This is a genomic window from Mycobacterium hubeiense, from assembly GCF_002838065.1.
GTDB lineage: Bacteria > Actinomycetota > Actinomycetes > Mycobacteriales > Mycobacteriaceae > Mycobacterium > Mycobacterium hubeiense.
In genome coordinates this window covers 110,962-167,932 of the sequence record NZ_PIZU01000004.1, presented here as the reverse complement: position 1 = coordinate 167,932, position 56,971 = coordinate 110,962, and the positions used below count along the sequence as shown (strand labels likewise).

54 protein-coding genes, 3 tRNA genes and 1 pseudogene (2 of these 58 running past the window's edge) are annotated in these 56,971 nt (G+C 66.9%); 38 read left to right on the top strand and 20 right to left on the bottom strand.

The window, feature by feature from the left end:
* Window positions 1-759 carry the 3' portion of a S8 family peptidase gene (locus tag CWS39_RS05530; protein WP_102141895.1) on the top strand. Its footprint begins 435 nt before the window's first position, so only the last 759 of its 1,194 coding nucleotides appear in the window; the start codon falls outside the window, past its left edge; it ends in the stop codon at window positions 757-759.
* A 5-nt stretch (window positions 760-764) separates the two neighbouring features.
* Window positions 765-980, top strand: coding sequence for a hypothetical protein (locus CWS39_RS05525; RefSeq protein ID WP_431306088.1), 216 nt, complete (start codon window positions 765-767; stop codon window positions 978-980).
* 166 nt (window positions 981-1,146) lie between these two features.
* Here CWS39_RS05525 and CWS39_RS05520 read toward each other — a convergent pair whose 3' ends face one another.
* From CWS39_RS05520 to CWS39_RS05505, 4 genes are all read right to left on the bottom strand, one after another.
* Window positions 1,147-3,192, bottom strand: a complete 2,046-nt coding sequence (locus tag CWS39_RS05520) for a DNA/RNA non-specific endonuclease (RefSeq protein WP_102141893.1) — start codon at window positions 3,190-3,192, stop codon at window positions 1,147-1,149.
* 64 nt (window positions 3,193-3,256) lie between these two features.
* Complete coding sequence (locus CWS39_RS05515; RefSeq protein WP_102141892.1) at window positions 3,257-4,267, bottom strand: phospholipase effector Tle1 domain-containing protein; 1,011 nt, start codon at window positions 4,265-4,267, stop codon at window positions 3,257-3,259.
* A gap of 178 nt (window positions 4,268-4,445) precedes the next feature.
* Window positions 4,446-5,159: an MBL fold metallo-hydrolase gene (locus CWS39_RS05510; RefSeq protein ID WP_102141891.1), complete on the bottom strand. Its 714-nt coding sequence runs from the start codon at window positions 5,157-5,159 to the stop codon at window positions 4,446-4,448.
* A gap of 9 nt (window positions 5,160-5,168) precedes the next feature.
* Window positions 5,169-6,044, bottom strand: coding sequence for an NYN domain-containing protein (locus tag CWS39_RS05505; protein WP_102141890.1), 876 nt, complete (start codon window positions 6,042-6,044; stop codon window positions 5,169-5,171).
* 118 nt (window positions 6,045-6,162) lie between these two features.
* Here CWS39_RS05505 and CWS39_RS05500 point away from each other — a divergent pair.
* From CWS39_RS05500 to rplA, 11 genes are all read left to right on the top strand, one after another.
* Window positions 6,163-6,235: transfer RNA gene (locus CWS39_RS05500), tRNA-Thr, on the top strand.
* 32 nt (window positions 6,236-6,267) lie between these two features.
* Window positions 6,268-6,344, top strand: a tRNA-Met gene (locus tag CWS39_RS05495).
* A gap of 35 nt (window positions 6,345-6,379) precedes the next feature.
* Window positions 6,380-6,547 (top strand): 50S ribosomal protein L33, encoded by a 168-nt coding sequence (gene rpmG / locus CWS39_RS05490; RefSeq protein WP_102141889.1) that lies wholly within the window; start codon window positions 6,380-6,382, stop codon window positions 6,545-6,547.
* 52 nt (window positions 6,548-6,599) lie between these two features.
* Window positions 6,600-7,079 carry a (3R)-hydroxyacyl-ACP dehydratase subunit HadA gene (gene hadA / locus CWS39_RS05485; protein WP_102141888.1) on the top strand — a complete coding sequence of 160 codons (480 nt, stop codon included), beginning with the start codon at window positions 6,600-6,602 and terminating at the stop codon, window positions 7,077-7,079.
* Entirely contained in the window at window positions 7,066-7,494 is a 429-nt protein-coding gene (hadB, locus tag CWS39_RS05480; protein WP_102141887.1) for a (3R)-hydroxyacyl-ACP dehydratase subunit HadB, read from the top strand. The genes hadA and hadB overlap by 14 nt, the downstream gene beginning before the upstream one ends.
* 3 nt (window positions 7,495-7,497) lie before the next feature.
* On the top strand, window positions 7,498-8,007 hold the full coding sequence (gene hadC, locus CWS39_RS05475) for a (3R)-hydroxyacyl-ACP dehydratase subunit HadC (protein ID WP_102141886.1): 510 nt from the start codon (window positions 7,498-7,500) through the stop codon (window positions 8,005-8,007).
* Between the two features lie 142 nt (window positions 8,008-8,149).
* Window positions 8,150-8,222: transfer RNA gene (locus CWS39_RS05470), tRNA-Trp, on the top strand.
* A gap of 70 nt (window positions 8,223-8,292) precedes the next feature.
* Window positions 8,293-8,715 (top strand): preprotein translocase subunit SecE, encoded by a 423-nt coding sequence (gene secE, locus CWS39_RS05465; RefSeq protein WP_102141885.1) that lies wholly within the window; start codon window positions 8,293-8,295, stop codon window positions 8,713-8,715.
* Between the two features lie 23 nt (window positions 8,716-8,738).
* Complete coding sequence (gene nusG / locus CWS39_RS05460; protein WP_102141884.1) at window positions 8,739-9,488, top strand: transcription termination/antitermination protein NusG; 750 nt, start codon at window positions 8,739-8,741, stop codon at window positions 9,486-9,488.
* Between the two features lie 72 nt (window positions 9,489-9,560).
* A complete protein-coding gene (rplK, locus tag CWS39_RS05455; protein ID WP_102141883.1) occupies window positions 9,561-9,989 on the top strand; it encodes a 50S ribosomal protein L11 in 429 nt (142 codons plus the stop codon).
* A 73-nt stretch (window positions 9,990-10,062) separates the two neighbouring features.
* Window positions 10,063-10,770, top strand: coding sequence for a 50S ribosomal protein L1 (gene rplA, locus CWS39_RS05450; protein WP_102141882.1), 708 nt, complete (start codon window positions 10,063-10,065; stop codon window positions 10,768-10,770).
* Here the strand turns inward: rplA and CWS39_RS05445 are convergent, their stop codons facing one another.
* From CWS39_RS05445 to CWS39_RS05400, 10 genes are all read right to left on the bottom strand, one after another.
* Window positions 10,771-11,829: an alpha/beta hydrolase gene (locus CWS39_RS05445; RefSeq protein WP_102141881.1), complete on the bottom strand. Its 1,059-nt coding sequence runs from the start codon at window positions 11,827-11,829 to the stop codon at window positions 10,771-10,773.
* Between the two features lie 27 nt (window positions 11,830-11,856).
* Entirely contained in the window at window positions 11,857-13,074 is a 1,218-nt protein-coding gene (locus CWS39_RS05440; protein ID WP_102141880.1) for an RNA polymerase sigma factor, read from the bottom strand.
* A gap of 10 nt (window positions 13,075-13,084) precedes the next feature.
* Window positions 13,085-13,780 carry a YciI family protein gene (locus CWS39_RS05435; RefSeq protein ID WP_102141951.1) on the bottom strand — a complete coding sequence of 232 codons (696 nt, stop codon included), beginning with the start codon at window positions 13,778-13,780 and terminating at the stop codon, window positions 13,085-13,087.
* 83 nt (window positions 13,781-13,863) lie between these two features.
* Window positions 13,864-14,727, bottom strand: a complete 864-nt coding sequence (locus CWS39_RS05430) for a cyclopropane mycolic acid synthase family methyltransferase (RefSeq protein WP_102141879.1) — start codon at window positions 14,725-14,727, stop codon at window positions 13,864-13,866.
* Window positions 14,728-14,770: 43 nt separating this feature from the next.
* Window positions 14,771-15,679 (bottom strand): cyclopropane mycolic acid synthase family methyltransferase, encoded by a 909-nt coding sequence (locus CWS39_RS05425; RefSeq protein ID WP_102141878.1) that lies wholly within the window; start codon window positions 15,677-15,679, stop codon window positions 14,771-14,773.
* 49 nt (window positions 15,680-15,728) lie between these two features.
* Window positions 15,729-16,685, bottom strand: a complete 957-nt coding sequence (locus CWS39_RS05420) for a cyclopropane-fatty-acyl-phospholipid synthase family protein (RefSeq protein WP_102141950.1) — start codon at window positions 16,683-16,685, stop codon at window positions 15,729-15,731.
* 161 nt (window positions 16,686-16,846) lie between these two features.
* Window positions 16,847-17,710: a cyclopropane mycolic acid synthase family methyltransferase gene (locus CWS39_RS05415; protein WP_102141877.1), complete on the bottom strand. Its 864-nt coding sequence runs from the start codon at window positions 17,708-17,710 to the stop codon at window positions 16,847-16,849.
* Window positions 17,711-17,816: 106 nt separating this feature from the next.
* A complete protein-coding gene (locus CWS39_RS05410) occupies window positions 17,817-18,722 on the bottom strand; it encodes an alpha/beta fold hydrolase (protein WP_102141876.1) in 906 nt (301 codons plus the stop codon).
* On the bottom strand, window positions 18,723-20,078 hold the full coding sequence (locus tag CWS39_RS05405; protein WP_102141875.1) for an ABC1 kinase family protein: 1,356 nt from the start codon (window positions 20,076-20,078) through the stop codon (window positions 18,723-18,725).
* Between the two features lie 81 nt (window positions 20,079-20,159).
* Window positions 20,160-21,167, bottom strand: coding sequence for an oxygenase MpaB family protein (locus CWS39_RS05400; RefSeq protein ID WP_102141874.1), 1,008 nt, complete (start codon window positions 21,165-21,167; stop codon window positions 20,160-20,162).
* An 81-nt stretch (window positions 21,168-21,248) separates the two neighbouring features.
* Here CWS39_RS05400 and CWS39_RS05395 point away from each other — a divergent pair, with 81 nt between their 5' ends.
* On the top strand, window positions 21,249-21,845 hold the full coding sequence (locus CWS39_RS05395) for a TetR/AcrR family transcriptional regulator (protein WP_102141873.1): 597 nt from the start codon (window positions 21,249-21,251) through the stop codon (window positions 21,843-21,845).
* A gap of 16 nt (window positions 21,846-21,861) precedes the next feature.
* On the opposite strand, the gene CWS39_RS05390 is transcribed toward CWS39_RS05395, so the two are convergent.
* Window positions 21,862-22,458, bottom strand: a complete 597-nt coding sequence (locus CWS39_RS05390; protein ID WP_102141872.1) for a DinB family protein — start codon at window positions 22,456-22,458, stop codon at window positions 21,862-21,864.
* Window positions 22,458-22,988, bottom strand: coding sequence for a DinB family protein (locus CWS39_RS05385; RefSeq protein WP_102141871.1), 531 nt, complete (start codon window positions 22,986-22,988; stop codon window positions 22,458-22,460). Before CWS39_RS05385 ends, CWS39_RS05390 begins: the two co-directional genes overlap by 1 nt.
* A gap of 61 nt (window positions 22,989-23,049) precedes the next feature.
* Here CWS39_RS05385 and CWS39_RS05380 point away from each other — a divergent pair, with 61 nt between their 5' ends.
* Window positions 23,050-24,015 (top strand): helix-turn-helix transcriptional regulator, encoded by a 966-nt coding sequence (locus tag CWS39_RS05380; RefSeq protein WP_102141870.1) that lies wholly within the window; start codon window positions 23,050-23,052, stop codon window positions 24,013-24,015.
* 77 nt (window positions 24,016-24,092) lie between these two features.
* On the opposite strand, the gene CWS39_RS05375 is transcribed toward CWS39_RS05380, so the two are convergent.
* Window positions 24,093-24,638, bottom strand: coding sequence for a hypothetical protein (locus tag CWS39_RS05375; RefSeq protein WP_102141869.1), 546 nt, complete (start codon window positions 24,636-24,638; stop codon window positions 24,093-24,095).
* Window positions 24,639-24,685: 47 nt separating this feature from the next.
* Between CWS39_RS05375 and CWS39_RS05370 the strand changes: the two genes are divergently transcribed.
* The 12 genes and pseudogenes from CWS39_RS05370 (at window position 24,686) to CWS39_RS05315 (ending at window position 46,623) form a co-directional block, all read left to right on the top strand.
* Window positions 24,686-25,444 (top strand): endonuclease/exonuclease/phosphatase family protein, encoded by a 759-nt coding sequence (locus CWS39_RS05370; protein ID WP_199177975.1) that lies wholly within the window; start codon window positions 24,686-24,688, stop codon window positions 25,442-25,444.
* Window positions 25,445-25,462: 18 nt separating this feature from the next.
* Window positions 25,463-29,632, top strand: coding sequence for a glycoside hydrolase family 38 N-terminal domain-containing protein (locus tag CWS39_RS05365; RefSeq protein WP_102141868.1), 4,170 nt, complete (start codon window positions 25,463-25,465; stop codon window positions 29,630-29,632).
* Window positions 29,629-30,246 (top strand): DUF7158 domain-containing protein, encoded by a 618-nt coding sequence (locus CWS39_RS05360; protein WP_102141867.1) that lies wholly within the window; start codon window positions 29,629-29,631, stop codon window positions 30,244-30,246. The genes CWS39_RS05365 and CWS39_RS05360 overlap by 4 nt, the downstream gene beginning before the upstream one ends.
* Window positions 30,246-31,178 carry an ROK family protein gene (locus CWS39_RS05355; protein WP_102141866.1) on the top strand — a complete coding sequence of 311 codons (933 nt, stop codon included), beginning with the start codon at window positions 30,246-30,248 and terminating at the stop codon, window positions 31,176-31,178. Before CWS39_RS05360 ends, CWS39_RS05355 begins: the two co-directional genes overlap by 1 nt.
* Before the next feature lie 309 nt (window positions 31,179-31,487).
* Window positions 31,488-32,015, top strand: coding sequence for a 50S ribosomal protein L10 (gene rplJ / locus CWS39_RS05350; protein ID WP_102141865.1), 528 nt, complete (start codon window positions 31,488-31,490; stop codon window positions 32,013-32,015).
* A gap of 49 nt (window positions 32,016-32,064) precedes the next feature.
* On the top strand, window positions 32,065-32,460 hold the full coding sequence (rplL, locus tag CWS39_RS05345) for a 50S ribosomal protein L7/L12 (RefSeq protein WP_102141864.1): 396 nt from the start codon (window positions 32,065-32,067) through the stop codon (window positions 32,458-32,460).
* Between the two features lie 233 nt (window positions 32,461-32,693).
* Window positions 32,694-33,782, top strand: coding sequence for an ABC transporter ATP-binding protein (locus CWS39_RS05340; protein WP_102141863.1), 1,089 nt, complete (start codon window positions 32,694-32,696; stop codon window positions 33,780-33,782).
* A gap of 6 nt (window positions 33,783-33,788) precedes the next feature.
* A complete protein-coding gene (locus CWS39_RS05335) occupies window positions 33,789-35,978 on the top strand; it encodes a molybdopterin-dependent oxidoreductase (RefSeq protein ID WP_102141862.1) in 2,190 nt (729 codons plus the stop codon).
* Between the two features lie 339 nt (window positions 35,979-36,317).
* A complete protein-coding gene (locus CWS39_RS05330; protein ID WP_102141861.1) occupies window positions 36,318-37,664 on the top strand; it encodes an alpha/beta hydrolase family protein in 1,347 nt (448 codons plus the stop codon).
* Window positions 37,665-38,124: 460 nt separating this feature from the next.
* Window positions 38,125-41,616, top strand: a complete 3,492-nt coding sequence (gene rpoB, locus CWS39_RS05325; RefSeq protein WP_431306087.1) for a DNA-directed RNA polymerase subunit beta — start codon at window positions 38,125-38,127, stop codon at window positions 41,614-41,616.
* A gap of 37 nt (window positions 41,617-41,653) precedes the next feature.
* The gene (locus tag CWS39_RS05320; RefSeq protein WP_102141859.1) at window positions 41,654-45,604 is read left to right on the top strand and encodes a DNA-directed RNA polymerase subunit beta'; all 3,951 of its coding nucleotides are present in this window, start codon (window positions 41,654-41,656) and stop codon (window positions 45,602-45,604) included.
* 204 nt (window positions 45,605-45,808) lie between these two features.
* Window positions 45,809-46,623, top strand: a pseudogene (locus CWS39_RS05315) (type IV toxin-antitoxin system AbiEi family antitoxin).
* A gap of 56 nt (window positions 46,624-46,679) precedes the next feature.
* On the opposite strand, the gene CWS39_RS05310 reads toward CWS39_RS05315, so the two are convergent.
* On the bottom strand, window positions 46,680-47,321 hold the full coding sequence (locus CWS39_RS05310) for a maleylpyruvate isomerase family mycothiol-dependent enzyme (protein ID WP_102141858.1): 642 nt from the start codon (window positions 47,319-47,321) through the stop codon (window positions 46,680-46,682).
* Window positions 47,322-47,377: 56 nt separating this feature from the next.
* Between CWS39_RS05310 and CWS39_RS05305 the strand changes: the two genes are divergently transcribed.
* The 6 genes from CWS39_RS05305 (at window position 47,378) to CWS39_RS05280 (ending at window position 53,532) form a co-directional block, all read left to right on the top strand.
* Entirely contained in the window at window positions 47,378-48,130 is a 753-nt protein-coding gene (locus tag CWS39_RS05305; protein WP_102141857.1) for a deoxyribonuclease IV, read from the top strand.
* A 67-nt stretch (window positions 48,131-48,197) separates the two neighbouring features.
* A complete protein-coding gene (locus CWS39_RS05300; protein ID WP_102141856.1) occupies window positions 48,198-49,340 on the top strand; it encodes a phosphatase PAP2 family protein in 1,143 nt (380 codons plus the stop codon).
* 10 nt (window positions 49,341-49,350) lie between these two features.
* A complete protein-coding gene (locus CWS39_RS05295) occupies window positions 49,351-50,979 on the top strand; it encodes an acyl-CoA dehydrogenase family protein (RefSeq protein WP_102141948.1) in 1,629 nt (542 codons plus the stop codon).
* Window positions 50,980-51,067: 88 nt separating this feature from the next.
* Window positions 51,068-52,006, top strand: coding sequence for a crotonase/enoyl-CoA hydratase family protein (locus CWS39_RS05290; RefSeq protein ID WP_102141855.1), 939 nt, complete (start codon window positions 51,068-51,070; stop codon window positions 52,004-52,006).
* A 24-nt stretch (window positions 52,007-52,030) separates the two neighbouring features.
* The gene (locus CWS39_RS05285; RefSeq protein WP_431306086.1) at window positions 52,031-52,741 is read left to right on the top strand and encodes a PaaX family transcriptional regulator C-terminal domain-containing protein; all 711 of its coding nucleotides are present in this window, start codon (window positions 52,031-52,033) and stop codon (window positions 52,739-52,741) included.
* A complete protein-coding gene (locus CWS39_RS05280) occupies window positions 52,741-53,532 on the top strand; it encodes a crotonase/enoyl-CoA hydratase family protein (protein ID WP_102141947.1) in 792 nt (263 codons plus the stop codon). The genes CWS39_RS05285 and CWS39_RS05280 overlap by 1 nt, the downstream gene beginning before the upstream one ends.
* A gap of 11 nt (window positions 53,533-53,543) precedes the next feature.
* On the opposite strand, the gene CWS39_RS05275 is transcribed toward CWS39_RS05280, so the two are convergent.
* Together CWS39_RS05275 and CWS39_RS05270 are read right to left on the bottom strand one after the other, a co-directional pair.
* A complete protein-coding gene (locus CWS39_RS05275) occupies window positions 53,544-53,942 on the bottom strand; it encodes a DUF3060 domain-containing protein (RefSeq protein ID WP_102141853.1) in 399 nt (132 codons plus the stop codon).
* A 14-nt stretch (window positions 53,943-53,956) separates the two neighbouring features.
* A complete protein-coding gene (locus tag CWS39_RS05270; RefSeq protein ID WP_102141852.1) occupies window positions 53,957-54,400 on the bottom strand; it encodes a DUF3060 domain-containing protein in 444 nt (147 codons plus the stop codon).
* An 87-nt stretch (window positions 54,401-54,487) separates the two neighbouring features.
* On the opposite strand from CWS39_RS05270, the gene CWS39_RS05265 reads away from it, so the two are divergent.
* The 5 genes from CWS39_RS05265 to rpsG form a co-directional block, all read left to right on the top strand.
* A complete protein-coding gene (locus tag CWS39_RS05265) occupies window positions 54,488-55,021 on the top strand; it encodes a DUF3558 domain-containing protein (RefSeq protein WP_102141851.1) in 534 nt (177 codons plus the stop codon).
* Window position 55,022: 1 nt separating this feature from the next.
* A complete protein-coding gene (locus CWS39_RS05260; RefSeq protein WP_102141850.1) occupies window positions 55,023-55,559 on the top strand; it encodes a DUF3558 domain-containing protein in 537 nt (178 codons plus the stop codon).
* A gap of 61 nt (window positions 55,560-55,620) precedes the next feature.
* Window positions 55,621-56,187, top strand: a complete 567-nt coding sequence (locus CWS39_RS05255) for a TetR/AcrR family transcriptional regulator (RefSeq protein ID WP_102141849.1) — start codon at window positions 55,621-55,623, stop codon at window positions 56,185-56,187.
* A 296-nt stretch (window positions 56,188-56,483) separates the two neighbouring features.
* Entirely contained in the window at window positions 56,484-56,858 is a 375-nt protein-coding gene (gene rpsL, locus CWS39_RS05250; RefSeq protein ID WP_007167812.1) for a 30S ribosomal protein S12, read from the top strand.
* Window positions 56,858-56,971 carry the 5' end (the start) of a 30S ribosomal protein S7 gene (gene rpsG / locus CWS39_RS05245; RefSeq protein WP_097944018.1) on the top strand. The gene runs 357 nt beyond the window's last position, so the window shows 114 of its 471 coding nt (coding positions 1-114); the start codon lies at window positions 56,858-56,860; its stop codon lies beyond the right edge, outside the window. The genes rpsL and rpsG overlap by 1 nt, the downstream gene beginning before the upstream one ends.

The following is a 56,971-nucleotide window of genomic DNA, read 5'->3' as shown; positions in this document are numbered from 1 at the left end:
GACACCGGATTCGACGTCGCGCATCCGGACTTCACCGGCCGCGTGGTGATGACGCAATCGTTCATCGTCGGCGAGAGCGTGCAGGACGCGCATGGCCATGGCACCCACTGCATCGGCACGTCGTGCGGCCCGTCGCGGCCCGAGGGCACCCGCCGCTACGGCGTGGCCCCCGGCGTCGAGATCTACGCTGGAAAAGTGTTGAGCGACAGCGGCTCCGGCACCGACACCGGCATCCTGGCCGGTATCAACTGGGCGATGGCCAACGACTGCGCCGTCATCTCCATGTCGCTGGGCGCCGACGTGCCCGAGGTGTCGCGGGCGTATGAAACCGTCGGCAAGCGGGCGCTGGACCGCGGCACGCTGATCATCGCGGCCGCCGGCAACAACGCGCGACGGCCGGGCAATCCCGGGTTCGTCGGGGTGCCGGCCAACAGCCCCTCGATCATGGCGATCGCGGCACTGGACAAACACGGCCAACCGGCCCGCTTCTCGGCCCGCTCCGGGCATCCCGACGGGGGCAAGATCGACCTCGCGGGTCCCGGCGTCAACGTGTTCTCGTCGTGGCCGATGTCGCAGCGCTACCACACCATCAGCGGCACCAGCATGGCCACGCCGCACGTGTCCGGCATCGCCGCGCTGTGGGCCGAGGCCACCGGTATGACCGGTCGCGACCTGTGGACGGTGTTGGTGCAGAACGCCCGCGCGCTCGACGTGCCGACCGTGGACGTCGGCGCGGGCCTCGTGCAGGCGCCGCAATGAGCGGTGTGACCGTCACCACCGACGGCAGCGACATCGACAAAGTCGTCGAGTCGCTGCGGTCGGCGGGCATGACGGTGACACAGGTGCACCGCGAAATCGGTGTGGTGTCAGGCACTGTCGCCGACGCCGACCGCCCGGCACTGGAGGCAGTGCCGGGCGTCGAGGCGGTGGAGGCCGACCGCACAGTGGAGATCGCGCCGCCGGACGCAGGGGTGCAATAGCCGCGCTCGCCCGCCCGACATTTCGAGTGTGCACTGGCCGCGTCGAGTGTGCGCAGGCTGCGGGATTCTTCGACGATCTCGACAGTAGCCGCACACTCGACGCAGTCACCGCACACTCGACGTCGTTCGCGACGTCGTCGCGACGTCGTCGCGCCCGCAACGTGATTCACAGCACGATGTGGTCGAGCTGAATGAGTTCGCGTGGCAGCCCGGTGGTTTCGAGCCGCTCCAGCGGGTCGTTGGCGATGAAGGCATCCAGCTGCAGGCCGGTCAGATCGGCGATCCGTCGTACCGGCACCTGGAACGTCCGATACGCCCCGTAGGAGAACGATTCCGGTAGCGTCCCCGGCGTGCGAGGCGTGCGGAATTCATCGAGCAGCGCCGCCTGGCTGAGCAAATATCCTGTGACAGAAGGCGCTCCGTCCGTTCGTACCATCGCGACGATCTTCCAGTACTGCAACGGCAACGCCACCCCGCGGTAGTGCGGATCGCCGTCGTCGAGCACCGGGCCGCTCAGCACACTGACCTGCAGGTCCGAGGTGACCGCGTTGCGCAGCACGTAATCCTCCAGGCCCAGCCACAGCGTCGAACCGGCGTTGAAGTCATGATGCTGCGGCGTGCAATTCGTGAAATGGAACGTGTCATCGACGGCCGCCTCCGCCACCGGACCCCACGCCGGATCCAGCCGGCGCACCAAGTGTCCACGGTCGAGATCGTTGTCGCGGTACACGTGTTCGCCGGTCTGCGCCTCAGCCGGCAGCCGCGAATCGAGGATCCACACGTCGCGGTCGCGGCGCGGGTGCGAAGCCTTGGCGCCGTCGATGTTCACCGCGGTGTAGAGCGCGAGCCGACGCTGTCTGTGCATCACCACACTGAAGTGGTGATAGGCCAGCGGGGCCGCCGCCGCGGCGCCGCCGGACGGCAGCGGCAGCGAAATCCCCAGGAATGCGGGGTCATAGCCGCGCCGGTTGGTGTAATCCGGGTCGATGGACGCGGGAGCCGAGGGAGCCGAGGGAGCCGATACCGAAACACTCGCGACGGCTCCGGGTGGCAGCGTGACGTCGAGCGTCAGCGGAATCTTGATGGAGATCGGCTCACCCGGCGAAGCAAGCGGTGTCGCCGTCGACGGCTTGCGCTCCGGCGCGGGCGGATGCAGGATCGCGTCGGCCAGCGCGCGCTGCTCCGTCGTCAGCTCAGCGGACTTCACCATCCCGAGGATCGACGACACCCGGATGCCCTCGTTGAGCACGCCGCCGAACTCCGTGCGCTCCGGGGCCCGCACGCTGGCGTGGTGCAGCGCGATGACCTCCCACTGGTCGTTGAACACCGGCGAGCCTGACGAGCCGGGCTCGGTGTCGGCGCAGTAGTGCACGAAACCCGCAGGGCCGTCGATGATCCGGTTGTCCCGCAGCGCCACCTGCTTCTTCTCACCGCGCGGGTGCTGCACGATCGTGACGAACTCACCGACGAGCGCCTTGCCATCGGATTCGATCAGCCTGTTGAATCCGAACGGCGCCAACTCCGAGCCACTCGCCCGCACCGCCACGATTGCGAAATCCAAAGCCTCGTCGGCAAGGAAGAACCGGTCGGGGTCGAAGCCGAACGTCGTGACGTCGAGAAGTTTGCCGTCGATGCCGTCCTGGTAGTCGAATTCGACCTGACTGGTGGCCGCGGTCTCGGCCGCGTCGAGCACATGGTGGTTGGTCAGCATCAGCTGCGGCGAGATCATCGACCCCGTGCCGTAGCCGATCAGCCGGCCCCGGCCATCCTTGATCAGGATGCGTCCGACCGCCCGCGCGGATGCCACGCCGGAGTCCAGATAGCGGGTCCCGACGAAGTCGGCGGTGTTGATGATGGCCTCGAGAAGCTGTTCTGGCGGAGTCGAATTCGGCACCGGCGCACGTTCGACGGCTTTGGCCAGCAGCTGTTCCGGCGGTTCGGTCGGCGTGGTCTCGGGCAGTTCGTCGCCGGCCTCGTAGCGGGTGATCCGGTCCAGTCGCTGGGCGATCCGCTCCGGGGTGTTGGCCTGCAGCAGGCCGCACGGCGACGCCAGCGCCTGCTCGTAATGGATGCGCGGCTCGGTGCGTTCGGCGACGCGGCGGCGGGTCGCCTCGCGCTGGCGCTCCTCCAACAGTCGGTGACGCAGCAGTGCATCGCGGCGCGGATCACGATCGCCGTTGAGCGCATCGGATGCCGGGGTGATGACGGTCATGTGAGGAAGTGTGCGGACCGCGCCCCGGCCTGTCGTGGGTAGTGCACTACCTGTTCTGAGACGGCTAGGAGGCGGCGGCAGTTAGCGTGCGGCGTTCGACGCGCGTGGCCGGTTCCGTTGGCGCGTACGCCAATCGTTCGCTGCGAGCCAGCCAGTCGAGGTCGGCCCATTCGAAGCGGGCGGGCAACCGGCGCCAGTACTGCGGATGTGCGCGCACGTAGATCTCGACGCTGGCGTGCACCGGCGCGCCGAGCGGAAGTTTGCGCCGCGACAGCACGTGGGAATTGCTGGCCAGGGCGTAGAGTTCGCTGGGAGCCGGTGCGGTGCAGCGGAATCCGTCGCGCAGCCTGATCCCGGCGCTAACGGCGCCATCGAGCACCCAGTCGAGCGCGATGTCGGCCAGCGGCCAGCAGGCCGACGGGCCGCCGGTCACATCGCAGTGCGCGCCGCGGAACCACACCTGCTCGATGTGCGATGCCCACAGCAGTTCTCCAGACGAACTGCCGTCGATCGCGACCGCGTGGCGCCCCGCGACGACGTTGTCCAGCGGCTCAGCCGACGACAATGACGGCAACCCCGGCGCCCGCACCGTGTCCCACAGTCCCAAAAACCTTACTGGCACGGCGATTTCGTCCTGCCCCACCAGTTCCGCCGCCAGTCGGCGCACCTGCTGCCAGTCCTGTGCGCTGCGCATCGTGCGCGGCAGCGTGTAGGTGTCGACCGCGTAATCCAGCACGTCGTCCGAACGGTCGTCGACCACGCCGACGGTGCCGAGCAGTCGCGTCAATGCCCGCGCACAGTACGCGCCGCGGCCGAGGCCGAATATGTAGATCGCATCACCGGGTTGCCACGCGTCGACCAGGAATTCGTAGGCCTCCGCGATGGTTTCCCGGACTTCCTCGCGGACGACCGCGGGCAGTCGCGCCCGCGCGCCATAGGTTGCTGTCCCGGCGTCGTACCACCGGATCTGCCCGTCGGTGTCGTCGAGCAGACGGAACAGCGCCCTCACGTTCGTGGCGTCGCGCAAGCCAGGTTCGACATCTGTGCGGTCGAAGCACAACACGATGTTCTTCATGGCGACCCCCGGGCCAAACCCGTTAACTGACGTACGGATTAGTTTGCCCGCGGGACACGGCCGTGTCTTGCGTATTGCACTACTCGAATCTGAAACGTCGACGGATTCTTGACTATGCAATCTCGTGTGCGACGGAATCAGTCGACACAGCGCCGCATATACGGATGATTGCGCGGTTTCAGGCGCCCATCAGCATGCGCCACTGGTCCAGGTTGCTGGCGCGGTACACATAATTGGTGCGGCGGACCTCCGACAGCGCGGCGCTGGGCTCGGCGGAGTACCAGTGGCCGGGGAAAACCGTCGGGTCGCCCTGCAGCTGGGCCAGCGCCTGCAGGCTGCGGAACATGTCGTCGACGTCGCCGCCGGGGAAGTCGGTGCGCCCGCAGCCCTCTAGGAACAGTGTGTCCCCGGCGACGAGCCGCCCGTCGAGCAGGAAGCATTGGCTGCCGGGCGTGTGGCCGGGGGTGTGCAGCAGTTCGATCTCGACATCGCCGACCGACACCTTGTCGCCGTGGTCGTGGGAGGTGAGGTCGGTCAGCGGGATGCCGGTGATGCGCGAAACCCAGTCGGCTTCGTGCTTGTTGACGTGCACCGGCACGCTGACCCGTTCCAGCAGCTCGGCGAGGCCCTTGAGCTCGAAGCCCATCATCGACCCGCCGACATGGTCGGGGTGGTGGTGTGTCACCAGCACGCCCGACAGGTGCATGCCGTCCGCCTCGAGCGCGTCGACCAGATCGCCTGCGGCATACGCGGGGTCGACGACGACGGCGTCGCCGGTCTGCCGGTCGCCGATCAGGTAGGCGAAGTTGCGCATCTGCGCAGCGATCATGTCGGTCGCGGCGAAATCTCGTCCGGACAGCAGCTGGCGGAAGTAGAGGCGGTCGTCGGCCATGCCCCCAGATTAGGTGGCCGGCTCCGCCGCTGTTTCACTGCGCAGCCGCACCAGCCGCGTCGTGCTGCTTTCGTCGAGTTCGACCAGGTCGGCGCGGGAGCGCAGGAAATCGCTGAACGACCGGAAGCCCAGCGACTTCTCGGAGAACGACGGGTCCATCCGCTTCATCTGCGCCTTGACCGCCGAGTTGTGCAGCCAGTCGGCGTCGTCCTTCTCGTGGCCGATGCGCAGCGCCCGCTCCAGCAGACCCGTCGCCGCGGCCTGGGGGTCTGGTTCGTCGTCAACCGACTTGGCGGTGGTGCGACGGGTGCGTTTCTTCGGCGCCGCCGGGGCAGTGGCGACCGGCACGCCGGGCAGCGCGTCGTAGGTGACGAACTCGTCGCATGCCGCGGTCAGCGACTTGCTGGTGGAGCCGGCCACGCCGATGCCGACGACGTAGCGGCCCAGGCGTTTACACCGCTGCGCGAGCGCGATGTAGTCCGAATCGCCGGCGACGATGACGACGTGAGTCAGGTCGGGCAGCCGGAACATGTCCTCGACGGCGTCGACCGCGAGCCGGATGTCGGCGCCGTTCTTGCCGTAGGCGGCGGCCGGGAAGAGCTGCACCAGATCGACCGCGCGGCCGACGAGCTGGCCGCGGTAGCCGGCGTTGATGTCGTCGGACCAGTCGGCGTAGGCCTTGGTCAGCACCAGCGTGCCGAACGACGACGCAAAGTCGATGATGGCGCCGACGTCGACGGTCGCGCCGGCCAGCTTTTCGGTGTCGAATCCGGCCGCCTTGTCGCGCTGGAACGAGTTGCGGCCGTGCACCTGGTCATAGCGCGAGATGACGATGTTGTCGAAATCGAGGTACACCGCCACGCGTGGTGCGCCGGGCTCCGTCATGGGGGTGACCTTTCGTAGGTGTGCGACGAGCAATGACCTGCAGTTTGGCGGGGGTGTGGGGCAGGCTGTACCCTCTTTAAGGCCCACCGCACTGCTGTCGCTGAGTGCTGCGGGCACGGCCCCCTTAGCTCAGTCGGCAGAGCGTTTCCATGGTAAGGAAAAGGTCAACGGTTCGATTCCGTTAGGGGGCTCGATGGGCACCGGGTCGAGCGGAGCCCGACGTGGCGGTGTAGCTCAGTCGGTTAGAGCGAACGACTCATAATCGTTAGGTCGCCGGTTCGAGTCCGGCCATCGCTACCACAATTACAGGGCTTGAGTTAGAGGAGACAGCAGACGTGGCGTCGAGTACCGACGTACGGCCGAAGATCACAATGGCCTGCGAGGTGTGCAAACACCGCAACTACATCACGAAGAAGAACCGCCGAAACGATCCGGACCGGTTGGAGCTGAAGAAGTTCTGCCCGAATTGCGGCAAGCACCAGCCGCACAAGGAATCGCGGTAGTCGGCCAACCGCTTCCCGGTTGCTGACCTCTGACCAGGTAGGTTCCATACCCGTGGGTTTGTCTTCGAAAATTGTCGGGCTGCACTACCGCTATCCCGACCATTACGAGGTAGGGCGGGAGAAGATCCGCGAGTACGCGGTCGCGGTCAAAAACGACGACGCGGCGTTCTTCGACGAGAAGGCCGCCGCCGAACTCGGCCATGACGCGCTGCTGGCGCCGCTGACGTTCATCTCGATTTTCGGCTATCAGGCGCAGTCGGCGTTCTTCGAGGCTGCCAACGTCGCGATCAAGGACGCCAAGATCGTCCAGGTCGACCAGGAGCTGAAGTTCCTCAAGCCGATCAAGGCCGGCGACAAGCTCTACTGCGATGTGACGCTGCACGGTTTGCGCCAGGCGCACGGCACCGACATCGTCGTCACCAAGAACATCATCACGAACCAAAACGGCGAAGTGGTACAGGAGACCTACACCACCCTTGCGGGGCGTAGCGAGGACAACGGAGAGAGTGGCTTCAGCGATGGCACTGCGTGAGTTCAGTTCGGTCAAGGTGGGCGACGAGTTGCCGGAGAGGGTCATCTCGCTGACCCGTCAGGACCTGGTCAACTACGCGGGGGTTTCCGGCGACCTCAACCCGATCCACTGGGACGACGACATCGCCAAGCAGGTCGGCCTGGACACCGCGATCGCCCACGGCATGCTGACCATGGGGCTTGGCGGCGGGTACGTCACCTCGTGGGTGGGTGACCCGGCCGCGGTCACCGAGTACAACGTGCGGTTCACCGCCGTGGTCCCGGTGCCCAACGACGGCAAGGGCGCCGAGATCGTGTTCAATGGCCGTGTGAAATCCGTTGAGCCGGAGAGCAAGTCGGTCACCATCGCGCTTTCCGCGACCACTGGCGGAAAGAAGATCTTTGGTCGGGCGATCGCGACCGCTAGGCTGGCATAACTGATGGCGCTCAAGACCGACATCCGGGGGATGAGCCACAAGTACCCCGACTATTTTGTGGTGGGCCGCGAGAAGATTCGCGAGTACGCGAAGGCGGTCAAGGCCGACGACCCCGCCAGCCATGACGAGGCGGCCGCCGCCGAGTTGGGGCATCCGGCGCTGGTCGCGCCGCTGACGTTCGTCTCGACGCTGGCGCTGCTGGTGCAGCAGGACTTCTTCCGCACCGTCGACGTCGGCATGGAGACCCTGCAGATCGTGCAGGTCGACCAGAAGTTCGTATTCCACCGACCGGTGTATGCCGGCGACAAGTTGTGGGCTCAGATGGACATCCATTCGGTCGACGAGCGGTTCGGCGCCGACATCGTCGTCACCCGCAACACCTGCACGGATGAGCACGGCGAACTGGTTCTGGAGGCCTTCACCACGCTGATGGGCCATGAGGGCGACAACTCGATCTCGGTGAAATGGGATCCGGAGAGCGGCCAGGTGATGCGCAAGGCCGTGGGTGAATAGGCGCTAACGGATTAGTAACTAGCACCAGGCCCGATGTACACTCGGACCTCGGGGTTTTCCCACCTAAGCGCGCTGTCCGTCGGTTTGAAGATCAACCGTTCGGGGAGCGCGCAAATTGTGTAAGCCCCGGCAGTTCCGCTGAAGGGGCGTAGCTCAACTGGCAGAGCAGCGGTCTCCAAAACCGCAGGTTGCAGGTTCAAGTCCTGTCGCCCCTGCTCAACTGAATACTCGACAAGCGTGGACACTGGAGGGTGACCACCAAGAAACCCAGACGAAAGGCATGCGGTGAGCGACGAGCGCGATGATGCCCGCTCCGCGGGACCAGGTGCCGATAGCGAGGACACCGGCGGCCAGACCGCCGTCGTGACCCGGCCGACGCGTCCCACCGGTAAGCGGGCCCGCCGAGCCGTCGACGGTGAGGACACCGCCGGGGCCGAGACCGAAGGCGGCCTCAGCAAGAACGGCGGGACGGCCACCAAGACGGCCAAGAAGGCCGAACGGCCCGGCAAGCGCCGGCTCAACCCGTTCGCCTTCGTCTGGAACTACCTTGCGCAGGTCGTTGCCGAGCTGCGCAAGGTCATCTGGCCGAACCGTAAGCAGATGGTCACCTACACCATCGTGGTGCTGGTGTTCCTGGCGTTCATGGTGGCGATGATCGGCGGGGTCGACTTCGGCCTGCGCGAGCTCATCTCACTGGTGTTCGGCTGACGGACTAGAGAGGATTGACAACCGTGACGAGCTTCGAGGGCGATACGCCTTCGGCCGAGAATGTCGACGTGATGGCCGATGAGGCCACCGTCGAGGAGACGACCGTCGACGAGACCACCGAGTCGGCGGAGCAGGCGGAGCCGGAAGAGGAAGATCCCGCCGTCGCGCTCAAGAAGGAGCTGCGCACCAAGCCCGGCGACTGGTATGTCATCCACTCCTACGCCGGCTACGAGAACAAGGTGAAGGCCAACCTCGAGACCCGCGTGCAGAACCTCGACGTCGGCGACTACATCTTCCAGGTCGAGGTGCCCACCGAAGAGGTCACCGAGATCAAGAACGGCCAGCGCAAGCAGGTCAACCGCAAGGTGCTGCCCGGCTACATCCTGGTCCGCATGGAACTCAACGACGAGTCGTGGGGCGCGGTGCGCAACACGCCCGGCGTCACGGGTTTTGTCGGCGCGACATCGCGGCCGTCGCCGCTGTCGCTGGACGACGTGGTGAAGTTCCTGCTGCCGCCCGCCGCGGTCAAGAAGCCCGGCAAGATCACCGCGGCATCGCAGGCCGCCGCCGACGTCGGCGCCACCGAGCGGGCGCCGATCGAGGTCGATTTCGAGGTCGGCGAGTCCGTCACCGTGATGGACGGGCCGTTCGCCACGCTGCCCGCGTCGATTTCGGAGGTCAATGCCGAACAGCAGAAGCTGAAGGTGCTGGTGTCGATCTTCGGCCGCGAAACCCCTGTCGAACTGACCTTCAACCAGGTCGCCAAGATTTAAAGCTGCGATTTCGGCGTGAAAACCTGCGGTGGGCGCAGGAAATCACGCCGAAATCACTGAGAAAGGAAGAGCATGGCCCCGAAGAAGAAAGTCATCGGGCTGATCAAGCTGCAGATCCAGGCCGGGCAGGCCAACCCCGCCCCGCCGGTCGGTCCGGCGCTCGGCCAGCACGGCGTCAACATCATGGAGTTCTGCAAGGCGTACAACGCCGCGACGGAAAACCAGCGCGGCAACGTCATCCCCGTGGAGATCACCGTCTACGAGGACCGCAGCTTCACCTTCACCCTGAAGACACCGCCCGCGGCCAAGCTGCTGCTCAAAGCCGCCGGTGTGCAGAAGGGCTCCGGCGAGCCGCACAAGACCAAGGTCGCCAAGGTGACCTGGGATCAGGTGCGCGAGATCGCCGAGACCAAGAAGGCCGATCTGAACGCCAACGACATCGACGCCGCGTCGAAGATCATCGCCGGCACCGCCCGGTCGATGGGCATCACCGTCGAATAGATCGTCAACACAGCAGAACCCGTGGGAGAGCTGGCATCGGCTCGCCAACCACAACTCTGAACAGGAGATCGCAATGAGCAAGAACAGCAAGGCATATCGCGAAGCCGCCGAAAAGGTGGACCGCACCAAGCTCTACACCCCGCTCGAGGCCGCCAAGCTGGCGAAGGAGACGTCGAGCAAGAAGCAGGACGCCACCGTCGAGGTCGCCATCCGGCTGGGCGTCGACCCCCGCAAGGCCGATCAGATGGTGCGCGGCACCGTCAACCTGCCGCACGGCACCGGTAAGACGGCCCGCGTCGCGGTGTTCGCCGTCGGTGACAAGGCCGCCGAGGCTGAGACCGCCGGCGCCGACATCGTCGGCAGCGACGACCTGATCGAGAAGATCCAGGGCGGTTTCCTCGACTTCGACGCCGCGATCGCCACGCCCGATCAGATGGCCAAGGTCGGCCGCATCGCCCGCATCCTGGGCCCGCGCGGCCTGATGCCCAACCCGAAGACGGGCACCGTCACCACCGACATCACCAAGGCCGTGAACGACATCAAGGGCGGCAAGATCAACTTCCGCGTCGACAAGCAGGCCAATCTGCACTTCGTCATCGGCAAGGCGTCATTCGACGAGAAGGCGCTGGCGGAGAACTACGGCGCCGCGCTCGACGAGATCCTGCGCGCCAAGCCGGCGTCGTCGAAGGGCCGCTACCTGAAGAAGATCGTCGTGTCGACGACGACGGGCCCGGGCATCCCTGTCGACCCGTCGATCACCCGCAACTTCGCCGAGGTCTAGTCACGCAAGCGATTTCGCGAAGCCGCTGACGTCACGCAGGCTGGCCGCGTACACGTCGGGCATGGCGCCGGGGCACAGCATGTCGCCGGCGTGGCAGGTGCCCGCGACGACGCGGCCGACGGCGGGCACGCCGGCCTGCAGCAGCCGCCGGTAGTAGACCAGGCCCTCGTCGCGCAGCGGGTCGAGCTCGTTGACCGAGATGACGTGCGGCGGCAGCCCGACCAATTCCTCGTCGGTGGCCATCGCTGCCCAGCAGGTGCCGTCGCGAGAGTTCTGCCCGCCCGGGTCGTAGACCGATCCGAGAAGTGCGGCCTGCTGGCAACTGATGAAGTACTCGTCGTTCTCCTTGAGCGACGGCAGGTCGTCGGGGTAGTCCAGCCAGCGGTTGGAGATGTACGGGCATTGCGCGTACGCGCCGGCGATTTCGTCGCGCCAGCCCTCGCGGGCCGCCTTGAGCGTGACGGTGAGCGTGAGATTGCCGCCGCCGGATTCACCGGACACGATCAGGTGGCTGACGCCGAGCTCGGTCCGGTTGGCGTACACCCACCGCACCGCGGCCGCGCAGTCGTTGAGCCCAGCCGGATACGGGTGCACACCGAGCTTGCCCGCCGAGTTGCGGAACTCGACACCCACCATGACAAGTCCTGTGGCGGCGAGGTTTTCGCGCCATCGCACGTATCCTGTGTCAGCGGCGCTGGCGATGGCCATGGCGCCGCCGTGCAGATGCACGACGGCCGGCAGCGGGCCGTCGGCCTCGTTCGGGCGGCTTATGTAGAGGGTGACATCGTTACCGTCGGGCCCGGCGATGGTGACCGTCGTGGACGTGACGCCCTCGGCGACGGGCGCGCCCTGGGCGAGGGCGTCGAGCACCCCGCCCAGAACCTCCTCGCTCGTCGCCGCATATGCCAGCCGCTCCGGCAGGGGCGAATCGACGGTCAACTCCGCGGCCGGGAAGCGGCCGTCGAGACCGAAAGGCGCAAGCGCGGACACCATGCGCGGATCGGAACGCGGATCGGTGCCGAGCGTGCAATCGGGGTTGGCGAAACGACCGTGGGGCATGGCGGGATGGTACTGCCGCAGCTGCGGTCAGCGCTGGCATTCGGTGATACGACGACGCAGGAACGCCAGCGCGGGCTCGGAGCCGTTGCAGTCCAGGGCTTTTCGATACCAAACCAACGCCTGGTCCGCCCGCCCGGCTCGACGCAGCAGATCCGCCCTGATCGACGCGACGGTGTTCGACCGGGCCAGTCGCGGATCGTCGGCCACCGCATCCAGCGCCTCCACACCCGCCGCGAACCCGTCACGAAACCCGATCGCCAACGCGCGGTTGGCCCGCGCCACCGGCGAGTCGGTGATCTCGATCAACCGGTCGTAGGCCGCGCAGATCCCCGTCCAGTCGGTCTCTTCCCACGACGGCGCGGTCGCGTGCAGCGCCGCGATCACCGCCTGCGGCAGATACGGTCCGGTCGAGCCCGCGGCCAGGCGCAACCGGGCCAAACCACGCGCGATCCGGGCATGGTCCCACCGTCGGCGGTCCTGCTCGTCGAGCGGCACCAGTGCGCCGTCGCCGTCCACACGCGTCGACCGTCGCGAATCATGCAGCAGCACAAGCGCAGCCAACGCCTGCGCGTCAGGCGATCCGGGCATCAACGAGCACAACTCGCCGGCCAGCCGGACGCCTTCATCACACAGCTCGTCGCGGATCGCCGACGGGCCTGCGGTGGACCAGTAGCCCTCGGTGAACACCGAGTAGATGCAGGCCAGCACATGCGGGGTGCGTTCGGGCAAAAGCTCCGCCGGCGGCACCCGCAGCGGGATGTTGGCATGCCGAATCTTGTTCTTGGCCCTGGTGATTCGCCGTCCGACCGCCGCCTCGGACTGCAGTAGTGCGCGGGCGATCTCGGCGACGGTCAACCCCGAAACCAGGCGCAGGGTCAAGGCCAACTGCGACGGCCGCTCCAACGCCGGGTGCGCGCAGGTGAACATCATCCGCAGCTCGTCGTCGCGAACCGGATGCGGATCGCCACGCTCGGTACGAGCCATGATGCCCTCCAAGGATGCAGCCAATTCCTTTCCGGGCCGCACGGATTCACGCCGCAGCCGATCCAGCGCGCGGTTGCGCGCAGCCGTCACCAGCCAGGCGCCGGGTTTGTCGGGCATACCGTCGCGAGGCCATACCCGCAGCGCGTCCGCGCAGGCCTCCTGGACGGCGTCCTCGGCGACGGTGAGGTCGCCAGACCATCGCGCGATGGCCGCGACGGCCGGGCCCCACTCGCGACGAAACACACCGTCCAGGTTTGCCATTCGCGCCCGATTACAGCCCGGATACCCCGGCTAGCTGCCGAAGCTCCACCGCAGAAGCCGGAATCATCGACGCCAGCTTGACCGCCTCGTCGCGGTCGGCGGCGCTGAGCACGTAGTAACCATTGGCCACTTCGGCACCCTCGATGTACGGCCCGTCGGTGATCAGGGTTTCGCCGTCGCGCACCCGCACTGTCGTCGCCGTCGACGGTGGATGCAGACCCGCGCCCGCCCGGATGTGCGAACCGGCTGCGGCGCCGAATTCGACGTGCTGCGCGACGCCTTCCTCCCACTCGGGGCTGCCGGGCGTCACCGACCACGTCGGCGGCTCCAGCAGCAGGGCGATCCAGTTCGTGCCCTCCAGCGGTTGCCGCGGCAGCGAATCAGCCATCGGCCAGACCTCGATGGCGCCGTACTTGGCGGCCGGGATCTGGCGGGCCAACTCCAGTGCGTCGTCGAGGTTGTCCGCGTCGAACACGTAATAGCCGCCCGCGACCTCCGCGGATTCCGCGAACGGGCCGTCCGTGACCGTCGGCGCGTCGGGTCCACCGGTGATCCGCACTCCGGTCGCCGCGGGCCCGAGCGCGTCGCCGGCCCGAATCGCCGACGCCGCGCGGGCGTGGAAATCCCGATACGCCGCCATCTCGGCGGCGCCCTCGTCAGGGGTGAGGTCGCGTTGCGGGCTGATCAGTAGCGCGAAGTACTCCATCGTGGTCACCTCTCAGGTAGCGAGCGAAACCCTGTGTTTCACTCTCTACCCATCCGACGAACGGCGCCGTCGCGATCCGACACCTACTTCTCCAGGGTGAACTGGCAGACGTCGACGAAGCCCTCGCGGAACATGTTCGCGCAGCCGGTCAAGTACTTCATGTAGCGCTCGTAGACCTCTCGCGATTGGATGGCGATGGCCTGTTTCTCGTGCGCCCGCAGTGATGCCGCCCATGCGTCCAACGTCTTCGCGTAATGCGGCTGCAACGAATGAACCCTCGAAACCGTGAAGCCCGCCCGCACAGCGTGGTCTTCGACCACCGGAGCCGTCGGCAGCCAGCCGCCGGGAAATATCTCGCTGATGATGAACCGGCCGAAATGCACTATCTCCGCGCGCAACTCAATTCCCCGGCGCTTGCGCTCCTGCAGGCTCTGCCGAAGGATCGTGTGCAAAAGCATGACTCCGTCGTCGGGAAGCATCTCGTACGTCTTCTTGAAAAAGCGGGCGTAGCGGTCGCTGCCGAAGTGCTCGAACGCGCCGATGGATACGATGCGGTCGACGGGCTCCTCGAACTGTTCCCAGCCACACAGCAGCACCCGCTTGGTGCGCGGCCCGTCCAGCTCGCATAACGACTTCTGCACATGGGCTGCTTGGTTTTTCGACAGTGTCAGGCCGACGACGTTGACGTCGTAGCGCTCGACGGCCCGGCGCATCGTGGAACCCCAGCCGCAGCCGATGTCGAGCAGCGTCATCCCGGGCCGCAGCCCCAATTTGCCCAGCGCCAAATCGATCTTGGCCAGCTGCGCCTCTTCCAGCGTCATGTCGTCGCGCTCGAAATAGGCGCAGCTGTACGTCAGCGAAGGGTCGAGGAACAGCCGATAGAAGTCGTCGGACAGGTCGTAGTGGTGCTGGACGTCCTCGAAGTGCGGTGTCAGTTGTTCTGACATTCCGTTCCCACCCTCCGCCCTAACTCCCGCCCCTCAGGGCGGGCTATTTGACCAGAGTGAACTGACAGACGTCGGTGTACCCGTCCCGGAACAGATCTGAACAACCGGTCAGGTATTTCATGTACCGCTGGTAGACCTCTTCACCCTGCAGCGCGATGGCCTCGTCCTTGTGCGCCTCCAGCGCCTCGGCCCAGGTGTTGAGCGTGCGAACGTAATTCGAGCCGATCTTGTGGTGGCGGGCGATCTTGAATCCGGCGTTGGTCGCGTACTCGTCGACGATGGAGATCATCGGCAGCCGGCCGCCCGGGAAGATCTCGGTCAGGATGAATCTGATGAACCGCAGCAGCGACATCGTCGTCTTCAGCCCGAGCTCTTTGCCCTCCTCGGCGGTGGGCACCACGATCGTGTGCAGCAGCATCACGCCGTCATCGGGCAGGACGTTGTAGCACATCTCGAAAAATGCCTTGTAGCGCTCGTAGCCGGCGTCACCGGCGCCGTCGGCGAAGTGCTCGAACGCACCGAGCGACACGATGCGGTCGACGGGTGTTTGGTCGTACTGCTCCCAGCCGCACAACCGCACCTCCTTGCGGCGCGGGCTGTCCATTTTGTCGAATTCCTGCTGGACATAAGCCAATTGGTTCTCGCTCAGCGTCAGGCCGATGACGTTGACGTCATATTTGTCGACCGCGCGCCGCATCGTGGAGCCCCAGCCGCAGCCGATGTCGAGCAGCGTCATGCCCGGCTGCAACCCCAATTTGCCCAGCGCCAAGTCGATCTTGGCGCGTTGGGCCTCTTCGAGCGTCATGTCGTCGCGCTCCCAGTAGGCGCAACTGTAGGTCATGGAGGGGTCAAGCCAGAGCTTGAAGAACTCGTTGGATCGGTCGTAGTGCGACTGGACCCGCTCGACAGGCGGTGCCAGTTCGGTGGCTGAACGTTCTGTCGGCTGTGTCATACCGGCCGACCCTACTAAGGCGGGCCGCTATTTGACTAGACCGCGCCGCCTACTTCTCGCAGGTGAATTGCGCGACGTCGACCTGGCGCTGGCGGAACAACTTCGCGCAGCCCGTCAGGTACTTCATGTAGCGCTCGTAGACCTCTTCGGACTGGATCGCGATGGCCTCGTCCTTGTGCGCCTCAAGCGCCTCGGCCCACAGGTCGAGGGTCTTGGCGTAGTGCGGCTGCAGCGACTGCACCCGCGTCACCTTGAACCCGGCCTCGGTGGCACGCTCCTCGACCATCGGGATCGACGGCAGCCGTCCGCCCGGGAAGATCTCGGTCATGATGAACTTGATGAACCGGGCCAGCTCGAAGGTCAGCGGGATCCCAAGATCCTTGGCGTGCGCGGGATTCAGGCCGCAGATGGTGTGCAGCAGCATGATGCCGTCGGCGGGCATCGCCTCGTAGGCCATCTTGAAGAAGGCCGGATAACGCTCGTGGCCGAAGTGCNCGCAGATGGTGTGCAGCAGCATGATGCCGTCGGCGGGCATCGCCTCGTAGGCCATCTTGAAGAAGGCCGGATAACGCTCGTGGCCGAAGTGCTCGAAGGCGCCGATGGACACGATGCGGTCGACGGGCTCGTCGAACTGCTCCCAGCCCTGCAGAAGCACGCGCTTGGTGCGCGGGCTGTCCATCGCGTCGAACATCTTCTGCACGTGGGCGGCCTGATTCTTCGACAGCGTCAGACCGACGACGTTGACGTCATACTTCTCGATCGCGCGGCGCATGGTGGCGCCCCAACCGCAGCCCACGTCGAGCAACGTCATCCCGGGCTGCAACCCCAGTTTGCCCAGCGCCAGGTCGATCTTGGCGATCTGCGCCTCTTCCAGCGTCATATCGTCGCGTTCGAAGTACGCGCAGCTGTAGGTCTGGGTCGGGTCCAGGAACAACCGGAAGAAGTCGTCGGACAGGTCGTAGTGCGACTGCACATCTTCGAAGTGCGGCTTCAACTGCTTCGCCATGACGTCGTGCGCCTTTCGTGAAGTGACGGCGTGCACGAGGGATGCGCGACGCTTCCCCCGAGACGCACACCCCCAATGCGTTGCAGGGATGCTATCCGATGTGGGGGGCATGCTCCGAATCGAGCTATTTGCCCCTGCAAAGGCCTCGCTGACCTGCGGTGTTACTTCTCCAGCGTGTACTGGCAGACGTCGAGGTGGCCGCTGGCGAAGTAGCCGGCGCAGCCGGTCAGGTACTTCATGAACCGGTCGTAGGCCTCCTGGCCCTGGATCTCGATGGCCTTGTCCTTGTTGGCCTGCAGGTTGGCCGCCCAATCGTTGAGGGTGCGCACGTAGTGCGGCTGCAGCGACTGCACCCGGGTCAGTTTGAAGCCCGGCTTCGGGGCGAGCTCCTCGATCATCGAGCGTGACGGCAGCTGCCCGCCCGGGAAGATCTCGGTGACGATGAACTTGATGAACCGGGCGATCTCGAACGTCAACGGCAGGCCGCGCGCCTTCATCTCGTCGGGGTGCAGCGAGCTGATGGTGTGCAGCAGCAGAATGCCGTCGTCGGGCAGCGCGTCGTAGGCCATCTGGAAGAAGGCGTCGTACTTTTCGTGGCGGAAGTGCTCGAAGGCGCCGATCGAGTAGATGCGGTCGACCTTCTCGTCGAATTCCTCCCAGCCCTGCAGCCGAACCTCGAAGGTGCCGTTGGTCTTGACCTTGGCCAGGCGCTCCTCGGCGGCTTCCTTCTGCGCCTTGCTCAGCGTCAGGCCGATCGCGTGGATGTTGTCGTAGTTCTCCAGCAGGCGCTGCATGCCGCCGCCCCAGCCGCAGCCGATGTCGAGCACCCGCATTCCGGGCTGAAGTTTCAGCTTGCCCTGCGCCAGGTCGAACTTGGCGTTCTGCGCCTCGCTGCAGGTCATGTCCTCGCGCTCGTAGTACCCGCAGGTGTAACCCATCGTGGGGCCGAGGAACAGCTCGTAGAACTCGTTAGAGATGTCGTAGATCGACTGCAACAACTCGTAGTTCGGCTTCAGCTTGGGCATGCGTGACGACTCCAACCAATCTTCTTTGTTCCGTGCAGGTGCCGACCTGGCACGGCACTCTACCTGAATGCGCCGGCGACCATTCCGAGGCTCCGGCGCACGGCGTCTACCAACTCTCGGCGAAATTCACCTTAAGTTCGCTGACAATCTCATCCCACAGTTGCTCGGGCAATTCGTGGCCCATGCCGTCGATCAGCACCAGCCGGGCGCCCTTGATGGCGCGGGCCACGGCCCGGCCGCCGGACGGCCGCATCAGTTTGTCGGCCTTGCCGTGGATGACCACCGTCGGTGCGGTGATTTGCCGGTCGTAGCGCAGCAGGCTGCCGCTGCCGAGCACCGCGGCGAAATGGCGACCGATGCCGGCCGGGTAGTAGGCGCGGTCGTAGCCCTCGATGGCGTCGGCGCGGATGCGGTCCTCGGGGGCGGGGTAGCGGGGGCTGCCGATGAGCTTGCTGATGCGGACCGAGTTCTCGATGATCTCCTCGCGCGACGCCCCCGGCGGCGGCGCCTTGATGAGGGCCAGCAGCTGCCTGGGCGCGGGCGGCGGCAGCATCGGCTGGTTGTTGCTGGAGAAGATCACCGCCAGCGTCTTGGTGCGGTGGGCGTGACGGGCCGCGAAGATCTGGGCGATCATGCCGCCCATCGAGGCGCCGACGATCTGGGCCTTGTCGATCTTCAGGTGATCCAGCAGCGCGGCGGCGTCGTCGGCCATGTCCTCGAGCGTGTAGGGCGCCGGGCTTTTGAGCCCGAAGAACGAGCGCACCATCCGCTGGGTGAGCGGCATCCCGGCGTGGCGGCCGGTCACCTTGGACGAGAGCCCGACGTCGCGGTTGTCGTAGCGGATGACGCGCAGGCCCTGGTCGACGAGCTTTTCGCAGAAACCCTTGCGCCACAACAACAACTGCGCGCCGAGGCCCATGATGAGCAGGACGGCCGGATCGTTCGGGTCGCCCATGTCCTCGTAATAGATGTCGAGCTCTCCCGAGCGGGCAGTGCCGGTGCGGACGTCCATCTAGGCGTCCAGCTCTTCGGAATGCTCGCGGCTGATATCGACCATGAAGTTGGCGAAGTACCCCGTCAGCTGCGGATCGGACATCATCTGCCACTTCGGGGCCAGCAGCTTCATGTAGCGCTCGACATACAGGAACTGCTTGCCGATCAACACCAGCTCGCGGGGCAACTTGACGTCGTAGGCGTCGGCCAGGGCGGAGAGCTGACGGCCGATCTCGGCGTAGCTCATATCGCCCAGCGACTTCATCGTCAGCGGGGTGGCGAACTTCTCCAGGTCCTTGGCGGCCTGCGCCTCGGGTTTGACGGTGCCGACCGCGCCCATCAGCACGACGATCTTGCCCGCCGCGGCGTGGTCCTTCTTGACCAGCAGTGCGTACACCAGCTCCCTCAAGAGCCAGCGGGTGCGCGGGTCGATGCGGCCCATGATGCCGAAGTCGAAGAAGACGATCTTGCCGTCTTTGTCGACGTAGAGGTTGCCGGCGTGCAGGTCGCCGTGGAACAGGCCGTGGCGCAGCCCACCCTCGAACACGCTGAACAGCAGGGCCTTCACCAGCTCGGTGCCGTCGAAACCGGCCTTGCGGATCGCGGCGGCGTCGTCGATGCGGATGCCGTTGACCCGCTCCATCGTCAGCACTTTCTCGCTGGTGAGGTCCCAATAGACCTGTGGTACCCGGATGTTGCGGCCCAGCGGCGAGGCATGCATGTGTGACACCCAGGCGTCCATCGACTGCGCTTCGAGCCGGAAGTCGAGCTCCTCGGCGAGGTTGTCGGCGAAGTCGGCGACGACGTCTTGGGCGCTCAGGCGTCGGCCCAGCTTGGCGAGTTCGACCAGCTGCGCGCCGCGCTTGAGGATCTGCAGATCGGCGGCGACCCTTCTGCGGATGCCCGGCCGCTGGATCTTGACGACGACCTCCTCGCCGGTGTGCAGCGTGGCGTAGTGCACCTGCGCGATCGAGGCCGACGCGAACGGCTTCTCGTCGAAGCTCTTGAACAGCGTGGACGGCTCGTCGCCGAGCTCCTCGATGAACAGCTTGCGCACCTCGTCGGCGTCGGCCGGCGGCACCCGGTCCAGCAGGCTGCGGAACTCCCGGCTCAGCGGTTCACCGAACGCGCCCGGGCTGGACGCGATGATCTGGCCGAACTTGACGTAGGTGGGCCCCAGGTCGGAGAACGTCTTCGGGATTTCCTTGATGATCTTTTGCTGCAGAGAGCCGCGGCCGGTCAGCTTGGTGAGGACGCGGGCGCCGGTGCGGGTGACCTGCCATCCCGTCGCCCCGATGCGGGCGGCCTCGACCGGCAACGGCACCCGATCCAGCTTGGCCACCTCGCGGTGCTTGGTCTTCGGCGTAGCAGTCATAGCATGCAGTGTCTCAGAGGCCGCCGCGAGGCTCCGAATCCGTGCAGTCTGCGTCACACCCTCTTGTGCGCCGAAATGGCCTCAGACGAAGGCCGCCTCGACCTCGTCGCGGCTGCGCACCGGGTCGCTGCCGGGCACGTACGACGGCAGCGTATGCGGCGCCAGGGACGGATCGACGCCGCCCTTGACCCGGGCCTGCGCCTGCTGGAACTCCGGCACCGGTCCCGACGCCAGGCCCAGCCCGTTGATGACCGACCAGACGATGCCGCGCCGGGCGGTGCGCTCGACGATGTTCGGGTCGCGGTGTGCGATCAGCTGCTTGGCCCAGCGTGGCATGGTGTCGCGGACGGCCCAGTCGATCGCGCTGTGCGGCATCGGGACGTTGGGGCCGGTGGCCATCGCGGTGCCGTGTGTGACCGCCAGCCGGGGCAGATACGACTCGAGGCACTCCAGCGTTTCGGCCTTGGTGGTCGGCAGATCGGTGCCGCCCAGGGCGTGTCCGACGCGTACGAACTCCCCGTAGTAGCGGTCAAGTTTCTTGCCGCGCAACGGGTTTGGGTGGTACAGCTCGTGTGCGGTGGCCAGCCCCCACACCACCGTGGCGTAGTTCCAGCGCAGCCAGTCCGGGTCGTCGGCGTCATAGCGGGCGCCGTCGGGCCGGACGCCCTTGATGGTGTGGTGCATCGCACGCACGGTTTGCGCCAGCCGCTCCGCGGTCTCGGTGGAGCCGTAGGCCGTGCCGATGAAGAATGCGACCGAATGCCCGAGCCGCACCACGGCGCCGGCCTGGTCGATGCGCGGCGGATGGCCGGCGGGGTTGCCGTCGGCGTCCCGTTCGACGAGCCGGGAGTGGTGCAAGCCCATCCAGTAGATCGACGGGTCGAGGCGCTCCATATAGGCCGCGCACTGCAGGCCGAAGATCAGCGCGTGCATGTGCGAGTGCACATGCCACACCGCGCTGCCCGGCCCGAACCAGCCGGGGTCGCCCGCCGGCCCGGCGAACTCCATGCCGCGGAAGTAGTTGCTCCGGACGTCCTCATCGAACTTCTTGTTCAGCCACTGCCCGACGAGCTGATGCGGCAGAAACACTTCGGCCCCTTTCGAGTTCTGGTCACGCTTGTAGCCAGACTACATTTTGGATACGCCCGTGACCAGACATAGGCTGGGGTGATGTCGAGCCCCACCCGCTGGGCCGGCGTGCCGTTGACCGACCGCCGTGCCGAACGCCGCGCGCTGCTGGTCGACGCCGCATTCCGGCTGTTCGGCGAGGGCGGCGAGGCCGCATTGTCGGTGCGCTCGGTGTGTCGCGAGTGCGGACTGAACACCCGCTACTTCTACGAGAGCTTCGCCGACACCGACGATCTGCTCGGCGCGGTGTACGACGAGGTCAGCGTGCAGCTGGCCGCCGACGTCGCGGCCGCGATGGACGCCGCGGGGAAGTCGTTGCGGGCGCGGACCCGGGCGGGCATCGCCGCGGTGCTCGGGTTCAGCTCGGCCGACCCGCGGCGGGGCCGGGTGTTGTTCACCGACGCGCGTGCGAACCCGGTGCTCGCGGCCCGCCGCGCGGCCACCCAAGACCTGCTCCGCGAGGCGGTGCTCACCGAGGGCTGGCGGCTGCACCCGGAGTCCGACCCCGTCGAGGCGCGGGTCGTCGCGGCGATGTACACCGGCGCGATGGCCGAGCTCGCCCAGCAGTGGCTGGCCGGCAGCCTCGGCGACGACCTCGACGTCGTGGTGGACTACGCGCTGCGGCTGGTGTTGCGGTAGCCCGGCGCCACGAGCCTCACGCCGGCGGCTTCCACGGCTTGATCCAGTCGGTCTCCGGCCAGCCCTCGATGCCGGCCATCAGTTCGTACATCGTTGCGCCGTCGATGGATTCGCGGATGATGTCGGCGTGGCCGGCATGCCGCGACAGTTCCTCGATCAGATGGTGGGCCACCCAGCGCACCGACCAATGGTCGATGTCCTGCGGGAACCACGGCACACCATGCGGCACCGGCACCGGCGCGTCGAGGTCCTGCTCGGCGAACACCCGCAGCGTCTCGGCGTTCTGTGCCTTCAATGCCGCCAGCAGGTCTGAAAGGGTTTCGTCCTCGCGCATCGTGTACTGGTCGCCGTACTCGGCCATCTGCTCCTCCAGCGGACGCGGGTCCGGTGGCGGCGAATCCGGCGCCGCCGCAGCGCGTTCCGTCCAGCCCTTCTGTACACCGGCGGCATGTTTGACCAGCCCGCCGATCGACAGCGCGCTCACCGACGGCGTCGAGCGGGCCTGCTCATCGGTCAGCCCATAGGCCACCGCGAAGAACGCATTCTGTTGAAAGGCAAGGAAGTTGAGCAGCGTCTGGCGCTCGTCGGCGGCGGGTGGCGGCATTCCGGGCATTACTGGTTTCCCTTCGTGTTGGTGTTGTGCGCGTAAAGATCTCGGATACAAGCGATTTCGGCGCCGTGGTGGATGACTTCGCGGTTGATGTGCAGGACAAGGGCGATGAACGGATAGTCGGCGTAGGGACCTTCGGCCGGCCCGCACGGGCGGTTGAGGTCATCGAGTGACAGGCTACGGACCCCGTCAATCCACCTTTGGTACTGCTCGTCGAGCTGCCGCAATGCGGTCGCGGCGTCGGTGGCATATTGCCACGTTTGGTAACTGGCCGCCGGCGCGCCGAAATGTGAATGGTTGCGCATGGCGAACACACCGACGATGACGTGCGCCAGCCGCCACGCGATCGTCGTGAACGGCGCCGGCTGCGGCTCGGGATAGGTGAAGTCGATGGAGCCGTCCGGATGCACCGTCCAGCAGTTGGGCACCGGCTGCCAGAAGTACTCGTCGTCGGTCAGCCCGTCCAACCGCGGCCGCAAGTGCCCCGTCCAGTGGAAGTCGAGTTGGTCTGCCAATTGTGCCGTGATGTCCATGCGACTACCCTGACAGAGATATAGGATAGTTTCGGTCCTATGACTGCGGCAAGGTGAACGCATGGCGGAAACAACCAGCCGGGTGCTGCAGCTGCTCGGACTGCTGCAGTCGAGGCGGGTATGGACCGGCGACGAGCTCGCCGCCCAGCTCGGCGTGACGACCCGCAGCGTGCGTCGCGACATCGAGCGGCTGCGTGATCTCGGCTATCCGGTACACGCCAGCAAGGGCCACGGCGGTGGTTATCAACTGGGTGCCGGCGCGGCGCTACCGCCCCTGCTGCTGGACCCGGACGAGGCGGTCGCCGTCGCGGTGTGTCTGCGGCTGGCGGCCGGCGGCAGCGTGGCCGGCGTCGGCGAGTCCGCGCTGCGGGCGCTGTCCAAGCTCGACCAGGTGATGCCCGCGCGGCTGCGCTCGCAGGTGTCGGCAGTGCACAACGCGACGGTGACGTTGACGTCCGCGACCGACACCCCTGTTGAGCCCGACGTGTTGATGACGCTGGCCCGAGCGTGCCGCGACCACGAACACGTCGCGACCAGCTACACCGATCTGCGGGGCAACACCACCCAGCGGCGGCTCGAGCCCTATCAACTGGTGACGACGGGCCGGCGCTGGTATCTGCTGGCCTACGACCGCGACCGGCAGGACTGGCGCACCCTGCGGCTGGACCGGATGACCGACGTGCGTGCGCTCGGCAGCACGTTCGCGCCGCGGCCGGCGCCGGATGCGGCGGCCTATGTGCGACAGTCGATCAGCGCGTCGCCGTATCCTTATGTGGCGAAGGTGCGCTATCGAGCGCCGGAACATGTTGTGGCCCAGCACTTTCCACCTGCCACCGCGACGATCGAACCGGACGGACCCGACGCCTGCGTCGTCACCGCCGGCGCCGACGATCCCGAGAAGATGGTGTTTTATTTCGCGATGGCCGGCGAGCCGTTCGAGGTGCTCGAGCCGCCCGAAGTGGTGGCCGCGGTGCGCACGGTCGCCGAGCGCCTGCGCGTCGCGTCGACCCCTCGCGAGCAGACATAGAATCGCACGTCGCGGCGCCGAATCATGCGATTCTGCGATCCCCTACCTTCGGTGTGGGCCCAGCTCGCGCGCACAAATCAGGTGATGCCCAGCCGCTCGGTCAGCACCAGGAAAGCCGCCGCGAAGTCGTTGTCGGCGGTATCGGCCCGCACCTGATCCCAGTCCACCTGCTCGCGCACCGCCCGGACGGCGGGCAGCAACGCCGCGAAATCGCAGTGATGCTCATTGAGCGAACACAGCTTCTCGGTCACCACCTGCGTCGGCGGCAGCACCAACATGCGGATGGCCAGCACGTCGAGCTCCTCGGCCGTGCGGATCGTCGAGGCATCCACCGGCACGCCGTTGAGCCGATACAGCACGTCGACGACCACATCGCCGGTGCGGGCCTTGAACAACCAGTCCTCCGGCGTGCGTTCGATGGTGAAACCCGCCTGCTGCAGGGTGGCCGCGGCGGCGTCGGCGTCGGGTTCGGCGACGACGAAATCCACATCGTGCACCGGCTCGGGCCCGCCGTGCACCCACAGCGCGTAGCTACCGGCCAGAGCAAACTCCGGGCCGTTCGCCTTGAGCGCCGACGCGGCGCGTTTCAGCGCCTCACGCAACTCGTCATTGCGCGGCAGCACATGCCATCCCGGGTGATCGATACGGGACAAGCGGGTAGGCAGTAACCATGCGGGTGGCCACGTTCAACATTTTGCACGGGCGCAGCGTGCATGACGGGGATGTCGACCTCGACCGCCTCGCGGCGTCCATCAAGCAGCTCGACGCCGATGTCCTCGCCCTGCAGGAGGTCGACCTCGACCAGCCGCGCTCCGGCAATTCCGACCTGACCGCGCTAGCCGCCGAGGCGATGGGCGCCGTCAGCCACCGCTTCGTCGCCGCCATCTCCGGGACACCGGGCGCGACGTGGATGGCCGCCACCGGGCGCGAACAGCCCGGCACCGCGGCCTACGGCATCGCGCTGCTGTCGCGGTATCCCGCCGAGAACTGGCAGGTGCTGCGACTGCCCAGGATTCCGTTCAAATTCCCCATGTATCTGCCCGCACCACACCGGGTGCAGATCGTCGACGAGGAGCCGCGCGCGGCGGTGGTCTCCCGGCTGGACACCCCGCTGGGCCCGTTCACCATCGCCAACACCCATCTGTCGTTCGTGCCGGGATGGAATCGTGTTCAGCTGCGCCGGCTGCTCCGTGACCTGCGCGGTTTCCCCGGGCCGCGGATTCTGATGGGCGATCTGAACATGGGTGCGCAGCGCAGGTCGGGGCTGCGTCCGCTCGGTACCGCGCCGACCTTTCCGGCCGACGATCCCACCCACCAGCTCGACCACATCCTGACCGACGACGACGCGGTGCGGGTCGACGACGCCTGCGCGCCCCGCCTGCCGGTCTCCGACCATCGCGCGCTTGTCGTCGACATTTCGCGGCCTTGACGCCGTAGGGTTTTGGGTGTGGACCTGATCTCCGCGGAGGCGACGGAGTTGTTCGTCGGCCCGCCGGACACGCCGCTGCAGCTGCTCCGGGTGGCCTATGCGGGCGCCACCACGGCGACGCCGATCCGCGTCGAGGGCGACGGCCTGTCCGGCGAGGCGGTGGCTGCGCCCGGCGACGGCGTCGTCGAGGTGCCGGTGCGGGTGCAGCGCCCCGTCGTCGGCGAACATCGGCCGGCACGTGTGTCCGACACCGAGTTTGACTTCGTGGTGGCCGAACCCGGCTGGACCATGCACATGATCAGCCACTTCCACTACGACCCGGTGTGGTGGAACACCCAGGCCGCCTACACCAGCGTGTGGACCGAAGACCCGCCCGGGCAGTGCCGTCAGACCAACGGCTTCGATCTGGTGCACGCCCACCTCGAAATGGCGCGCCGCGAACCGGAATACAAATTCGTGCTGGCCGAGGTCGACTACCTCAAACCGTATTGGGACACCCACCCGCAAGACAGGGCCGACCTGCGCCGGTTCATCGCCGACGGCCGAGTGGAGATCATGGGCGGCGCCTACAACGAGCCCAACACCAACCTGACCAGCCCGGAAACGACCATCCGAAACTTCGTGCACGGCATGGGGTTTCAGCGTGACATCATGGGCGCCGACCCGGCTACCGCGTGGCAGCTCGACGTGTTCGGGCACGACCCGCAGTTCCCGGGCATGGCGGCCGATGCGGGGCTGACGTCGTCATCGTGGGCGCGCGGGCCGCATCACCAGTGGGGTCCGATGGCCGGCGACGGCGATCCGGAACGGATGCAGTTCAGCAGCGAATTCGAATGGATCGCCCCGTCGGGGCGCGGCCTGCTCACGCATTACATGCCCGCGCACTACTCCGGCGGGTGGTGGATGGATTCTTCGGCGTCGCTACAGGAGGCCGAAGCCGCCACCTACCGGCTGTTCACCCAGCTGAAAAAGGTTGCGCTGACCCGCAATGTGCTGCTGCCGGTCGGCACGGACTACACGCCACCGAACAAGTGGGTCACCGAGATCCACCGCGACTGGAACGCGCGCTACACCTGGCCGCGATTCGTCTGCGCGTTGCCCTCCGAGTTCTTCGCCGCGGTGCGGTCCGAACTTTCCGAGCGCGGGATCAGCCCGTCGCCGCAGACACGTGACATGAACCCGATCTACACGGGCAAGGACGTCTCCTACATCGACACCAAACAGGCCAACCGGGCCGCCGAGGACGCGGTGCTCGACGCCGAACGGTTCGCGGTGTTCGCCGGGCTGCTCGGCGGGGCCACGTATCCGCAGGCAGCACTGGCCAAGGCGTGGGTGCAGCTGGCGTACGGCGCGCACCACGACGCCATCACCGGATCGGAATCCGATCAGGTCTACCTCGACCTGCTGACCGGCTGGCGCGACGCCTGGGAGCTGGGGCGGACGGCGCGAGACAACGCCCTGGAACTGTTGTCGAGTGCGGTCGACGGGTCGGTGGTGGTGTGGAATGCGTTGGCGCACAATCGCACCGATGTGGTCACCGCGCGACTGCAGACGCCGCTCGGTGCCGGTGTGCGGGTGTTCGACGCCGACGGTGACGAGGTGCCCGCGCATGTGGAGCACAGCGGACGCTCGGTCAGCTGGTTGGCGCGTGACGTGCCGTCGCTGGGCTGGCGGGCCTACAAATTCGTGGCCGCGACCTCCGCCGCCGGCTGGGAACCATTGGCCGGTAACGAGATAGCCAACGAACACTACCGGCTGTCGGTCGACGGAAGCCGCGGCGGCGGGGTGAGCTCGCTTGTCGAACTGGTCTCGGGCCGCGAGCTGATCGCCGACGGCGCCGTCGGCAACGAACTGGCGGTCTACGACGAGTATCCGGCGCATCCTCAGGCGGGCGAAGGCCCCTGGCATCTGCTGCCCAAGGGGCCGGTCGTCTGCTCGTCGAGTCTGCCCGCCGAATCGGTGCAGGCCTACCGCGGGCCGCTGGGCCGGCGTGTCGTGGTGCGCGGCCGCATCGGAAACACGTTGCGCTACACCCAAACTCTGACGTTGTGGGACGGCATCGCGCGAGTGGACTGCCGCACCACCATCGACGAGTTCACCGGCGTCGACCAGCTGGTCCGGCTGCGCTGGCCGTGTCCGGTGCCGGGTGCGGTTGCGGTGAGCGAGGTCGGCGACGCCGTCATCGGCCGCGGCTTCGGGCTGATGCACGATCGCGGCTCTACGGAAGCCGTTGACGCAGCCCAGCATCCGTGGACGCTGGACAACCCCGCCTACGGCTGGTTCGGGCTGTCGTCGGCCGCGCGGATCCGTGTCGGCGATGCCGTGCGCGCCGTCGCGGCCGCCGAAGTGGTGGCGCCGACGGAAGCCGCGTCGAACGTCTCCGCCCGCGATCTGGTGGTCGCACTGGCCCGCGCCGGCGTCACCGCCACATGCAGCAGCCCCGACAAACCGCGCTACGGCGACCTTTCCGTGGACTCCAACCTGCCCGACGCCCGGTTCGCGATCGGTGGCCCGGACGAAAACGCCTTCACCGCAGCGGTGTTGGCCGACGCCGACCCGGCGTACACCGAGGAGCTCAAGCGTCAGCTCTACGCCACCGGCGCGGCCAGGGTGTGGGTGCCCGCCGCCGCGCCGCTGCTGGGCCAGTGGGTGCCCGACGCTGACCTGCGGGGCGTGCGGACGCTGCCGGTGCTGGTGCTCGCCGGCGGGGACGCGGTGGCCGCTGTGGTGGACGACCTTGCCGACGCGGAGATTTCGGTCGAGCAGCAGGCGCCCAGCGAGATCGAGGCCTTCGAATCGCGCACCGTCGCGCTGCTCAACCGCGGCGTGCCGAGTTTCGCCGTCGACCCCGACGGCACGCTGCACACCTCCCTCATGCGCTCCTGCACCGGCTGGCCGTCCGGCACCTGGATCGACCCGCCGCGTCGCACGGCACCGGACGGCTCGAACTTCCAGCTGCAGCACTGGACCCATGCGTTCGACTACGCGCTGGTCTCCGGCGACGGTGACTGGCGACACGTACGGCTGCCGGCCCGCAGCGCGGAGTTCGGTCGAGAGCTGTTGGCGGTCACCGGCCATGGCGAGCCCGCTGGTGGCCTGCCCGCGTTCGGCTCGCTGTTCGAGGTCGAACCCGCCGACACCGTCGCGTTGGGCGCGCTCAAGGCCGCGGGCAACCCGCTGGTGAGCGGCAGCGGTCAGCCCGTCGACCCCAACGACGGCGTCGCCATCAGGCTTGTCGAAACCTGCGGCACCACAGCCGATCTCGCAGTCCGCTCGGGCCTTCGTAGAGTGACCACCGCGGCCCGGGTCGACCTGTTGGAACAGCCGCGACTGCAGCAGCTCGAGGCGGACGGCCTGCAGCTGCACGGGTACGAGATCGCGACGGTGCTGACTCGACTGAACATGCCCAAGATCCTCGACGCCGACCACGCCGTGCTGGCACCCGACGCCGAAGCCGCCCAACCGCTTTACGCCCGGTACTGGCTGCACAACCGCGGGCCGGCGCCGCTCGGTGGGCTGCCCGCGGTTGCGCACCTGGAGCCTCAGTACGCGGACAGCGAGCCCAATTCCGAAGTGCTGCTGCGGCTTACCGCCGCCAGCGACTGCACCGACGCAGCGCTGCACGGCCGCGTGCGGCTGGTCTGCCCGGACGGCTGGACTATTGAACCCGACAAACTGCCGTTTGTGCTGCCGCCCGGCGAATACCTCGAGACCGACCTCGCTGTGACGGTGCCCGCCGTGGAGCCCGGCCTGTATCCGGTGCGGGCCGAGCTCGTCGTGACCGGCAGCGACACCGCCGGGATGCCGCCCGCGTGGCGCCAAGTCGTCGAAGACGTGTGCATCGTCGCGGTCGGCGACCCTGCCGAAGCGCAGCTGCTGCGGCTGGACAGCGAGCCCGAACCCGTCGACGTCCGGGCCGGCGAAACCGCGCGGCTGGCCGTCACCGTCGGCACCGACGCGCATGCCGAGCTCGCGGTCGAGGCGCATCTGATCAGCCCGTGGGGAACCTGGGAATGGATGGGGCCGGCCGCAATCGGGGCCGCGTTACCGGCCCGCGGCACCGTCGAACTCGGCTTCGATGTCGCCCCGCCGGTGTGGGTGGAGCCCGGCGAATGGTGGGCGCTGATCCGGATCGGCTGCGCGGGACGGCTGATCTACACCCAGGCAGTGCGGGTGACGGTCCGATGATCGCGGCGACCGTGGGCGGTGTGCCGGTGACGGTCGAGGACGTCGACGCCCGCGAAAACGAGCTTCGCAGCACGAGACTCGCCGCCGCGCTGCCGCGGCCGGGCACCAGCGAGGGCCGACAGCTGCGGCGCTGGCTGACCCAGCTGCTGGTGGCCGAGCGCGTGGTGGCGTCAGAGGCCCGGGCCCGCGGGGTGAGGGCCGACGGCGCGTCGGCCGAAGATCACCTTTTGCCCGATATCGCCGCCCGGCTCGACATCGGCAGCATCGCCGCGTCGGTGCTGGCCGACCCCATGGCGCGGGCGCTGTTCGCACACCTGACCGCCGGGGTCGACGTCACCGAGGAGCAGGTGGCCGCCTTCCACGCCCGCAACCCGCATCGCTTCGCGCCCACGCCTGTCAAACCTGTTGTGCGCCACGGTTGGCGGAGCCGCGCGCCAGATCCTCCGGCGCTCGACGAGGTGCGGCCCGCGATCGCCGCCCACCTTCGCGCGGCGGCCCAGCGGCGCGCATTCCGGCTCTGGCTCGACGCGCGGTGCGCCGAACTGGTCGAACTCGCGCCGGGCTACGAGCATCCCGGCGACCCACGCCAGCCTGACAACACCCATAGGCATTGATGCGCGAGCTCACCCTGGCCATCGACATCGGCGGCACCAAGATCGCCGCCGGCCTCGTCGACCCCGACGGCACGCTGGCCCACCAAGCGAAACTGCCCACCCCCGACGCCGACGCCGAGCAGGTGTTCGCGGTGGTGGAGCAACTGGTCACCGAGGCGCTGGCCGAGGCGGGGGGAGCGGTGTGCGGCGTCGGCGTGGCGTCGGCGGGGCCCATCGATCTGGGCGCCGGGACCATCAGCCCGATCAACATCCCCACGTGGCAACGCTTTCCGATCGTCGAGCGGGTCGCCAGGAAAGCTGGAGTGGCCGCGGCGCAGGTCCGGCTGGGTGGTGACGGGCTGTGCATGGCGCTCGGCGAGCAGTGGCGGGGCGCGGGCCGCGGCGCGCAGTTCTTGCTCGGCATGGTGGTGTCCACCGGTGTCGGTGGGGGATTGGTGCTCGACGGCGCCCCGTACGACGGACGCACGGGCAACGCCGGCCACGTCGGCCATGTCGTCGTCGACCAGGGCGGGGCGCAGTGCGCCTGCGGTGGCCACGGCTGCGTCGAAACCATCGCCGCCGGCCCGCGCATGGCGCAGTGGGCCCGGGACAACGGCTGGGACGCACCGCCCGAGGCCGACGCCAAGGAGCTGGCCGACGCCGCGAACGCCGGAAACGCCGTCGCGCTCAAGGCGTTTCGGCGCGGCGCGACCGCCGTCGCCGCGATGATCGCCTCCGTCGGCGCGGTCTGCGATCTGGAGCTCGTCGTCATCGGCGGCGGAGTGGCCAAATCCGGTGCGCTGCTGTTCGATCCGGTGCGCGAGGCGCTGACGTCCTACACCGGGCTGGCGTTCCTGCACGGTCTGCGGGTGCTGCCGGCCGAACTCGGCGGCGAGGCGGGTCTCGTCGGGGCCGCGGCGCTCGTGCGCCTAGCGGGCGCTCGTCGCGCGTGAGCGTGAAGTTTCATCCGCGACGCGCCGTGACGGGCGTATGAGAATGCACAGTCGACCCGGCAGGACCGGGCAGGCCAGCGAAAGCACCGTTTTGGCTGATCGGCGGGCGGCAGGCTATCCTTGACCGGTTCCACCGAAGACCGTCGGTCACCGAGTTATCGGTTGAAGGTCCGGGATATCCCGGCGGCCCACGCAGGAGGACGAGGCTATCGCTATTGCGCCCCGACCTGTCTGCGTCGGGGCGTTCGTCATTTCCGGCCACCTTGCGGTTCACGGGGAACACCCGACACCGACCACAAGGAGGCATGCATGGCCAAGGCTGACAAGGCCACCGCGGTCGCCGAGATTGCCGAGCAGTTCAAGGAGTCGACGGCCACCGTCGTCACCGAGTACCGCGGCCTGACCGTGGCCAACCTCGCCGAGCTGCGTCGCTCGCTGGGCGACTCGGCCACCTACACCGTCGCCAAGAACACGCTGGTGAAGCGTGCGGCGGCGGAGGCGGGTATCGAGGGCCTCGACGAGCTGTTTTCCGGCCCGACGGCGATCGCGTTCGTCAAGGGCGAGGCCGTCGACGTTGCCAAGGCGCTCAAGAAGTTCGCCAAGGACAACAAGGCGCTCGTCATCAAGGGCGGCTACATGGACGGTCACGCGCTGAGCGTGTCCGAAGTCGAGCGCATCGCCGACCTGGAGTCGCGCGAGGTGCTGCTGGCCAAGCTGGCCGGCGCGATGAAGGGCAATTTGGCCAAGGCCGCCGGCCTGTTCAATGCGCCCGCATCGCAGGTGGCCCGACTGGCCGCCGCCCTGCAGGAGAAGAAGGCCGCGCAGGAAGCCGCTTAACCCCATCCGCAACTAGCCCGTAAGAAAGAAATCAGAAAGGACCCACATCATGGCGAAGCTGAGCACCGACGAACTGCTCGATGCGTTCAAGGAAATGACCCTGCTGGAGCTCTCGGAGTTCGTGAAGCAGTTCGAGGAGACCTTCGAGGTCACCGCCGCCGCTCCGGTCGCAGTCGCGGCCGCCGCGGGTGCCGCCCCGGCCGCTGGCGCCGAGGCCGCCGGCGAGGAGCAGTCGGAGTTCGACGTCATCCTCGAGTCGGCCGGTGACAAGAAGATCGGCGTCATCAAGGTCGTCCGCGAGATCGTTTCCGGCCTGGGCTTGAAGGAGGCCAAGGATCTGGTCGACGGCGCACCCAAGCCGCTGCTGGAGAAGGTCGCCAAGGAGGCCGCCGACGAGGCCAAGAGCAAGCTCGAGGCCGCTGGCGCCACCGTCACCGTCAAGTAAGAAACGACACCCAGACACAACTGTGGGGTCGGCCCGGTCACGGGTCGGCCCCACAGTTGCGTCTGGGCCGTCTGTGCGCCGCCCTGGCAAATTTTTGACCCTGCCAGGTTTCAAACCGCGGCCAAGATGTAACCCCGCACAACAGTGTTGCGGCAATCGGGCGTAAGCTACAGTGACTCAAGCCACAGGCGGGAGGGCAGGTGGCGGGGTGAATACTGGCGGAAGGATCGCGCGTGGGCATTGCAATTCAAGTCGAGGGCCTGACCAAGTCCTTCGGCCCCCAGAAAATTTGGGAAGACGTCACGCTCGAGATGCCCGCGGGAGAAGTGAGCGTTCTGCTCGGCCCCTCAGGTACCGGCAAATCGGTCTTCCTGAAGTCCCTCATCGGCCTGCTGCGTCCTGAGCGCGGCAAGATCATCGTCGACGGCACCAACATCATCGAGTGCTCGGCGAAAGAGCTCTACGAGATCCGCACGCTGTTCGGCGTCATGTTCCAGGACGGCGCCCTGTTCGGGTCGATGAACATCTTCGACAACACCGCTTTCCCGTTGCGTGAGCACACCAAGAAGAAGGAAAGCGAGATCCGCAACATCGTCATGGAGAAGCTCGAGATGGTGGGCCTCGCCGGTGACGAGAACAAGTTCCCCGGCGAGATCTCCGGCGGTATGAAGAAGCGCGCCGGCCTGGCCCGCTCGCTGGTGCTCGACCCGCAGATCATCCTCTGCGACGAGCCCGACTCGGGTCTTGACCCGGTGCGTACCGCCTACCTGAGCCAGCTGCTCATCGACATCAACGCGCAGATCGACGCCACGATCCTGATCGTCACGCACAACATCAATATCGCCCGCACGGTGCCGGACAACATGGGCATGCTGTTCCGCAAGCACCTGGTGATGTTCGGTCCGCGCGAGGTGCTGCTGACCAGTGACGAGCCCGTCGTCAAGCAGTTCCTCAACGGTCGCCGTATCGGCCCCATCGGTATGTCCGAGGAGAAGGACGAAGCGACGATGGCCGAAGAGCAGGCGATGATGGAGGCCGGCCACCACGACGGCGGCGTCGAGGAGATCGAGGGCGTGCCGCCGCAGATCGTCGCTACGCCGGGCATGCCGGAACGCAAGGCCGTCGCACGGCGCCAGGCCCGCGTCCGCGAGATGCTGCACACGCTGCCGCCCAAGGCGCAGGCCGCGATTCGCGACGATCTCGAGGGCACGCACAAGCTGCCGGTGCACACGCTGCCCGAGCCCGACGTGCCGACCTCCCGGCACCACCGCCTCGAGGACGACGAGCCCACGGCGTCGATCCCGGTACAACGCGAGGGGTAGCCGGCAATGAGCGTCGAGCACAAGGTCGGCGTTCAAAAAACAACGTTCTGCCGGATCTGCGAGCCGCTGTGCGGCATGGTCGCGACCGTTGACGACGGTCGGCTGGTCGCGCTGCGTCCCGATAAAGACCACCCGCTGTCGAGCGGTTTCGCCTGCCAGAAGGGCATCGCCTTCACCGAGGTCGTCAACGACCCCGACCGCGTCACCACCCCGCTGCGCCGGACCGCCGACGGCTTCGAGCCGGTCAGCTGGGACGAGGCGATGTTCGACATCGCCGCCCGCCTCGCCGACATCCACCGCCGGCACGGATCCGGTGCGATCGGCTGGTACTTCGGCAATCCCGGGGCGTTCAGCTACTCGCACACACTGAGCCTGTCGATGCTCATGGCCGGGCTGGGTCCGCGGTTCCACGTGTTCACCGCCGGCTCCCAAGACGTCAACAACCGTTTCGTCGCGAGCCAGCTGCTCTACGGCACACCGCTGGCGCTGCCGGTGCCCGACGTGTTGCGCACCGATTTGCTGGTGGTCATCGGCGCGAATCCCGTTGTGTCGCATGGCAGCGTGCTGACGGTGCCGCGGATCAAGGACCGGATGCACGACATCGTCAAACGCGGTGGCCGCGTGGTGGTGGTCGACCCGCGGCGGACCGAGACCGCCGCGCAGTTCGAATGGCTCGGCATCATCCCCGACGGCGACGCGTTCCTGCTGCTGTCGCTGCTGCACGTGATGTTCGGCGAGAACCTGGTGAACCGGGGGCGGCTGGCGCGGCAGGCGCGCGGCGGGGTGTGGCTGGAACGGCTGGCGCGCCCGTTTCGCCCCGAGTCCACCCAGCCGCACACCGGCATCGAACCCGACACGGTGCGCGCACTGGCCCGCGATCTGGTCCGCACCGAGCGCGCCGCAGTGTATGGCCGCGTCGGCACCAGTACCGGTGAAAACGGCACGCTCACAACGTATTTGCTCGACGCGGTCAACTTGGTGGCGGGGAACCTCGACGTGCCAGGCGGCAGCATGTTCGGCCGCTACGGGCTACCCGCGGAGCGGCTCTTGATGAAGGCCGGCGGCGCGTTGATGCGCACCGTCTACACCCGCAAGCGGTCGCGGATCGGCGGGTTCCCGTCGGTGCTGGGCTCCGAGCCGGCCGGGGTGATGGCCAAGGAGATCACCACGCCCGGGCGCGGTCAGGTCAAGGCGCTGTTGGTCAGCGCCGGCAACCCGGTGCTGTCGGTGCCCAACGGCGACGAACTCGAGCAGGCGCTGGGCACGCTGGAGCTCATGGTCGGCATCGACCTCTACGTCAACGAAACGCTGGCGCACTGCGATTACGTGCTGCCCGCGGCGTCGATGTACGAGCGCGACGACTTCCCGCTGCCGTTCCAGACGTTGCAACCCACGCCGTTCCGGCAGGCCACCGAAGCCGTCATTCCCCCGGTCGGGCAGTCCCGGCCAGAGTGGGAGGTCATCGACGAGCTCACGCGTCGGCTGTGGCGCCGAACCCCGGGCCTGCTATCGCTGGCTGTGCTGCGAAAAGCGTTGGAACTGTTCGGTGTTCAGCTCAGACCGCGGTTGCTGGTGGATGCCGTCATCCGGCTCGGCGAGGGTGGCGACCGGTACGGGCTGCGCCGCGGGTTGAGCTTTTCCACACTGGCCGCCGACTATCCCCACGGCAAGGTGCTCGCCGAGCACCTGCGCGCGGGCGTGCTCTCCGACACCGTGGTGTACCGCGGCGGGCGGGTGGTGCTGGCCCACGACGAGATCGCCTCCGAAGTCGCGGCCCTGACCCGCCGCAGCGTGCCCGACGGGTATCCGATGCGGTTGATCGGCATGCGCGAGAGCCGCTCGGAGAACACCTGGATGCACAACGCGCCGCTGCTGATGCGGGGCAACCGCAGGCAGCACGCCATGATGCACGTCGACGACGCCGCCGCGGCCAACGTCGTCGACGGCGACGTGGTGCGAGTGGTGTCGCCGCACGGCCAGATCGAACTGCCCGTCACGGTTACCAAGGACATCGTCGCCGGCGTGATCGCGGTCCCGCACGGTTGGGGACATAAGGGCACCGGCGGCTGGCGACTGGCCAACGGCGCCGGTGGCGCGAACGTCAACCAGCTGATGTCCAGCGCGCCCGAGGATCTCGAGAAGCTGGCCGGGATGGCCCGGCTGACCGGTGTCCCGGTGCGCGTCGAGCGGGTCTGACCCCGACGCGTCGGCCGATCTGCCCTTGCGGAACCGCGATTTACGCTAACGTCACCGACCATGCGTCGGGGGATCGTGTTATGGCTCGCGGGAGGAGCCATCGCGGCAGGCGTTTCGGCGGCGATGCTCGCCGGGGCAGCCGTCGCCGCCGCAGACACCGATTCATCGTCTGATTCCGGCGCCTCGACTTCCTCGACATCGTCGACATCCGCTTCGCAATCGGAATCGAAAGCGGACAGCAAGAAGCAGGAATCGCGCAGCGTTCAGACGAGCCCAAAATCGAGTGAAAAACCCTCGCGCACAAGCAGATTTGCTGACAAGTCGCGAACGCTGAGCCGTTTGGCCGTCAAGGCCTCCGCTGAACAACCGGCTGAGGCGGAGGCGAGCCCGCAGCCGCGAACCGCCGCCAAGACACGGGTGGCCCGCTGGCTCGGCGCCGCCAAACAGGCCGTCAAGGTCGAGGTGGACGCCGAGGTGGTCAACGCCAACCAAAAGACGCCGCCGGCACCCGTGGCCCGAACGCAGCGCAAGCCGGCACCCGTCATCGCCGACGTGGCGAAGCGCGTCGTGCAGGTTGTGACGAACACCGTCGACGACACGGCCAAAGCACCACTGCCAAGCGCGCCCAAGGCCGCGGCCGCCCCGCCCGAGCTGCCGTCACCGGTCGAGGTGATCGGCTCGCTCGTCTTCAACGTGTACGGCGCGGTCATCAAGGTCGCCGTAGGACCGCCGAAGCTCCCTCCGGGCAGCACCGTCACCGTGAAGAGTTCGACGCTTGAAGTCGCCGACGGACACGTCGTGCCCGCGGACTGGTATTACCCGGCGGGCGACGAGCCGCCGGAGCGGATGATTTACCTCCAGCACGGCTTCCTGGCCAGCGGACCGATGTACAGCTACACCGCCGCATATCTCGCCGAGGCGACGAACAGCGTCGTCGTCGCACCGTCGCTGACCTCGAATCCCTATGCGCGCGACTCACTTTGGCTCGGCGGGGACGGCATGCACCGGGCGGTGGCCGATCTGTTCGTCGGCGACCGCGAGGCGCTGACGCAAAGTGCGCTGGCGGCCGGATACGCCGAGCAGTACGGCCTGGATCCCGCGACCGCGGTGCTGCCGCGACGGGTTGCGTTGGTCGGGCATTCGCTCGGTGGCGGCCTGGTGGCGGGCGTGGCCGGCTACATGGTCGACAACGGCACGGCCGACGACCTGGTGGGGGTGATTCTGCTCGACGGTGTGCCGCCCGACGGGGTGTTACCCAGTGCGCTGACCAAGTTGGCGGCCTACGAGAAGCGCACCGGCCGATATATCCCGGTGCGCGAGATCGGCGCCCCGCCGAACAACTTCAACTCCGGCAGCACTGTGAACGAGGACCTGGCCGCGGCCCGGCCGGACAGGTTCAACGGCGTCGTGCTGGTCGACGGCACGCATATGGACGGGATGCAAGGCGGAAACCCACTCATCCAGTTCGCGGCGTACCTCGTCGCGGGCTTCCCGACGGCGCAGAACCCACCGGCCGTGCAGGAACTGGCCGTGACCTGGCTCGATGACTGGTTCCAGGGCCGGACCGGCGTCGGCGACGACCTGGTCCCCGGCTCGACGATCGAGATCGAGACGCCGAAGGGCACGGCGCGTGGCATCGTGATCGGCCAGCCGGTGCCCGCCGCCGGCGTCGCGCTGGCCGCCTGACGCGTCGAGATCAGGCAGAAATCGGCGAACGCCGGGGCGGAGAATCGGCGCGCCGGGGGGTGAGAAATCAGTCACATTGCGGTCACGACTCATCCACACTTCTGGCGCGTCACCTCTTGACGGAAAGGCCCAAACGAGCCAGTCTGTTGGGCAGCATGTGTGCATGGGTTAAGGACGCCAGCCAGCGCCCAGTTATCCCCCCATGCGGTGGTTGAGGAATGCGCCGTCCTGCGCTATTGTTGGACGTTGCGCTGGCTGCCTCCTGCCCACCTATACCCGCACCTGACATCGTGGTCCTAGCCTGAGCCTCGTTTCTGCTCAGTGATCTAGCTGCGTGCCGTGCGTTCGGGGATGTTCTGGACAGGTAGAACGCCAGCCGAACCGACGCAGATAAAGCGGCACTTCGGGCCGGCCCAGGCCGACCCCGGAATCGTCGCATGAGGTGCTGGAAGGATGCATCTTGGCAGTCTCCCGCCAGAGCAAAACAGCCGTAGCTACCACCAATAACTCCGTTCCCGGAGCACCCAACCGAATTTCTTTTGCCAAGCTCCGCGAGCCGCTCGAGGTTCCGGGGCTGCTTGACGTACAGACCGAGTCGTTCGAGTGGCTGATCGGGTCCGACGCGTGGCGTGAAAAGGCCAAGGCCCGCGGCGACGTCGACCCCAAGGGCGGTCTGCAGGAGGTCCTCGAGGAGCTCTCGCCGATCGAGGACTTCTCCGGCTCGATGTCGCTGTCCTTCTCCGATCCGCGCTTCGACGAGGTCAAGGCGCCCGTCGACGAGTGCAAAGACAAGGACATGACGTACGCGGCCCCGCTGTTCGTCACGGCCGAGTTCATCAACAACAACACCGGCGAGATCAAGAGCCAGACGGTGTTCATGGGCGACTTCCCGATGATGACGGAGAAGGGCACCTTCATCATCAACGGCACCGAGCGTGTCGTCGTCTCCCAGCTGGTCCGTTCGCCGGGCGTGTACTTCGACGAGAGCATCGACAAGTCCACCGAGAAGACGCTGCACAGCGTCAAGGTGATCCCCGGCCGCGGCGCGTGGCTGGAATTCGACGTCGACAAGCGCGACACCGTCGGCGTGCGCATCGACCGCAAGCGCCGCCAGCCGGTCACCGTGCTGCTGAAGGCGCTGGGCTGGACCAACGAGCAGATCACCGAGCGGTTCGGCTTCTCCGAGATCATGATGAGCACCCTGGAGAAGGACAACACCGCCAACCAGGATGAGGCGCTGCTCGACATCTACCGCAAGCTGCGCCCGGGCGAGCCGCCCACCAAGGAGTCCGCGCAGACCCTGCTGGAGAACCTGTTCTTCAAGGAGAAGCGCTACGACCTGGCCCGCGTCGGCCGCTACAAGGTCAACAAGAAGCTCGGCCTCAACACCGACAAGCCGGTCGGGTCGATGCCGACCACGCTGACCGAAGAGGACGTCGTCGCGATCGTCGAGTACCTGGTGCGCCTGCATCAGGGTGATCAGACGATGACGGCGCCCGGCGGGGTCGAGGTGCCCGTCGAGGTGGACGACATCGACCACTTCGGCAACCGTCGCATCCGTACGGTCGGCGAGCTGATCCAGAACCAGATCCGGGTTGGCCTGTCCCGCATGGAGCGTGTGGTCCGCGAGCGGATGACCACCCAGGACGTCGAGGCCATCACGCCGCAGACGCTGATCAACATCCGTCCGGTGGTCGCCGCCATCAAGGAGTTCTTCGGGACCTCCCAGCTGTCGCAGTTCATGGACCAGAACAACCCGCTGTCGGGTCTGACCCACAAGCGCCGCCTCAACGCGCTGGGCCCGGGTGGTCTGTCCCGTGAGCGCGCCGGCCTTGAGGTGCGCGACGTGCACTCCAGCCACTACGGCCGCATGTGCCCGATCGAGACCCCGGAAGGCCCGAACATCGGCCTGATCGGTTCGCTGGCCGTGTACGCGCGGGTCAACCCGTTCGGCTTCATCGAGACGCCGTACCGCAAGGTGGTCGACGGCAAGGTCACCGACGAGGTCGTCTACCTCACCGCCGACGAGGAGGACCGCCATGTGGTGGCGCAGGCCAACTCGCCGCTGGACGACGACGGCCACTTCATCGAGGACCGCGTGCTGGTCCGCCGTAAGGGTGGCGAGGTTGAGTACGTGTCCAGCTCCGAGGTGGACTACATGGACGTCTCGCCGCGCCAGATGGTGTCGGTCGCGACGGCAATGATCCCGTTCCTCGAGCACGACGACGCCAACCGTGCCCTGATGGGTGCCAACATGCAGCGTCAGGCGGTTCCGCTGGTGCGCAGCGAAGCCCCGCTGGTCGGCACCGGCATGGAGCTGCGCGCCGCGATCGACGCCGGCGACGTCGTCGTCGCCGACAAGGCCGGGGTGATCGAGGAGGTCTCCGCCGACTACATCACCGTGATGGCCGACGACGGCACCCGGCAGACGTACCGGATGCGCAAGTTCGCCCGGTCCAACCACGGCACCTGCGCGAACCAGCGTCCGATCGTGGACGCCGGGCAGCGTGTCGAGGCGGGTCAGGTCATCGCCGACGGGCCGTGCACCGAGAACGGTGAGATGGCGCTGGGCAAGAACCTGCTCGTGGCGATCATGCCGTGGGAGGGCCACAACTACGAGGACGCCATCATCCTCTCCAACCGCCTGGTCGAAGAGGATGTGCTCACCTCGATCCACATCGAGGAGCACGAGATCGACGCCCGTGACACCAAGCTGGGCGCCGAGGAGATCACCCGGGACATCCCGAACGTCTCCGATGAGGTGCTGGCCGACCTCGACGAGCGCGGCATCGTCCGCATCGGCGCCGAGGTCCGTGACGGCGACATCCTGGTCGGCAAGGTCACCCCGAAGGGCGAGACCGAGCTGACGCCCGAGGAGCGGCTGCTGCGTGCCATCTTCGGTGAGAAGGCGCGCGAGGTGCGCGACACGTCGCTGAAGGTGCCGCACGGTGAGTCCGGCAAGGTCATCGGCATCCGGGTGTTCTCCCGCGAGGACGACGACGAGCTGCCCGCCGGTGTTAACGAGCTGGTCCGCGTCTACGTCGCGCAGAAGCGCAAGATCTCCGACGGCGACAAGCTGGCCGGACGCCACGGCAACAAGGGCGTCATCGGCAAGATCCTGCCCGTCGAGGACATGCCGTTCCTGCCCGACGGCACGCCGGTCGACATCATCCTGAACACGCACGGTGTGCCGCGACGGATGAACATCGGCCAGATCCTGGAGACCCACCTCGGGTGGGCGGCCAAGAGCGGCTGGAAGATCGACGGGAACCCCGACTGGGCCGCCAAACTCCCCGCGGAGATGGCCGATGTCGAGCCGGAGACCATCGTGTCCACGCCGGTGTTCGACGGGGCCCGCGAGGAGGAGCTGCAGGGGCTGCTGTCGTCGGTGAAACCCAACCGCGACGGCGAGGTGCTCGTCGACCCCGACGGCAAGGCGGTGCTGTACGACGGCCGCAGTGGCGAACCGTTCCCGTACCCGGTGACGGTCGGCTACATGTACATCCTCAAGCTGCACCACCTGGTGGACGACAAGATCCACGCCCGCTCCACCGGCCCGTACTCGATGATCACCCAGCAGCCGCTGGGCGGTAAGGCGCAGTTCGGTGGCCAGCGGTTCGGCGAGATGGAGTGCTGGGCCATGCAGGCCTACGGCGCGGCGTACACGCTGCAGGAGCTGTTGACCATCAAGTCCGACGACACCGTCGGGCGGGTCAAGGTGTACGAGGCGATCGTCAAGGGCGAGAACATCCCCGAGCCGGGCATTCCGGAGTCGTTCAAGGTGCTGCTCAAAGAGCTGCAGTCGCTGTGCCTCAACGTCGAGGTGCTGTCTAGCGACGGCGCGGCGATCGAGATGCGTGACGGCGACGACGAGGACCTGGAGCGCGCTGCGGCGAATCTGGGAATCAACTTGTCCCGCAACGAATCTGCCTCTGTTGAGGACTTGGCCTAATTAGTTATTCTAGTCCCGAAAGGGGAAAGGGAGTTACGTGCTAGACGTCAACTTCTTCGATGAGCTCCGCATCGGCCTTGCCACCGCCGACGACATCCGTGAGTGGTCCTACGGCGAGGTCAAGAAGCCGGAGACCATCAACTACCGCACATTGAAGCCGGAGAAAGACGGCCTGTTCTGCGAAAAGATCTTCGGACCGACTCGCGACTGGGAGTGCTACTGCGGCAAGTACAAGCGCGTCCGCTTCAAGGGCATCATCTGCGAACGCTGCGGCGTCGAGGTGACCCGCGCCAAGGTGCGACGTGAGCGGATGGGCCACATCGAGCTGGCCGCGCCCGTCACGCACATCTGGTACTTCAAGGGCGTGCCCTCGCGTCTGGGGTACCTGTTGGACCTCGCGCCGAAGGATCTCGAGAAGATCATCTACTTCGCGGCCTACGTCATCACCGATGTGGACGAGGAGATGCGGCACAACGAGCTGTCCACGCTCGAGGCCGAGATGGCCGTGGAGCGCAAGGCCGTTGAGGATCAGCGCGACCTGGACCTGGCCGAGCGTCAGCAGAAGCTCGAGGCCGATTTGGCTGAGCTGGAGAAGGAAGGCGCCAAGTCCGACGTGCGCCGCAAGGTGCGCGACGGCGGCGAGCGCGAGATGCGCCAGATCCGCGACCGGGCCCAGCGTGAGCTGGACCGGCTCGAGGAGATCTGGACCACCTTCACCAAGCTGGCGCCCAAGCAGCTGATCGTCGACGAGAACCTGTACCGCGAACTCGTCGACCGCTACGGCGAGTACTTCCAGGGCGCCATGGGCGCCGAGTCGATCAAGAAGCTCATCGAGAACTTCGACATCGACGCCGAGGCCGAAGCGCTGCGTGAGGTCATCCGAAGCGGCAAGGGGCAGAAGAAGCTTCGTGCTCTCAAGCGGCTCAAGGTGGTCGCGGCGTTCCAGCAGTCTTCCAACTCGCCGATGGGCATGGTGCTCGATGCGGTGCCGGTGATCCCGCCGGAGCTGCGCCCGATGGTGCAGCTCGACGGTGGCCGGTTCGCCACGTCGGACCTCAACGACCTGTACCGCCGCGTGATCAACCGCAACAACCGGCTGAAGCGACTGATCGATCTGGGTGCGCCCGAGATCATCGTCAACAACGAGAAGCGCATGCTTCAGGAGTCGGTGGACGCGCTGTTCGACAACGGCCGTCGCGGCCGTCCGGTCACCGGACCGGGAAACCGTCCGCTCAAATCGCTGTCCGATCTGCTCAAGGGCAAGCAGGGCCGGTTCCGTCAGAACCTGCTCGGCAAGCGCGTCGACTACTCCGGCCGTTCGGTCATCGTGGTCGGCCCGCAGCTCAAGCTGCACCAGTGCGGTCTGCCCAAGCTGATGGCACTCGAGCTGTTCAAGCCGTTCGTGATGAAGCGTCTGGTCGACCTGAACCACGCGCAGAACATCAAGAGCGCCAAGCGCATGGTCGAGCGTCAGCGTCCGCAGGTGTGGGACGTCCTCGAAGAGGTCATCGCCGAGCACCCGGTGCTGCTGAACCGCGCACCGACGCTGCACCGCCTCGGCATCCAGGCCTTCGAGCCGATGCTGGTGGAGGGCAAGGCCATTCAGCTGCACCCGCTGGTGTGTGAGGCGTTCAACGCCGACTTCGACGGTGACCAGATGGCAGTGCACCTGCCGCTGAGTGCCGAGGCGCAGGCCGAGGCGCGCATCTTGATGCTGTCGTCGAACAACATCCTGTCCCCGGCGTCGGGCAAGCCGCTGGCCATGCCGCGTCTGGACATGGTGACCGGGTTGTACTACCTGACCACCGAAGTTCCCGGCGACACCGGCGAATACCAGCCGGCCGCCAAGGATCAGCCGGAGCAGGGCGTGTACAGCTCACCGGCCGAGGCCATCATGGCGATGGACCGCGGCGCGCTGTCGGTGCGAGCCCGGATCAAGGTGCGGCTGACGCAGCTGCGTCCGCCGGCCGACATCGAGGCCGAGCTGTTCGGCGACGACGGCTGGAAGCAAGGCGACGCCTGGACCGCGGAGACCACGCTGGGCCGGGTGATGTTCAACGAGCTTCTGCCGCACGGGTATCCGTTCGTCAACGAGCAGATGCACAAGAAGGTGCAGGCCCGGATCGTCAACGACCTGGCCGAGCGCTACCCGATGATCGTCGTCGCGCAGACCGTCGACAAGCTCAAGGATGCCGGCTTCTACTGGGCCACCCGCTCGGGTGTCACCGTGTCGATGGCCGACGTGCTGGTGCCGCCGGAGAAGCAGGAGATCCTGGAGCGTTACGAGGCCGAGGCCGACGGGATCGAGCGCAAGTACCAGCGTGGCGCCCTGAACCACAAGGAGCGCAACGACTCTCTGGTCAAGATCTGGCAGGACGCCACCGAAGAGGTGGGTCAGGCGCTGCGCAAGCACTACCCGGAGGACAACCCGATCATCACGATCGTGGACTCCGGTGCCACGGGTAACTTCACCCAGACGCGAACGCTGGCCGGCATGAAGGGTCTGGTGACCAACCCGAAGGGTGAGTTCATCCCGCGGCCGATCAAGTCGTCGTTCCGTGAGGGCCTGACGGTGTTGGAGTACTTCATCAACACCCACGGTGCCCGAAAGGGTCTGGCGGACACCGCTCTTCGCACCGCCGACTCGGGTTACCTGACCCGTCGTCTGGTGGACGTTAGCCAGGACGTGATCGTTCGCGAGCACGACTGCGAGACCGAGCGCGGCATCAACGTCCCGCTGGCCGACGTGCAGCCCGACGGCTCGCTGCTGCGCCACCCGCACGTCGAAACCTCGGCGTATGCGCGGACTTTGGCCCAGGACGCGGTCGACGAGAAGGGCAATGTCATCGTCGAGCGCGGCCACGACCTGGGCGACCCGGCGATCGACGCGCTGCTCGAGGCGGGCATCACCTCGGTCAAGGTGCGGTCGGTGCTGACCTGCGCGTCGGCCACCGGCGTGTGCGCGATGTGCTACGGCCGCTCGATGGCCACCGGCAAGCTGGTCGACATCGGCGAGGCCGTCGGCATCGTCGCCGCCCAGTCCATCGGTGAGCCCGGCACGCAGCTGACCATGCGCACCTTCCACCAGGGCGGTGTCGGTGAGGACATCACCGGCGGTCTGCCCCGCGTGCAGGAGCTGTTCGAGGCCCGCGTGCCGCGGAACAAGGCGCCGATCGCCGACGTCTCCGGCCGGGTGCGCCTCGAGGAGGGTGAGCGCTTCTACAAGATCACCATCACGCCGGATGACGGTGGGGAAGAGGTTGTCTACGACAAGCTCTCCAAGCGTCAGCGGCTGCGCGTGATCAAGCACGAGGACGGCACCGAAGGCGTGCTCTCCGACGGCGACCACGTCGAGGTCGGCGACCAGCTGATGGAAGGCTCGGCCGATCCGCATGAGGTGCTGCGTGTGCAGGGCCCGCGCGAGGTGCAGATCCACCTGGTCCATGAGGTCCAGGAGGTCTACCGGGCGCAGGGCGTGTCGATCCACGACAAGCACATCGAGGTGATCGTCCGGCAGATGCTGCGTCGCGTCACGATCATCGATTCGGGTTCGACGGAGTTCCTGCCCGGTTCGCTGACCGAGCGTGCGGAGTTCGAGGCCGAGAACCGTCGCGTGGTGGCCGAGGGCGGCGAGCCCGCCGCGGGTCGCCCGGTGCTGATGGGTATCACGAAGGCGTCGCTGGCCACCGACTCGTGGTTGTCGGCGGCGTCGTTCCAGGAGACCACTCGCGTGCTGACCGATGCGGCGATCAACTGCCGCAGCGACAAGCTGAATGGTCTGAAGGAGAACGTGATCATCGGCAAGTTGATCCCGGCCGGTACGGGTATCAGCCGCTACCGCAACATCCAGGTGCAGCCGACCGAGGAGGCCCGGGCCGCCGCGTACACGATCCCGTCCTACGAGGATCAGTACTACAGCCCGGACTTCGGTGCGGCCACCGGTGCCGCGGTGCCGCTGGACGACTACGGGTACAGCGACTACCGCTAGTCACCTCTCTGCACGAGCAGACGCAAAACTGCCCCAAAACCAAGGTTTTGGGGCAGTTTTGCGTCTGGTGGGCAAGTTATCCACAGGGAGCTTGGGCGCTGGCTTTCGCGGCGGACCGTCGCGGTACAGCATGTCTGCGTGTCGCTTGAGGAGATTTTTGTCGAATCCGGGGGCCTGGCGACCACAGAACAGTTACTCGCCAGGATGTCTTACCGCACGCTCGCTCGACTTGTCCGCACCGGAAAGGTCATACGCGTCTGGCATGGCGTGTATGCGCTGCGACCGCCCACCACCCTAGATCGGCTTGCCGCGCTCGACGTCATTGCCGGTCAACATATCGTCGCGTGCATGCACACCGCGGCTGAACTGTATGGATTCGCAACCGAATCCGACGGGCGCATCCATGTGCTCGACCCCGGCGTGCGGATGCGGCCGTCGGCGCAGCTGACGGTTCACCAGCGGATCGGCGCGCCACTTCGCCGGGTGAGCGGCCGTCTCGCAACGGCACCCGCGTGGACGGCGGTGGAGCTTGCGCGAACCCTCCGCAGGCCGCGGGCACTTGCGGTACTGGACGCGATACTGCATGCGGGATGCTGTACTTCCGCAGACCTTCACTCGGCGGTCAGCGAGCAGAAAGGCCGACGCGGCATCGTGAAGGTCCGCGAACTGATTGAGTATGCGGACGGTCGATCGGAGTCTCCACTTGAAAGCGAAGCGAGACTCGTCTTCATCGACGGTGGACTTCCGAAGCCTGAATTGCAGTACGAGATCATCGATAGGTACGGCCGCCTTTGGAGGGTGGATTTCGCGTGGCCCGATGCGATGGTCGTCGCCGAGTACGAAAGCATGGAATGGCACGCCACCCCGGAAGCCCTCAGACATGACCGGATGAAGGTGGCCAGCTGCAGGAGTTGGGCTACACGAGCGTGCCGCTTGTGGTCGACGACGTACGTCGACACCCGACGGAACTCGTGGCGCGGATCGCTGGCCACCTCGATCGCGGCCGTCTCGCTGGCTGAACATCTGGCTGAACATCTGGCTGAACAGACGCAAAACTGCCCAAAATGGGGCGATTTTATGCGAGTTTGCGTCTGTTCGCGGGGAGAAGGGCGCCGACCCCTGGGCCGTCGAGTTCGTCCAGCGCCACCCGCCGGCCGGATACCGCCAACAACAGTGCGAGCGCGGGTCCACGTACCTCCGGGCCTTCACCGATCGACAGGTCGGCATCCGTCGCACACAGCCGCACCCGCGCGACTAGTTCCTTGGCCCCGCCGAACGACGCCGACATGCGGGCCTGCTGGTGTAGCGATCGGACGACGGCCTCCACCGGATACGTGCGCGTGAGGCCCAGCGGACGACGGATGTCCTCGCCGTGGACGACCTCCTCGACGAGCCGGGTATCAAGGGGCGCGGGCGGGGTCGATGTCCGCGGCGCCACGCGGCGAAGCCGCGCCAACGTCTCCTGCGGCGACGCACCGCGGGCGCGCTGTAAGCCGCGGGCGTTCTGCCGGTCGAAATCCATTCCCGCCCGCACCATGTCGACCATGAAACCGATCCGGGTCGTCATCGCCACATCGACCAGGTGGGCGACGACGTCGCGCACGCGCCATCCGTCACAGAGCGACGGCGTCGCCCACTGCGCGTCGTCAAGCCGCTCGAGGTCTGCGATCAACGCGCGGCGCTCCGCATGGACCAGCGGCCACACATCGTTACGCATGCCAGGTAGACCAGCGGCGCCGCGGAAACTCACCGCAGGCTCACTAGACTGGCCGCGTGCTCATTGGTTCGCATGTCCACCAAGACGATCCCCTGGCCGCCGCCCAAGCCGACGGCGCCGACGTCGTGCAGTTCTTCCTCGGCAACCCGCAGAGCTGGAAGAAGCCCAAGCCCCGTGAGGACGCCGAGGCGCTCAAGGCGTCGAGCATGCCGCTGTATGTGCACGCGCCGTATCTGATCAACGTGGCGTCGGCCAACAACCGGGTGCGCATCCCGTCGCGCAAGATCCTTCAGGACACCTGCGATGCGGCCTCGGAGATCAACGCCACCGCGGTGATCGTGCACGGCGGGCACGCCGACGACAACGACATGGAGGCGGGCTTCGAGCGCTGGGTGAAGGCGCTCGACTACCTCGAAACCGACGTGCCGGTGTACCTGGAGAACACCGCCGGCGGGGACCACGCCATGGCGCGCCACTTCGACACCATCGCCCGGCTGTGGGATCACATCGGCGACAAGGGAATTGGCTTCTGCCTGGACACCTGCCACGCGTGGGCCGCCGGTGAGGCGCTGATCGACGCCGTCGACCGCATCAAGGCCATCACCGGACGCATCGACCTGGTGCACTGCAACGACTCCCGCGACGCCGCAGGCTCCGGTGCGGACCGCCACGCCAACTTCGGCACCGGGCAGATCGATCCGCAGCTGCTGGTCGCGGTGGTCACCGCCGCCGACGCCCCGGTGATCTGCGAGACGGCCGACGAGGGCCGCAAGGACGACATCGCCTTCCTGCGCGAGCACGTCGGCTGAACACGGTTCGGTAACCGAACGGGTACCTGAACCCGCCATGACAATGCGGTGAACTAATCTCGTCGGAGTGTCCGCAGTTGACGAAGCGTCAATTGCGTTGACGCGCGCCCCAGATACCACGCCGGCGCCACGCGACAAATGGCTGAGGATCGCCCGGTGGGTGGCGATCGCGATATGGGCGACGGTGGTGGTCTACCGGACGGTGACCGACGGCTTCGCATTCAACCGCGAACTGCTCCTGCTCTACATCTGCACCGGGTTGGCCGCCGCCAGCATCGGGCAGGGCCGGCGGATGCTGTACATCATCCGCGACTGGCTGCCGTTCGCGTTGATCCTTGTCGCCTACGACCTCAGCAGAGGAGCGGCGGATCTGATCGGCCGGCCGACCATGTGGCATTGGCAGGCCGACGCCGACCGCTGGATGTTCTTCGGGACGATGCCGACGGTATGGCTGCAGGAACGACTCAAACTCCCGCAGCCGCCGTGGTGGGAGATCGTCATCAGCAGCGTGTACATGTCGTTTTTCATCCTTCCGTATGTGGTTGCGGGGGTGCTGTGGCTGCGTGACCGCGAGGAATGGAAGGCGTTTGTCCGGCTGTTCGTCGGCCTGTCCCTGCTCGCGCTGATCGTGTACGCGGTGCTGCCCGCCGCGCCCCCGTGGGCGGCGGCACGGTGCAGCGCGGCCGATGTCGAAGGCGGCCCGGCGTACCCGCGGTGCATGTTCCGCCGGGGCAGCGGCGAACCCGGCGGTGGGCTGCTCGGCGCGATGCAAACCACGCAGGACGGCGCCAATCCGTGGGTCGAGCGCATCGTCGCCCGCGGATGGGGCAAGTTGAATCTGCACTCCGCCAGCGCCCTGATCGACCAGGGCCAGGCCAGTGTCAACCTCGTCGCGGCGATCCCGTCGCTGCACGCGGCGTTGACCGCGGCTGTCGCGGCGTTCCTCTGGCATCGGGTGAACCGCAAATGGCGGCCGCTGCTGGCGGCCTACCCGCTGATCATGGCGTTCACGTTGGTGTATACCGCGGAGCATTACGTCGTCGACATCCTGCTCGGCTGGGCGCTGGCGGCGGTGGTGCTGCTCGCGCTCAATCAGCTGAGCAGACGCAAACTCGCGCGTGAGGAGGCTGCGCCGTGCGAGTCCGCGCCTGTTCGCGAGGAAATCGACGACGACTATTACGAGTCTTGTGCGGTTGTCGAGAAAATGTAATATGGGCGGCATGGCAGACACGCATGTCGTCACCAATCAGGTCCCGCCGCTGGAGAACTACAACCCGGCCACGTCGCCGGTGCTCGTCGAGGCGCTGATCCGCGAAGGCGGACAGTGGGGCGTCGACGAGGTCACCGAGCTGGGCGCCATCTCCGGCAGCCCACAGGCGCAAAGGTGGGGTGAGCTGGCCGACCGCAACCAGCCGATCCTGCACACCCACGACCGCTACGGCCACCGCGTCGACGAGGTCGAGTACGACCCGGCCTACCACGAGTTGATGACGGTCGCGATCAAACACGGCCTGCACGCCGCGCCGTGGGCCGACGACCGGCCCGGTGCACATGTTGTGCGCGCCGCCAAGACGGCGGTGTGGACGCCCGAACCCGGTCACATGTGCCCGATCTCGATGACCTATGCCGTCGTCCCCGCGCTGCGCCACAACCCCGAACTGGCCACCGTTTACGAGCCGCTGCTGACCAGCCGCGTCTACGACCCCGAACTCAAGGTGCCCACCACTAAAGCCGGTATCACCGCGGGCATGTCGATGACCGAAAAGCAGGGCGGCTCCGACGTACGGGCCGGTACCACGCAGGCGGTGCCCAACGCCGACGGCAGCTACTCGCTTACTGGCCACAAGTGGTTCACCTCGGCGCCGATGTGCGACATCTTCCTGGTGTTGGCGCAGGCGCCGGGCGGGCTCAGCTGCTTCTTCCTGCCGCGGGTACTGCCCGACGGCACCCGCAACCGGATGTTCTTGCAGCGCCTCAAGGACAAGCTCGGCAACCACGCCAACGCCTCGAGCGAGGTCGAATACGACGGCGCGACAGCCTGGTTGGTCGGTGAGGAGGGTCGCGGCGTGCCGACCATCATCGAGATGGTCAACCTGACCCGGCTCGACTGCACGCTGGGCAGCGCGACCAGCATGCGCACCGGCCTGACCCGAGCCATCCATCACGCACAGCACCGAAAAGCGTTCGGCGACTACCTGATTGACCAGCCATTGATGCGCAATGTGCTGGCGGACCTCGCGGTGGAAGCCGAGGCCGCGACGATGGTCGCGATGCGCATGGCCGGTGCCACCGACGCCGCGGTGCGCGGCGACGAGCGTGAGACGCTGTTGCGACGCATCGGCTTGGCGGCCAGCAAGTACTGGGTGTGCAAGCGGTCCACCCCGCACGCCGCCGAAGCGATGGAATGCCTCGGTGGCAACGGCTACGTCGAAGAATCGGGCATGCCGCGGCTGTACCGCGAGGCGCCGCTGATGGGCATCTGGGAAGGGTCCGGCAACGTCAGCGCGCTGGACACGTTGCGCGCCATGGCCACTCGCCCGGAATGCGTCGACGTGCTGTTCGACGAACTCGGCACCACCAAGGGCCACGACCCGCGGCTCGACGCGTACACCGAAACGCTCAAGGCGGACCTGGGAGACCTCGAGACCATCCAATACCGGGCCCGCAAGGTGGCCGAGGACATCTGCCTGGCGCTGCAGGGCTCGCTGCTGGTGCGCCACGGCCACCCTGCAGTGGCCGAGGCGTTTTTGGCCAGCCGGATGGGCGGCCAGTGGGGTGGCGCATTCGGAACCCTGCCCACCGGACTGGATCTCGCGCCGATCCTCGAGCGGGCACTGGTCAAGGGATGAGTCGTTGGCTTGCACCGAAACGGAATTCCCGGTTGCTAAGGGCGCTGCTTGACAACCCGGAGTTCCATTTCGGTGAAAAGGATATGACGTGACACACGCGATCAGGCCCGTCGACTTCGACCACCTCAAGACGATGACCTACGAGGTCACCGACCGGGTTGCCCGCATCACCTTCAACCGGCCGGAGAAGGGCAATGCGATCATCGCCGATACGCCGCTGGAACTGTCGGCGCTTGTCGAAAGGGCCGACCTCGACCCCAATGTGCACGTGATCCTGGTGTCGGGTCGGGGCGAAGGCTTTTGTGCGGGTTTCGATTTGAGCGCCTATGCCGATCGAACCTCCTCGGCGGGCGGCACCGGCCCCTACGAGGGCACCGTGCTGGACGGCAAAACCCAGGCCGTCAACCATCTGCCCGACAAGCCGTGGGACCCGATGATCGACTACCAGATGATGAGCCGGTTCGTCCGCGGCTTTTCCAGCCTGCTGCACGCCGACAAGCCGACGGTGGTCAAGATCCACGGCTACTGTGTGGCCGGCGGCACCGACATCGCGCTGCACGCCGACCAGATCATCGCCGCGGCCGACGCCAAGATCGGCTACCCGCCGACCCGTGTGTGGGGTGTGCCCGCCGCGGGCATGTGGGCGCATCGGCTCGGCGACCAACGCGCCAAACGCCTTCTGCTGACTGGTGATTGCATCACCGGCGCGCAGGCGGCCGAGTGGGGGCTGGCGATCGAGGCGCCCGACGCCAAGGATCTCGACGAGCGCACCGAGCGGCTGGTCGAACGCATCGCGGCCGTGCCCGTCAACCAACTCATCATGGTCAAGCTGGCGATGAACTCGGCGCTGCTGCAGCAGGGGGTGGCCACCAGCCGGATGGTCAGCACCGTCTTCGACGGCATCGCCCGGCACACGCCCGAAGGGCACGCCTTCGTCGCCGACGCGGTGCAACACGGCTTCCGGGAAGCGGTCCGGCACCGCGACGAACCGTTCGGCGACCACGGTCGTCAAGCATCCGGGGTATAGCCGATGCCCAAGACGCTCTCCCGCATGACCGCCAGATCGGTCGTGCTGAGCGTGCTGTTGGGCGCCCATCCGGCATGGGCCAGCGCAAGCGAACTCATCCGGCTCACCGCGGATTTCGACATCAGGGAGCCGACGCTGCGGGTGGCGCTGACCCGCATGGTCAGCGCCGGCGATCTGGTCCGCTCTGCGGACGGCTACCGGCTCTCCGACCGGCTGCTGGCGCGGCAGCGCCGCCAGGACGACGCGATCAACCCCCGGCTGCGAAGGTGGGACGGCACCTGGACCACATTGGTCATCACCAGCGTGGGCACCGACGCCCGTACCCGCGCTGCACTGCGGACGACATTGCAGGACAAGCGATTCGGAGAGCTACGCGAAGGGGTGTGGCTGCGGCCCGACAACCTTGAGCAGGAGCTGACCCGAGAGGTCATCGACAGGGTGCGCCTGCTGCGTTCCCGCGACGACGATCCCGTCGAACTCGCCAACCGGCTCTGGGACCTGCCCGGGTGGGCGCGCGACGGCCACCAGCTGCTCGACGAAATGTCCACGGTCACCGATGTTCCCGGTCGATTCGTGGCCGCGGCAGGCATCGTGCGGCACCTGCTCACCGACCCCGTGCTGCCCGACGAGCTGCTACCCGACCACTGGCCCGGCGCCGCATTGCGCGAGGCCTACACCAGCTTCGCCGCCGAACTCGTCGCGCGGCGCGACAACGCCCAAGTAGTGGAGGCATGATGGCAGAACCCGTTCGGGTCGAACGCAATGGCCCGGTGACCACCGTCATCATCAACCGGCCGGAGGCACGTAACGCCGTCAACGGTCCGACCGCGCGTGCCCTCTACGAGGCGTTCGACGAATTCGACAAGGACGACTCGGCGTCCGTCGCCGTGCTGTGGGGCGACAACGGAACCTTTTGCGCCGGAGCCGATCTCAAGGCGCTGAACACCCCGGACGCGAACCCCGCGCACCGCACCGGACCCGGTCCGATGGGTCCTACCCGGATGGTGCTGTCCAAGCCGGTGATCGCCGCCGTCAGCGGCTACGCCGTCGCCGGGGGCCTGGAACTGGCGCTTTGGTGTGACCTGCGCGTGATGGAGGACGACGCCGTCATGGGCGTGTTCTGCCGGCGCTGGGGTGTGCCGTTGATCGACGGCGGCACCATTCGGTTGCCCCGGCTGATCGGGCACAGCCGCGCGATGGACATGATCCTCACCGGCCGGGCCGTCGACGCGAACGAGGCGTTCGCGATCGGGCTGGCCAACCGCGTCGTGCCGAAAGGCCAAGCGCGCCAACGTGCCGAGGAGCTCGCGGTGGAATTGGCAGCGCTGCCGCAGCAGTGCATGCGCTCCGACCGGCTGTCAGCCCTGAACCAGTGGGGGATGTCCGAATCCGAGGCGCTGGACGTCGAATTCGGCAGCCTGTCACGGGTTGCCGCCGAGGCGCTGGAAGGCGCCAGCCGGTTTTCGGCCGGCGAAGGCCGGCATGGCGCTCCGGCCGGAGCGGGGAGGCACGGCGCCAAGGCCTGACGGGCGAGAACTCAGCCCTTGGAGATCTTGTTGTTCGAGCCGGTGTTGTTGATCGTCGGGTCACCGTCTTTGTAGGTGATCGTGTTGTTCAGCCCGACGACGCTGAGCTCCTTGTCGATTCGGTCGAACGTGATCCGGTTGTCCGAGCCGCCGATGTTCACGTTGGCGCAGGTGCCCTTCACCGTCAGCGTGTTGTTGGCGCCCCCGACATTGAGCGATTTGCCGTCGGCACAGTCGATGTCGGCGGTGGTGCCGAAAGAGCCGTAGTTGATCGTGTTGCCGACCTCGATCTGGCCGCCCTGCTCACCGGCCGTCGCGGTCGGCCTGTTGGTGTCCTGGCTTTCCGAACCACAGCCGGCCACAGCGATCATGGCCGCGGCGACGGCGCCGACACCGACGATTGCGCGCATAACTCCTCGATTCCTCACGCGGGCACGCGATCCAGACGATTCGTCATGCCCAGTTCACGACCCCGGTCCCACAAGACCGGAGTGCCGTTGTGGAACAGCACTGTCTGATCCCAGCCGTACACCGTGATGTCGTTGATGACGGTGTCGGCAACCACGACGTTCGACGAGCCCTGCACCGTCACCGCCCAACACGTGCCCAACGCGGTGATCTGGTTGTTGGTGCCGTTGACCAGCAGTGTGCGGTTGTTGCAATCCACCGTCTGCTCGATGCCCTGCCCGACGATGTGGGTATCACCCGGGACGTGGGCACCGACGACAGCGTTGTCGGCGCAGTTACGCAACCACGGGTTGCAGACCTCGCGCGGTTGTGCATCCGCGTCCGGCGCTCCCGCGGTCAGTGCAACCGGCAACGCAACCAGGCATGCCGCCAACGAACGGACCACAGCTCTCCACATCATGGGGGAGAGCGTACGTCGCTCGGCCGGTGTCGTGGCCGCGTTCACATGAGTCGCGATCAACGACGGTGCTGGGTACCGTGATGACCAATGCGGTGGCGGGTGAGTGCGGTTGCTGTCGCGGCGGTCACGACGGTGGTGACCGTCGCGGCCTGTTCGCAGACTGTCACCGGGTCCGCCGAGCGTGCCAAGCCCGCCGTCCCCGATCCGACCCGTAGCTATGGCTATGTCGACGACCGCTGCGGCCTTCTGCACGACAGTTCCATCCAGGAGATCCTGACCGCGGACCATGTGGTGCGGCCGTACAGCGGCGCGGTGTGCCAGTACGTGCTCGCGCGCGGCGACAAGATGGTCGACGTCACCTTCTCCTGGTTCGAATCCGGCGAGCTGGACCGCGAACGCGCCCTGGCGCACGAACGCGGCGCCCAGATCACCGACACGGATCTCGAACGCCACCAAGCGTTTTTGGCCCGCCGCGACACCACCGGCGCGGCCTGCTCGGCCACCGCCGCGGCCGGCACCGGGGTGCTGAGTTGGTGGGTGCAGCTGCGCGGCGAGAAAACCGGCGATCCGTGCCAGGACGCCGAAAAACTGTTGTCGGCCACGCTGTCGTCGGATATGTGACATGACTGGCCGGTTCTTCGTCATCAGGTGCCTCGCGGTGTTGGCCGCGGGCGCCGCGGTGGCCGGTTGCGGATCGTCGGATCAGCCGACGGAGCCGGCGCCGACACCACCACCGGCCGCAGGCGCAGGTTTCGACAGCGGTGACTGCAACGGGGTCACCGACGCCGACGTCGACAAGGCGGCCGGACCGGGCGTGTTCACCAAGGCGGTGGTCAGCGACGCGGGCTGCTTCTGGCAGGAGAACACCGTGTTCGGCACCGTCGGCGCCGGCATGGGCATCTCGACGTGGTGGTATCGCGGCAGCGATATGGACACCGAGCGCCACCTGGAAAAACAGGCCGGGCGCACCCTCACCGAGCTGTCCCTCGACGGCAACAAGGGCTTCAAGGCCCACGACGCCAACGCCTGCAGCATCTATGTGGCCAAAGGTAACGACGTCATCACCTGGTCGATCCAGACCATGAATCCGGCCATGCTGCCGGATCTGTGCACGATCACCGAGCAACTCGCCCAACTCAGTGCGGACCGTGTCAACTGACCTCAGAGAAACTAGAGGTGTTAGTTTTTCCAGGTCACACGAACTGAAGGGCGGTCCAACCATGGCGGTGCGCGCGACCAAGCTGAGCCGCGACTCCATCGTCAACGCCGCGCTGACCTTCCTCGACCGTGAAGGCTGGGATGCGCTGACCATCAACGCGCTGGCCAATCAGCTCGGCACCAAGGGACCGTCGCTGTACAACCACGTGCACAGCCTCGACGACCTGCGCCGCACCGTCCGGATGCGGGTGGTCGGCGACATCATCGACATGCTCAACACCGTCGGCCAGGGCCGCACCCGCGACGACGCGGTGATGGTGATGGCCGGCGCCTACCGCAGCTACGCCCATCACCACCCCGGCCGGTACTCGGCGTTCACCCGGATGCCGCTCGGCGGGGACGACCCGGAATTCACCGAGGCCACCCATCGCGCGGCCGCACCGGTCATCTCGGTGCTGGAGTCCTACGGGCTGGAGGGTGACGACGCGTTCTATGCCGCGCTGGAGTTCTGGTCGGCGATGCACGGATTCGTGCTGCTGGAGATGACGGGTGTGATGAACGGCATCGATACCGACGCCGTGTTCACCGATATGGTGCTGCGGCTCGCGGCCGGGATGGAGCGCCGGTAGAGTCATCGCTGACCTGCGGTAAGACCGTCGGTCGCGGGTTTGGAGCGAGGTAGCCCGCCCTGGTATTGTGGACGATCGTGCCTGGCAGATAAGGCGCTTGCAGTCAGCGATTCTGCAAGCATGCCCGCACGCCGGGCCAATTCGCATGTCGTGAGCATCGGAATTGCACCGCAAAACAACCGGTGCTCAGCGCGTGCGACACGCCCGGTCGCGGGGTAGCCACCCGGGTGATAACAGCAGTACAGAGACTTAGAACTACAGAAGAGCCAACCGAAAGACACACAGAAAGCCGGTAGATGCCAACCATCCAGCAGCTGGTCCGCAAGGGGCGCCGCGACAAGATCGCCAAGGTGAAGACGGCCGCCCTCAAGGGCAGTCCGCAGCGCCGCGGCGTGTGCACTCGCGTGTACACCACCACTCCGAAGAAGCCGAACTCGGCGCTTCGCAAGGTCGCGCGCGTCAAGCTGACCAGTCAGGTGGAGGTCACCGCCTACATCCCGGGCGAGGGCCACAACCTGCAGGAGCACTCCATGGTGCTGGTGCGCGGCGGACGTGTGAAGGACCTGCCCGGTGTCCGCTACAAGATCATCCGGGGCTCGCTGGACACCCAGGGTGTCAAGAACCGCAAGCAAGCCCGCAGCCGCTACGGCGCCAAGAAGGAGAAGAGCTAATGCCGCGCAAGGGGCCCGCGCCCAAGCGTCCGTTGGTCAACGATCCGGTCTACGGGTCGCAGCTGGTGACCCAGCTGGTCAACAAGGTTCTCCTGAAGGGGAAGAAATCGCTG

What these genes read in the sequence shown, in the direction of transcription:
- CWS39_RS05520 (WP_102141893.1), bottom strand. Translation starts at nt 3,192, where the DNA reads ATGACCGTCATCACCCCGGCATCCGATGCGCTCAACGGCGATCGTGAT.
- CWS39_RS05515 (WP_102141892.1), bottom strand. Translation starts at nt 4,267, where the DNA reads ATGAAGAACATCGTGTTGTGCTTCGACCGCACAGATGTCGAACCTGGC.
- CWS39_RS05510 (WP_102141891.1), bottom strand. Translation starts at nt 5,159, where the DNA reads ATGGCCGACGACCGCCTCTACTTCCGCCAGCTGCTGTCCGGACGAGAT.
- CWS39_RS05505 (WP_102141890.1), bottom strand. Translation starts at nt 6,044, where the DNA reads ATGACGGAGCCCGGCGCACCACGCGTGGCGGTGTACCTCGATTTCGAC.
- hadB (WP_102141887.1), top strand. Translation starts at nt 7,066, where the DNA reads ATGGCACTGCGTGAGTTCAGTTCGGTCAAGGTGGGCGACGAGTTGCCG.
- hadC (WP_102141886.1), top strand. Translation starts at nt 7,498, where the DNA reads ATGGCGCTCAAGACCGACATCCGGGGGATGAGCCACAAGTACCCCGAC.
- rplK (WP_102141883.1), top strand. Translation starts at nt 9,561, where the DNA reads ATGGCCCCGAAGAAGAAAGTCATCGGGCTGATCAAGCTGCAGATCCAG.
- rplA (WP_102141882.1), top strand. Translation starts at nt 10,063, where the DNA reads ATGAGCAAGAACAGCAAGGCATATCGCGAAGCCGCCGAAAAGGTGGAC.
- CWS39_RS05445 (WP_102141881.1), bottom strand. Translation starts at nt 11,829, where the DNA reads ATGCCCCACGGTCGTTTCGCCAACCCCGATTGCACGCTCGGCACCGAT.
- CWS39_RS05440 (WP_102141880.1), bottom strand. Translation starts at nt 13,074, where the DNA reads ATGGCAAACCTGGACGGTGTGTTTCGTCGCGAGTGGGGCCCGGCCGTC.
- CWS39_RS05435 (WP_102141951.1), bottom strand. Translation starts at nt 13,780, where the DNA reads ATGGAGTACTTCGCGCTACTGATCAGCCCGCAACGCGACCTCACCCCT.
- CWS39_RS05430 (WP_102141879.1), bottom strand. Translation starts at nt 14,727, where the DNA reads ATGTCAGAACAACTGACACCGCACTTCGAGGACGTCCAGCACCACTAC.
- CWS39_RS05425 (WP_102141878.1), bottom strand. Translation starts at nt 15,679, where the DNA reads ATGACACAGCCGACAGAACGTTCAGCCACCGAACTGGCACCGCCTGTC.
- CWS39_RS05415 (WP_102141877.1), bottom strand. Translation starts at nt 17,710, where the DNA reads ATGCCCAAGCTGAAGCCGAACTACGAGTTGTTGCAGTCGATCTACGAC.
- CWS39_RS05410 (WP_102141876.1), bottom strand. Translation starts at nt 18,722, where the DNA reads ATGGACGTCCGCACCGGCACTGCCCGCTCGGGAGAGCTCGACATCTAT.
- CWS39_RS05405 (WP_102141875.1), bottom strand. Translation starts at nt 20,078, where the DNA reads ATGACTGCTACGCCGAAGACCAAGCACCGCGAGGTGGCCAAGCTGGAT.
- CWS39_RS05395 (WP_102141873.1), top strand. Translation starts at nt 21,249, where the DNA reads ATGTCGAGCCCCACCCGCTGGGCCGGCGTGCCGTTGACCGACCGCCGT.
- CWS39_RS05390 (WP_102141872.1), bottom strand. Translation starts at nt 22,458, where the DNA reads ATGCCCGGAATGCCGCCACCCGCCGCCGACGAGCGCCAGACGCTGCTC.
- CWS39_RS05385 (WP_102141871.1), bottom strand. Translation starts at nt 22,988, where the DNA reads ATGGACATCACGGCACAATTGGCAGACCAACTCGACTTCCACTGGACG.
- CWS39_RS05380 (WP_102141870.1), top strand. Translation starts at nt 23,050, where the DNA reads ATGGCGGAAACAACCAGCCGGGTGCTGCAGCTGCTCGGACTGCTGCAG.
- CWS39_RS05370 (WP_199177975.1), top strand. Translation starts at nt 24,686, where the DNA reads ATGCGGGTGGCCACGTTCAACATTTTGCACGGGCGCAGCGTGCATGAC.
- CWS39_RS05360 (WP_102141867.1), top strand. Translation starts at nt 29,629, where the DNA reads ATGATCGCGGCGACCGTGGGCGGTGTGCCGGTGACGGTCGAGGACGTC.
- CWS39_RS05355 (WP_102141866.1), top strand. Translation starts at nt 30,246, where the DNA reads ATGCGCGAGCTCACCCTGGCCATCGACATCGGCGGCACCAAGATCGCC.
- rplJ (WP_102141865.1), top strand. Translation starts at nt 31,488, where the DNA reads ATGGCCAAGGCTGACAAGGCCACCGCGGTCGCCGAGATTGCCGAGCAG.
- rplL (WP_102141864.1), top strand. Translation starts at nt 32,065, where the DNA reads ATGGCGAAGCTGAGCACCGACGAACTGCTCGATGCGTTCAAGGAAATG.
- CWS39_RS05335 (WP_102141862.1), top strand. Translation starts at nt 33,789, where the DNA reads ATGAGCGTCGAGCACAAGGTCGGCGTTCAAAAAACAACGTTCTGCCGG.
- CWS39_RS05310 (WP_102141858.1), bottom strand. Translation starts at nt 47,321, where the DNA reads ATGCGTAACGATGTGTGGCCGCTGGTCCATGCGGAGCGCCGCGCGTTG.
- CWS39_RS05295 (WP_102141948.1), top strand. Translation starts at nt 49,351, where the DNA reads ATGGCAGACACGCATGTCGTCACCAATCAGGTCCCGCCGCTGGAGAAC.
- CWS39_RS05285 (WP_431306086.1), top strand. Translation starts at nt 52,031, where the DNA reads ATGACCGCCAGATCGGTCGTGCTGAGCGTGCTGTTGGGCGCCCATCCG.
- CWS39_RS05280 (WP_102141947.1), top strand. Translation starts at nt 52,741, where the DNA reads ATGGCAGAACCCGTTCGGGTCGAACGCAATGGCCCGGTGACCACCGTC.
- CWS39_RS05275 (WP_102141853.1), bottom strand. Translation starts at nt 53,942, where the DNA reads ATGCGCGCAATCGTCGGTGTCGGCGCCGTCGCCGCGGCCATGATCGCT.
- CWS39_RS05270 (WP_102141852.1), bottom strand. Translation starts at nt 54,400, where the DNA reads ATGATGTGGAGAGCTGTGGTCCGTTCGTTGGCGGCATGCCTGGTTGCG.
- CWS39_RS05265 (WP_102141851.1), top strand. Translation starts at nt 54,488, where the DNA reads ATGCGGTGGCGGGTGAGTGCGGTTGCTGTCGCGGCGGTCACGACGGTG.
- CWS39_RS05260 (WP_102141850.1), top strand. Translation starts at nt 55,023, where the DNA reads ATGACTGGCCGGTTCTTCGTCATCAGGTGCCTCGCGGTGTTGGCCGCG.
- CWS39_RS05255 (WP_102141849.1), top strand. Translation starts at nt 55,621, where the DNA reads ATGGCGGTGCGCGCGACCAAGCTGAGCCGCGACTCCATCGTCAACGCC.
- rpsL (WP_007167812.1), top strand. Translation starts at nt 56,484, where the DNA reads ATGCCAACCATCCAGCAGCTGGTCCGCAAGGGGCGCCGCGACAAGATC.